Consider the following 56673-nt stretch of genomic DNA (forward strand, 5'->3'; position numbering starts at 1 on the left):
CGCGGCCCTCCCACAAGATGGCGGCGACACCGGGGCGGGGGGTCAGCGGGAAGGTGCTGCGGTCGAGCCCGGCGGGCACGGGCGGCAGCTGCTCCCGGGGGGCGGCCGCCGCCCGGTCGGCGGAGAAGGTGAACTCGGCGACCAGCTGGTCGCCGACGGTGTAGGTCGGCTCGCCGGTGACGCCGCGCGGCAGCTCGTCGACCTGCGGCACCATCAGGCCGGTGGCCTCCTCGGCGGCCGCGGCGTCGGCGACCTCACGCACGTCCGGCTCGGCGACCGGCCGCAGCGTGCCGTACCCGGAGAGGTCGGGCAGCGCGACCAGGTCGGCCTCGGTGACCGCGACCGGGGCGATCTCCTCGGTGCGGAACACCTGCACCCAGTCGCCCGCGGCCGCGACCCCCGCACCCCCGACGACCAGCACGACGCCGAACGCGGCGACCACGGGGCTGCGCAGCCGGTTCCGCCAGCTGCGGGCCGGTGCGGTGGTGCGGGCCGCGGTGGAGGGGCTCGGCCGGGTCGCCGCCTGCAGCCGCAGCCAGGCGCGGTCGACGTCCGGGGCGGCGTCGGTGGTCGCCAGGGCCGTCGCGGCGGCGGTGGCGTCGGCGCGGACGGTGTCCAGCCGCTGCAGGCAGGCCGGGCAGCCGGCGACGTGGGCGCGGTCGGCGTCGGGAACGCCGGCGGGCTCGTCGAGCAGCCGGCGCAGCGTGCCGTCGGCCGGGTGGGGGTCAGGTCGCAGACGCATCGTGGGTCAACTCCTTGCGCAGGGCGGACTCGGCGCGTCGGACGGTGGTGCCGACGCTGCCGGGGGAGAGGTCGAGGGCCGCCGCGACCTCGGCGTAGCTGAGGCCGCTGTGGCGCAGCACCAGGGCGAGCGCCTGGTTGCGGGGCAGCCGGGCGAGGGCGGCGCGCACCCGGCGGGAGTCGTCGCGGGCGACGACGGTGTCGGCGACGTCGGGGACCAGGCCGTCCCGGTCGGCGACGGCCGCCTCCCGGGCCGACCGGCGGCGGCCCGACCGGATCAGGTTCAGCGCGGTGTGCGCGGCGGCGACCGAGAGCCACCCCGGCGCCTCCGCGGCGGGCACGGCGGACCGGCTGAACGCCAGGAACACCTCCTGGGCGACGTCCTCGGCCTCGTCGCGCGAGCCGAGGACGCGGGCGGCCACGGCGACCACCCGCGGGTAGCCGTCGCGGAACACCTGCTCGAGGTCGGGGTGCACCGCCTGGCGCGTGCCCCTCACGGCCGTGTTGACCCGTGCGGCCGTGCGCACCGCGCTGAACGGTGCGACCCGGCCCTGCCCGACGACGTCCACACCTCTACAGCACCGCCGACGCCGCGGATGTGACAGCCGACCCCGTCCCACGCGCCCCTGCCTGCTCGGGGCGAGCCTCCGGACGGGGCCTGCACGACGTCAGCCCCGGCCGGCGAGCCGTCCGGCGCCGTCGGTCCAGCGGCCGCGCAGCCGCACCAGCGGGTCGCCGTCGCCGAGCACCGGCACCCCCTCCACCGCCAGCAGGACGACGACGTGGCTGCCGGCCTCGACCACCGAGTGCACCCGGCAGTCCAGCGCCGCCAGGGCGCCGTCGAGCACGATCGCGTCGCTGACCGGCGCCCGGTGCCAGGGCACCGACTCCAGCAGGTGCCGGGCGCTGGGCCGCCCGGCGGAGGCGAACCGGCTGGCCAGGATCGCCTGCGGCGCCGCCAGGACGTTGACGACCGCCGAGCCCACCGACTGGAGCACCTCGGCCGGGTAGCCGTCGGTGGCCAGGCCGATCGCGACCAGCGGCGGGTCGGCCGAGACGCTCATCAACGAGGTGACCGTCGTCCCGACGTCGTCGATGTCGTCGCGCACCGTCAGCAGGACCACCCCGGCGGCGTACTGGCGGAGGGCGGCGGCGAACTCCTGCGCATCGACCGGCATGGCGGCCAGTCGACCACAACCGCCAGGATGGCCGGGTGACCGATGCAGAGCAGTCCTTCGACGTCGTCGTCCTCGGCGCCGGGTCGACCGGGGAGAACGTCGCCGACATCGTCGTCCGCGGCGGCCTGAGCGCCGTGCTCGTCGAGTCCGAACTCGTCGGCGGCGAGTGCTCCTACTGGGCGTGCATGCCCAGCAAGACCCTGCTGCGCGGCAGCGAGGTGCTCGGCCAGGCCCGCGCGGTGCCCGGCGCCGCGGCCGCGGTCACCGGCGAGCAGGACGTCACGGCCACCCTCGCCCGCCGCGACGACTTCACCAGCCACTGGGACGACGCCTCCCAGGCGGAGTGGGTCGACGGCGCGGGCATCGCGCTGGTCCGCGGCCACGCCCGGCTGGCGGGGGAGAAGCGCGTCGTGGTCACCACCGACGACGGGGACGAGCTGGTGCTCACCGCGCGGCACGCGGTGGCGGTCTGCACCGGGTCCCGCGCCGCCGTCCCGCCGGTCGACGGGCTGGCCGACGTCCGGCCGTGGACCCCGCGCGAGGGGACCAGCGCGAAGGAGGCGCCCGGCCGGCTGCTCGTGGTCGGCGGCGGCTACGTGGGCTGCGAGCTGGCCACCGCCTGGCAGCAGCTGGGCTCCCAGGTCACGCTGCTCCAGCACGGCGAGCGGCTGCTGCCGCACCTGGAGCCGGCGGCCGGGGAGGCGGTCGCGGACTCCCTGCGCGAACTCGGCGTCGACGTCCGGCTGGACACCGAGGTGCGCACCGCCCGTCGCGACGGCGACGAGGTGGTGCTCGCCTGCTCGACCGGGGAGTTCCGCGGCGACGAGGTGCTGGTCGCCACCGGCCGCGCCGCGAACACCGACGACATCGGCGTGGACACCGTGGGGCTGACGCCGGGGGAGTACCTGGACGTCGACGACTCCCTGCACGTCGCCGGCCTGCCCTGGCTGTACGGCGTGGGCGACGTCAACGGGCGCGCGCAGCTGACCCACATGGGCAAGTACCAGGCCCGGCAGGCCGGCGCCGCGATCGTCGCCCGGGCGCGCGGCGAGCAGGTGGACCCGGCCGACTGGTCGCCGTTCGTGGCCACCGCCGACCGCCGGGCCACGCCCAGCGTCGTCTTCACCTCCCCGCAGGTGGCCGCGGTCGGGCTGACCGCCGCGCAGGCGGCCGACGCCGGGCTCCCGCACCGGGTGGTCGAGTACCCGATCGGCAGCGTGGCCGGCGCGGCCGTCTTCGCCGACGGCTACTCCGGGACGGCGATCGCGGTCGTGGACACCGAGCGGGAGGTGCTGCTGGGCATGACGTTCGTCGGCGAGGGCGTGGCCGAGCTGCTGCACTCGGCGACGATCGCGGTGGTCGGGGAGGTGCCGATCAGCCGGCTGTGGCACGCCGTCCCGTCGTACCCGACGATCAGCGAGATCTGGCTGCGCCTGCTCGAGACGCTGCGAGGCTGAGGGCGTGCACGACGGCAGCCGCATCGGGCTGGTCCTGCATCCGCACCGCGACTGCTCGGCTGCCGCGGCGCAGGTGGCGGCCTGGACGAGCAGCCACGGCGTCGAGCTGGTCGCCGCGGCCGAGGACGTCAGCCGGCTGGGGCTGACCGGGGTGACCCCGGTGGAGCCGGCCGAGCTCGCGGACTCCTGCGACGGCATCATGGCCCTCGGCGGTGACGGCACCCTGCTCGGCGCGATGCGGCTGGTCGTCGGCCGGCCGGTGCCGGTGCTCGGGGTCAACTTCGGGCGGCTGGGGTTCCTCACCGAGGTGGAGGGCCGTGAGCTCGAGGCCGCCCTGACCGCGATGGCCGAGGGGCGCTCGACCATCGAGTCGCGCAGCTGCCTGGTGGTCCGCGGACCCGGCTGGGAGACCGTCGCCTTCAACGACGTCGTCCTCGCCCGGGTGCCGGGGGAGGGGATGGTCGACGCGACGCTCTCGGTGGCCGGCCGCCGGTACGGCCACTACCGGAGCGACGCCGTGATCATCGCCACCCCGATGGGCTCGACCGCCTACAACTTCGCCGCGGGTGGTCCGGTGATGTCCCCGGGCGCCCAGGGGGTGCTGGTCACCCCGTCGGCTCCACTGAACGGCATCGACCGCACCGTCGTCCTCGGCCCTCACGAGCCGCTCGTGCTGAGCCTGCCGGCAACGGCCGGCCGCCCGGCGGTGGAGGTCGACGGGCTGGTCCGCGGCCGGCTCGCACCCGCCGACGAGCTGCACGTCTCCTCCCGCGCCGACGCCGGGCTGCTGGTGCGGCTGGACGACTGGGCCGCAGCCGACCGCAGCCGGGTCAAGCTCTCCCTGCTGGACCTGCCGCTGCTGCCCGAGGAGCTGGTCGAGCTGGTGCCCGAGGAGCTGCGCCGCCGCCAGCCGGGTGGGGTGTCCGTACCGGGCCGGGGGCCTCAGGCCAGCGCGTAGGGCTCATCGCTGGGGGCGGGCAGCTCGCCGTCGACGGTGGCGGTCACCGTCATCGCGCCGAGGGTGGCCTGCCCGCCGAACAGCGACAGGAAGGCGGTGTCGGCGGCGTCGCGACCGGAGCAGATCCGCACCAGCGCCGAGGTCGGCGCCAGCCGGGTCGCGTCGACGGTCTGCCACACGCCGTCGACGTCGGCCTCGACCACGGCGTGGAAGTCCATCGGGGACAGTCCCGGGGCGTAGACGGCGACCAGCCGGGCCGGCACCTCCAGGGCCCGCAGCAGCGTCATGGTCAGGTGCGCGTAGTCCCGGCACACACCCCGGCCCAGCAGCAGGGTGTCGACCGCGGTGTCGACCGGCCGGCTGGAGCCGGCGGTGTACACCAGCCGGTCGTGCACCCAGGCGGCCACGGTGGCGACCAGCTCGGCGCGGGGCGCCGACCGGCCGAACTCGGTGCCGGCGTAGCCCTCCAGCTGGTCCGAGGGGCAGTAGCGGCTGGGGCGGACGAACTCCGCCCAGTCGGCCGCGGTCACCTCCCGCGGCCGGCCGCCCCCGGTCACGTGCCCGGTGTAGGCGATCGTCGTCTCGCCGGCCGGCAGCTGCAGCCGGTGCACGCGCGCGCCGGGGACGGCGACCTCCTCGACGGCCACCGGCCGCCCGTCGCAGACCACGGTGAGCAGCTCACCGGCCGGTGCGGCCAGCGCGACCTGGAGCAGCGCCGGAGCCGGGGAGGGGGAGGAGACGGTGAGCCGGCAGGCCACGTCGGTGCGCATGCACGCATCCTGACCGGCTCGTGTGTCAGCCGTGTGGCGTGCCGCCCCGCACCCCACTGCCCGGGGAGTCGTGATTGCCCGGGGGAGTCGTGATCGCCCGGGGGAGTCGTGATCGCCCGGGGAGTCGTGCTCTGCCCGCCGCGGGTGGGCAGAGCACGACTGCCCGGGGAAGGGATCGCCGGGGGCCGGGCGGGCGGGCCCGCCGGGTGTGGTGCAGTGGTCGCGTGCAACCGGGCAGCGATCGACGGACGTGGCAGCGCTACATCGCGCTGGGGGACTCCTTCACCGAGGGGCTCAGCGACCCGGACCCCACCGCGCCCGATGCCTTCCGCGGCTGGGCCGACCGGCTCGCCGGCCACCTGGCCGCCGCCTCTCCCAGCGGGGAGGTCGAGTACGCGAACCTCGCCATCCGCGGCCGGCTGCTCGCGCAGGTGCTCGACGAGCAGGTGCCGATGGCGCTCGCGGCCGCACCCGACCTGGTGAGCCTGGTCGCCGGCGGCAACGACCTGCTGCGCCCCGGCGTCGACCCCGACCGGCTGGCCGCCGACCTGGAGACCGCCGTGGTCGCGTTCCGGGAGGCCGGCGCCGACGTGCTGCTGGCCACCGGCGTCGACCCCCGGCAGACCCCGATCATCCGGCGCACCCGCGGCCGGGTGGCCGTCTTCAACTCCCACCTGTGGTCGATCGCCGCCCGGCACGGCGCCGTCGTGCTCGACCAGTGGGGCGCGGCCTGGCTGCAGGACGCGCGGATGTGGGACCCCGGTGACCGGATCCACCTGACCGCCGAGGGGCACCGCCGCACCGCGCTGGCCGCCGCGGCCGCCCTCGGCGTGCCGGTGGCCGACGAGGGCTGGCGCACCCCGCTGGAGCCCGCGCCGCCGAAGTCGGTCCGCGAGGTCGCCGCGCAGGAGCTGGCCTGGGTGCGCGGGTTTGTGCTGCCCTGGATCGGCCGTCGGCTCACCGGCCGGTCCTCCGGCGACGGCCGCGTCGCCAAGCGCCCGGTCGCCGCCCCGCTGGGCGGCGCCGCGCAGCTCGGGTAGGCCGTGCCGTGCGGTGCCGGGCGGCACCGCACGGGACGGTCAGCGGTCGCCGGGCTCGGGCAGCGGGCCGGTGGTCGGACCGGGGAACGGCTCGGACCGCGGGCCGCGCTCGGCGAACCGCCCGTACTCGGTGGAGTCGCGGGGCTCGGGCAGCCGCAGCGCATCCGGCCGGCCGCTGGCGGCCAGCAGCGCGCTCAGCTCCGCCAGCGCGCTGGACGGGGCGAAGGAGTGCGGGTCGAACGACTGCTCCGCGTCGGCCATCGGCTCCGCGTCCGCCGGCTTCGCGGCCATCGGCTCCGCGTCCGCCGGTTCCGCGCCGGCCACCGGCACCGAGTCGGCCATCGGCTCCGCCGGCTCGGGGTCCCAGCGGCCGAAGAGCGGGATGGGCTGGGCGATCGGCCCGGACGTCGGCTCCCCGGTGGCGTGCAGGGCCCGGACCGCCGGCGGCTCGGGGGCCTCGGGCAGGTCCTCCGGTTCGGCGAAGTCGCGGGGGTCGGTGGCGAACACCGCGAAGGAGTCCAGCTGCGGGACGGCGGGGTAGGCGTCGGCGTCCGGCGCGGTCAGCTCGGCGTCGGCGCCGTCCTCGAGCCCGTCGCCCACCGCGGCGCCGGCCCCGTCGTCCTCGGCCCCCTCGTCGTCGGCGACGGCGGCGTCGACCTCACCGGTCGCGGGGTCGAGCGGGCCGTGCCCGTCGTCGCCCCCGTCGTCCTCGCCGTCGCCGTCCTCACCGTCGGCCGGGACCACCGACGGGTCGTCCCGGCCGACCAGGTCCGGCGGCACGGCCAGGTCGTCGAGCTCACGGGCCGGCAGTGGCGCCGGCCGCCCGAAGGCGTAGCCCTGCGCCATCGCGCAGCCGTGCTCGCGCAGCCAGCGGGCCTGCTCGCCGTCCTCGATGCCCTCCGCGATGACCTGCAGGCCCATGCCCTGCCCCAGCTGCAGCAGCCCCTGCACCAGCGCGGCGGTGGCCGGCTGGGTGACGACGTCGGCGACGAAGGAACGGTCGATCTTCACGGTGTGGATCGGCAGCCGGTGCAGCGCGGTGATCGCCGAGTAACCGGTGCCGAAGTCGTCCAGGGCCAGGGTCACGCCGCTCTCGGTGACCTGGTCGACCGCGTGCAGCGTGGCGTCGGCGGCGAAGAGCGCCGTGGACTCGGTGATCTCCAGCTCCAGCCGCTCGGCGGCCAGCCCGGAGGTGGCCAGCGCGTCGGCGACCAGCTCGCTGAAGCCGGGCTCGGCCAGGTGCCGGGCGGAGATGTTGACGTGCACCCGCAGGCCCGGGTCCCAGCCGGCGGCGTCCCAGCAGGCCTGGTGCAGCACCCAGGCACCCAGGCGGGAGGTGAGGCGGTTGTCCTCGGCCGCGGCCAGGAAGGCCCCGGGCGGGAGCAGCCCCCGGGTCGGGTGCTGCCAGCGGATCAGCGCCTCGTAGCCGAGCAGGTGCTCGTCGGACAGGGCCACGATCGGTTGGTAGAACAGCCGCAGCTCGCCGGCCTCCAGCGCGTGCCGCAGGTCGGTCTCCAGCTGCAGCTGGTCCACGTAGCCCTCCCCGAGGGCCTCGTCGTGCACCTCGACCAGGCCGCGTCCGCCGTTGGCCTTGGCCCGGGCGAGCGCGCTGTGCGCCTGGCGCAGCAGCGCCTCGGGGGCCAGGTCGTTGCCCAGGGTGACCCCCACGCTGGCCGACAGGGTGATCTCCCGGTCGCCCACGTGGAAGGGCTCGTCGAGCACCGAGAGCAGCCGGTCGGCGAGGGTCCGCAGCCCGTCGACGTCCTCGACCTCCTCGGCCAGCACGAGGAACTCGTCGGCGCCGAAGCGGACGGCGGTGTCCTCGACCCGGGTGCTCCAGCGCAGCCGGTCGGCCACCTGGCAGAGCAGCTGGTCCCCGCCCTCGTGGCCGAGGGAGTCGTTGACCGCGGTGAACCGGTCCAGGTCCAGGTGCAGCAGCCCCACGGAGGTGCCGCGCCGGCGGGAGAACGCCAGCGCCCGGCCCAGCCGGTCGGTGAGCGCGCGCCGGTTCGGCAGCCCGGTCAGCGGGTCGGTGAAGGCGCGGCGGACCAGGTCCTCCTCGGCCCGGCGGCGGTCGGTGACGTCGACCATCGACAGCAGCACGAACTGGAGCTCGCCGGTGGCGTGGTGCACCAGCTCCTGGGTCTGGTGCACCCAGACGCTCTCACCGTCGGCGCGCCGGAGCCGGCGCTCGCCGACGACGGCCAGCTGGGGGTCGAGCAGCGGGGTGCCCGGCACGTGCTCGGTGGCGCGGTCCTCCAGCGGGACGTCGTCCGGGTGGGCCAGCAGGTCGAGGTGCCGGCCGATCAGCTCACCCGACGTGCGGCCGGTGAGCTCGCACAGGGCGGGGTTGACCAGCAGCATCCGCCCGCTGGGGTCGACCACCGCCTTGCCGATGGGGGCGGCGAGGAACAGGGCACGGAACAGCTGTCCCCGGTCGGCCAGCAGGACGTCGGCCGCGCGCAGCCGCTGCCCCGTGCCGGGCCCGGAGGCGCTCGACGACTCGGGTGCGGAGGAGGTCACGGGGAACAGCCTCGCTCATCGAACGGCCCGATCCGGGGAACCTCGACCGCGTGGCCGTGTTCGTGCCGTCACTCCGGGTGACGGTTCGGGTCAGCGGAGGACGGTGTGCCGGGCGGGGGTGGTGGTGCTGCCACCGCCGCCCGTCCGGCTCCGCGCACGTGCTCGGGTTCGGTGGGCGGGGGTCGGCGGCGTGGGGTGGGCGTCGGTGAACAGGCCGGTCTGGCCGGTCAGGGCGAGCAGCCGCGTCACGCAGCGGGCGGCGGCTCCCAGCCGCAGCTCCCGGCCGGCCGCCGCGGCCTCCCGGGCGGCCGCGGTCAGGGCACGCAGGCCACCGGCGTCGCAGAACGTCACATCGGAGGCGTCGATCGTCCACCCGAGCCGGTCGGTGGCCAGCAGGGCGGTGAAGGCGTCCCTGAGGTGGTGCGCCGCCCCTCGGTCCAGATCGCCCCGGAGGTGGACGCACCCGGTGGCCCAGTCGAGGCTGACGACCAGCGTCGGGTCGTCGGGGAGCGGATCGGTGTACGTGGGCTTTCCCCTCGTTCACCCGCCGGAACGTCCGCTCCGGCGGTCGCGCGCCGGTCGTGCGCCGGTCGTGCGCGTGGTCAGGGCCGGAGCTTCGACCCGACATCGACCGTAACAGCGCCCGGTGCGCCGCAACAGCCACCTGGTCAGGCGCCGACGGTCACGCCGGGGGAGAAGGCGACGTAGCCGGCGAAGTCCCGCCCCACCCGCTCGACCGCTGAGGGCTTGATGTCGGGGTAGCTCCAGGCGCCGTCCTTGCGCACCCCGGCGGGCGTGACCACGTCCCAGTACTGCGCGGCGCCCTTCCACGGGCAGGTGTAGGCCGTCGCGCTCTCGGCGAGGGTGCCGGGCACGACCGCCGCCGGCGGGAAGTACCAGTTGCCCTCGATGCGGACCAGCTCCTCCTCGGGGGCCTCGGCGAGCACGGTTCCGTCGATGGTGGCGCGCATGGCTGTCTCCTCGGGTCCGGACGGGTCCTCCGACCTGCTCAACCCCAGCGGGGGCCCGGATCGTCCCGGCGGGAACAGCCGCCGCCGTCCCGGCGCTGACCGCCAGGAGACCGACGAGAGGTGGACGTGTGGACAAGCGGATCGGCTTCCTGAACTTCGGGCACTGGCAGCCCATCCCCGGCTCGCGGGTGCGCACCGGGGCCGATGCCCTGCTGCAGACCGTCGAGCTGGCCGAGGCCGCCGAGGAGCTCGGCGTCGACGGTGCGTACGTGCGGGTGCACCACTTCGCCCGGCAGCTGGCCTCGCCGTTCCCGCTGCTGTCGGCGATCGCGGCGCGGACCCGGCGGATCGAGATCGGCACCGGGGTCATCGACATGCGCTACGAGAACCCGCTGTACATGGCCGAGGAGGCCGCCGCGGCCGACCTGCTCTCAGCCGGCCGGCTGCAGCTGGGGGTGAGCCGGGGGTCACCGGAGACGGCGCTGCGCGGCTCGGAGGCCTTCGGCTACGTGCCGGCCGAGGGCAGCAGCGACGCGGAGCTCGCCCGGGAGAAGACGGCGCTCTTCCTGGCGGCGATCGACGGCGCGGCCGTGGTCGACGCCGACCCCCGGATGGTCGGGGGGAACGCCCGGCTGGCGGTCCAGCCGCAGTCCCCGGGGCTGCGGCAGCGGATCTGGTGGGGATCGGGCACCCGGCAGACGGCGGTGTGGACCGCGCAGCAGGGGATGAACCTGATGAGCTCCACCCTGCTCAGCGAGGACACCGGGGTCCCCTTCGACGAGCTGCAGGCCGAGCAGATCGCACTGTTCCGTGCGGCCTGGGCCGACGCCGGCTGGGCGCACGAGCCGCGGGTGTCGGTGAGCCGCTCGGTCATGCCCATCACCACCGACGAGGACCGGCAGTACTTCGGCGGCGACCGCACCAGCACCGACCAGGTCGGCGTCCTGGAGGGCGTGCGCGCCCGGTTCGGTAAGAGCTACGCCGGCGAGCCGGACCAGCTGGCCGAGGAGCTGGCCAAGGACGCCGCCGTCCGGGACGCCGACACGCTGCTGCTGACCATCCCGAACATGCTCGGCGTCGAGTACAACGCCCGGCTCCTGGAGACGATCACCCGGCACGTCGTCCCGGCGATCGGCTGGGTTCCACCCACGCAGCGCTGACCGGGGTCAGCGGGCCGGCAGCTCCGTGGTGACCCGGACGGTGACGCCCCGCTCGTCGGTCCAGATGTCCACGTGGTCGCAGAGCTGGCGGGCCAGCCACAGCCCCATGCCACCGCGGGAGAGGTCGTCGCCGTGCGCCGGCCCGTAGCCGGCGAACGGGTCGGTGGGGCCGCCGCCGCGGTCGACGACGGTGCACACGACCGTGCCCCCGTCGGCCCAGACGCGGACGTCGACCGGCGGACGGCCGTGCACCAGCGCGTTGGTGACCAGCTCGTCGATGGCGAGCAGCAGGTCGTCGGTGGCGTCGGGGGAGCGGTCCAGCGCGTTCAGCAGCGGGACCAGGCCGTGGCGGACGGCGCCCGGGCGGGTCACCCCGTCGGCGGCCAGCAGCGGCGGGGCCTGCTGCAGCGGCTCGGCGGGGACCGGCAGCTGCGGCAGCAGCTGCTCGGGCTCGGTGAAGCCGGGGTTGGGTCGGCGGCCCCGGTCGTCGATGACGTGGCGGTGCGTGCAGTGCGCCCAGCGCACCAGCTGCCCGGGCAGCTGCCCGGTGTCCTGCAGGCAGAGGAACCACACCGGCCAGCCGGCCAGGGCGTGCTCCACCACCGCCTCGTACCGCTGCCACTCCAGCTGGTCGCGCGAGCCGAGCCCGCCGGGGAGCTCGCTGATCACCCGCAGGTGCCGGCCCGGCGCCGGGGTCGTCTCGGCCACCAGCTGCCGGAAGGCGGTCAGCGTCGCCGGGGTGCGCCGGCCGAAGACGGACTCCTGATCGACGAGGGCCAGGCCGGGCAGGTCCCCGAGTGCTGCCCGCACCGCGTCGGCGACCGCGTCGCTGGTGACCACGACGACCGGGTCGCCGGCAGCGAGCCCCGCACGCGCGAACGGGACGGCGAGCTGGGCCAGACCGGTTGCGGAGGCCGCGAAGGCCACGTCGTGGACCAGACCGCCCGACGGGCGGGCCGCGAGGTCAGCCGCGGACACGGTCACGCATCAGTCCCTTGTTCGTCGCCGGCTCTCTGCTGAACCGGCTCCGCTGCAGGAAGGCTACGACAGGGGCGGGGGACCCGCAGCCGGCCCGGCCGGGGTCTCGTCGGGCACGTGGGGGAGCTGGCCGGTCTCGGCGAGCTCCTGGGCCAGGTCGAACAGCTTGGTGTTGGACTGCTGGGACAGCCCTCGGAGCAGGGCAAACGCGTCGTCGGCGGTCATCTTGTGGCGCTCCATCAGGATGCCCTGGGCCTGGCCGATGACCGTGCGGCGCTGCACCGCCTCCTCCAGGTTGCCGGCCCGCCGCGCCGAGGCCAGCACGACGGAGGTCAGCGCGGCGAACGACTCGGCGTCCTCCGCCGGCAGCGTGGTCAGCGCGGCGGCGTCTGTGCCATAGAGGTTGAGCGAGCCCAGCGGCCGGGCCTGGCTGCCCAGCCGGACGCTCAGCACGGCGGCGTAGCCGGCCTCGGCCACGGCGCGGGGTGCCCACTCCGGCCATGGTGTCCCGCCCTCGGTCAGCGCGGCGCGGACCATCGGGCTGCCGGCGGAGGCGTCCAGGCACGGCCCCTGCGCCAGCTCGTACTGCCAGTCGTCGGCCTGCGCGGCGCGGTCGCTGGTCGCGGCCAGCGTGCGCGGGTCGCGACCAGGGGTGACGGAGGTCAGGCTGGCGTCGGCGCACCCCGGGAGCTGCGCCGCGGCAGCGCGCACGAGCACGTCGAGCGCGTCAGGGCCCCAGGTGCCGCGGCCGAGGGCGTCGATGACCTGGTGCGCCAGGGACGTGAGCAGGGTGTCGCCCAGAGGGGACACGGGCGGCTGTGCGCCGGGCACGACGGTCTCCGAGGGGTCCTGGCCGGCGCAGGGGCTGTGGGATCAACCCGCGACGGCGCTCCTCGTGACGACGGCAGGCGCGAGCCCGCAGACCGCCAGGAGGCCCCGCCACTCTACCGACCTGCGACCGAGCCGCCCGACGGTGGTCGGCCCGGTGCGCCGTCCGGATACCGTCCAGGGGTGCCGGCCCGCGAGCTCGTCGTCCTCGGCACGGCCAGTCAGGTGCCCACGCGCACCCGGAACCACAACGGTCACCTGCTGCGCTGGGACGGCACCGGGTTCCTCTTCGACCCGGGGGAGGGCACGCAGCGTCAGCTGCTGCTCGCCGGCGTCGCCAGCAGCGCCGTGCACCGGATCTGCCTGAGCCACTTCCACGGCGACCACTGCCTCGGCCTGCCCGGCGTCGTGCAGCGGCTGTCGCTGGACCGGGTCGCGCACCCCGTGCACGCCCACTACCCGGCGTCGGGGCAGCTGTTCTTCGACCGGTTGCGGCATGCCTCGGTCTTCTCCGAGGTCGCCGAGCTGGTGGCGGCGCCGGTCGACGGGGACGGCGTGCTGGCGACCGGGCCGTTCGGCGTGCTGGAGGCCCGGCGGCTCGAGCACCCGGTCGAGTCCTACGGGTACCGGCTGGTCGAGCCGGACGGACGGCGGATGCTCCCGGACCTCCTCGCCGGGGCCGGGGTCGCCGGTCCCGACGTCGGCCGGCTCCAGCGGGCGGGCGTGCTGGACGTCGGCGGTCGCCCGGTGCGCCTGGCCGAGGTGAGCGAGCCGCGGCCGGGGCAGCGCTTCGCCTTCGTGATGGACACCCGGCTCTGCGACGGCGTGTACGCACTGGCCGACGGGGCCGACCTGCTGGTGATCGAGTCGACCTTCCTGCACGAGGACGCCGCGCTGGCCGAGCAGTACGGGCACCTGACCGCCCGGCAGGCGGGCGCGGTGGCCGCCGAGTGCGGGGTGCGCACGCTGGTGCTCAGCCACTTCTCCCAGCGCTACCGGGACCCCGCGCGGTTCGCCGCCGAGGCGCGGGAGGAGTTCGGCGGGGACGTGGTGGTCGCCGCCGATCTGGACGTCGTCCCGGTGCCGCCGCGCCGGGTGGGCTGAGCGCGCCCGGCAGGGATCGAACCTGCGACCAAGTGCTTAGAAGGCACCTGCTCTATCCGCTGAGCTACGGGCGCTCGGGTCCGATCATGACATCGCGGGTGCGGGGCGAGGTGGGAACGTTGCCGCGATGCAACGTGGCCCGGCAGTAGCCCACGGCGGTTCCGTCCGCCGGTGGCCTTCCACAGCGGGGGTGCGCGTCCACATCCGGGCCAGGGGCCTGTCCTGCGTGCGGCGTCCCCGCGACGGTGGGGGCACGCCGGCGGACCGCCGGCCGCGCCGCTCCGGCGCCCCGCCTCGCCCGAGGAGCACCGTGAAGGAAACCGAGCTCACCGTCATCGGCAACGTCGTCAACTCCCCCCAGCGCAGCCGGCTGCCCAGTGGCGCCAGCGTCACGAACTTCCGGCTGGCGTCCACCTCCCGCCGGTTCGACCGGGAGAGTCAGACGTGGGCCGACCACCGCACCCTCTTCCTCGACGTCGAGTGCTGGGGCGACCTGGGCGGCAACGTGTCGCACACCCTCAGCAAGGGCGATCCGGTGATCGTGGTCGGCGAGCTGTACACCCACCGCTGGGAGTCCGAGCAGGGCCCGCGCAGCCGCTCGCAGCTGCGCGCCGAGGCTGTCGGGCCCGACCTCTCCCGCGGCGTGGCCGAGTACCGGCGGACCCCCCGCCCGGCCGCGCCGGCCGGGACGGTCGAGGACCCGCCGGCCGATCCGTACGCCGACCGGCCCACCGACTACGCGCCGGAGGACTACGACGGGGGGTCGGTGACGTTGGAGGATGAGACCGCCGACGAGCTAGGCGACGGACGCCCGCTGGTCCCGTCGCTGACGTGAGCCTCCCGAACTGGGAGGATCGGCGCTGAGAACGCAGGTGGTGGGGCGGGCGACGGAGACCCCGGTGCCCGCCCTGCTCCCGATCGCGACCTGACGGAAGGCTCGACAGCCCAGTGGCCCAGTACATCTACTCCATGGTCCGTGCGCGCAAGGCGCACGGCGACAAGGTCATCCTCGACGACGTCACGTTGGCGTTCCTGCCCGGCGCGAAGATCGGGGTCGTCGGCCCCAACGGCGCCGGCAAGTCCACGGTCCTGAAGATCATGGCCGGCATGGAGACCGCCTCCAACGGCGAGACGGTGCTCGCCCCCGGGGCGACCGTCGGCATCCTCCAGCAGGAGCCCCCGCTCAACGAGGAGCTCGACGTGCGCGGCAACGTCGAGGAGGCGGTGAAGGACCTCCGCCGGGCGCTGACCCGCTTCGAGGAGGTCAGTGCGGCGATGGGCGAGCCCGACGCCGACTTCGACGCGCTGATGGCCGAGCAGGGCGAGCTCATGGAGGTCATCGAGAACGCCGACGGCTGGGAGCTCGACAACCGCATCGAGCAGGCCATGGACGCGCTGCGCTGCCCGCCCGGCGACGCCGACGTGAAGGTGCTCTCCGGTGGTGAGCGCCGCCGTGTGGCGCTGTGCAAGCTGCTGCTCGAGGCGCCCGACCTGCTGCTGCTCGACGAGCCGACCAACCACCTGGACGCCGAGAGCGTCGCGTGGCTGGAGCAGCACCTGGAGAAGTACGCCGGCACCGTCGTGGCCGTCACCCACGACCGGTACTTCCTGGACAACGTGGCCCAGTGGATCCTCGAGCTCGACCGCGGCCGGGCCTACCCCTACGAGGGCAACTACTCCACCTACCTCGAGACCAAGGCCAGCCGCCTGAAGGTCGAGGGGGCCAAGGACGCCAAGCGGGCCAAGCGCCTCAAGGACGAGCTGGAGTGGGTGCGCTCGGGCGCCAAGGCCCGGCAGGCGAAGAGCAAGGCCCGCCTGGCCCGGTACGAGGAGATGGCCGCGGAGGCGGACAAGTTCCGCAAGCTGGACTTCGAGGAGATCCAGATCCCGCCGGGCCCGCGGCTGGGCAGCGTCGTCGTCGAGACCGACAAGCTGGTCAAGGGCTTCGGCGATCGGGTGCTCATCGACGGGCTGTCGTTCACCCTGCCGCGCAACGGCATCGTCGGGGTCGTCGGCCCCAACGGCGTCGGCAAGACCACGCTCTTCAAGATGCTCGTCGGCGAGGAGAAGCCCGACGACGGCGAGATCAAGGTCGGCGAGACGGTCAAGCTCAGCTACGTCGAGCAGACGCGCAGCCGCATCGACCCGAACAAGTCGCTGTGGGAGGTCGTCTCCGACGGCCTGGACCACATCCAGGTGGGCAACGTCGAGATGCCCTCCCGGGCCTACGTCTCCGCGTTCGGGTTCAAGGGCCCGGACCAGCAGAAGAAGGCCGGGGTGCTCTCCGGCGGTGAGCGCAACCGGCTGAACCTGGCGCTCACCCTCAAGCAGGGTGGCAACCTGCTGCTGCTCGACGAGCCGACCAACGACCTGGACACCGAGACGCTCACCAGCCTGGAGGGCGCGCTGCTGGAGTTCCCCGGCTGCGCCGTGGTGGTCAGCCACGACCGGTGGTTCCTCGACCGCGTGGCGACGCACATCCTGGCCTACGAGGGCGACTCGAAGTGGTTCTGGTTCGAGGGCAACTTCGCCGACTACGAGAAGAACAAGGTCGAGCGGCTCGGCCCCGACGCGGCACGTCCGCACCGGGCCACCTACCGCAAGCTCACCCGCGACTGAGAAAGGACCCCGTCCTCCTCACCCCTCGCAAGCTCGGGGCGAGCCTCGGGACGGGGCCGAACAGCGGGACCGTTCCAGCCCCTCGCCAAGGGCCGGCCCAGCACGTGACGACGGCCGGTCGGAGCTCCTCGCTCCGGCCGGCCGTCGCCGTCTCCGCGGACACGATGCGACCGGACCGGGCCGCTCTGCCCTAGGGTCCCCAGCACCGTGTCGCGCGCCGGCGACCGTGACCTCCTGCGGAGCCGTCGTGGACCTGATGCCGTTGGCACGCGCTGAACGACAGGACCTGCTCGCGCTGCTGGTCACCCTGACCGCGCCCCAGTGGCGCGCCCCGTCCCTCTGCGAGGGCTGGTCCGTCCACGACGTCGTCGCGCACGTGCTGAGCTACGAGGAACTCTCCGCGCGTCAGCTGGCCGTCCGGTTCGCCCGGGGCCGCCTCGCCTTCGACCGGGTGAACGCCCTCGGCCTGCGCGAGTACTCCTCCCTACCCTCCGCCGAGCTGATCGAGTTGCTGCGCGGCCACCTCACACCGACCGGACTGACCGCGGGCATGCACGGGGCGATCGCCCTCACCGACGGGCTGATCCACCACCAGGACATCCGGCGGCCGCTCGGCCTGCCCCGGACCGTCCCGCCCGAGCGGCTGCTGCCGGCGCTGCGCACGGCCCTGCTGGCTCCCACGCTGCTCGGGGCGCTGCGCGTCCGCAGGGTGCGGCTGGTGGCCACCGACGTCGACTGGGCATTCGGACGTGGGCCCGAGGTCCGCGGCCCGGCGGAGGCACTGCTGATGACCGTGGCAGGACGTCAGGCAGCCCTCGGGGAGCTGTCCGGCCCCGGCTGCGACCGGCTCGCCCCGCGGCGCTGATCCGGATCCCCGGACGGGGCGCTCAGCCGCTCGTGCCGAAGCGGGCGACGAACCGGGCCTGACCGCGGGTCTCCACGGCCTGCCGGCGGTAGTGGGCGCGCACGTACGCCACCGCCCGCGCCGGGGGGAGCCCGTCCAGCACGGCCAGGCAGGCCAGCGCCGTGCCGGTGCGCTCGGTGCCGCCGGCGCAGCCGACCTCCACCCGTTCGGTCACGGCCCGCTCCCACACCTCGCACAGCGCGTTCCGCAGGTCGGCCGGCTCGGCGGGCAGCCGGAAGTCCCGCCAGCGAACCCAGCGGGTCTCCCACGGCACCGGGCACGGCGGGCGGCCGAGCAGGTAGACGCCGAACTGCGGCGACGGGCCGTGGGGGAGCGCCTGCCGCAGCCCACGCCCGCGGATCCGGCGTCCCGAGGGCAGCACCAGCACCCCGGGACCGGCGCCGGTCCACGGTTCCATGACGGCACCGTAGGCGGGGGAGGCGTCCCACGGAACCGGGGCCGTGCCCGGCGTCCGCAGGTCATGAGGCAGGGTGACCGGCGTGAGGCACACCGTCGCCGTCCCGATGCGCTGGTCGGACATGGACGCCTACCAGCACATCAACAACGTGGCCTTCCTCGGCTACTTCGAGATGGCCCGGGTCGACCTGTTCTTCGACCAGCCGACGCACGACGAGGAGACCGGGCTGCGCCGCGGGATCGTCGTCGCCAGTCACGAGATCGCCTACAAGCGGCCGGTGGTCTACGACGCCGAGCCGCTGCAGGTGCAGGTCTGGGTCTCCGGGGTGCGCGCGGCCTCGTTCACCTGCCACTACGAGCTGTTCGACCACGGCGAGCTCGCCGTCACCGGCAGCACGGTGCTGGTGCCGTTCGACTTCGCGCTCAACCGGCCGCGCCGGCTCACGCCCGAGGAGAAGACCTTCCTCGCCGCCCACCACGACGACTGACGCCGCAGCCCCCCCTCTTTCCGCGCGGGAAGCACAGCCGTCCGGTTTGCTCTGGGCGCGGAGAGCGGGGTCGGGTCAGTCGGGCAGGACGACGATGCGGGGTACCGGGCGGTCGGCGCCGGTCGGTGCTCCGCGGCGGGCGGCCTCGGCGTCGTCCACCAGCCGGACGACGGCCCCCTCGGCGACCTCACCGGCGCTGAACACCGCCGCGTTGATCCCGCCCCGCGGCGCCAGCGCCTTCACCAACCGCATCCCGGTCAGCCGCTCCAGGTGCGCGCACGGCGGGCAGCGCTTGGTGCCGAACAGCAACACGTCGCCGACCAGGAAGTACCGCCCCACCAGCGCGGGCAGGTCGATGCCCCGGGTCACCACGTTGCGTCGCGTCCGGCCGGGGGAGAGGTCGACGCCGGCCTCCGCCGCCACCACGGCGACGTCGTCGGCGTCGATCAGCGTCACCTGCTTCTCCTGCTGCGGGTACCGCGCCCAGGTGCCCCCGCCCAGGGCGTAGCGGTCGCCGGCCAGCCCGCGCCCGGGCAGCGCCGCCACCGAGGCGTGACGGACCATCGGCGCGGCCGCCGTCGGCGCCGTCCACACCTCCGGCAGCCGGCCGGTCGGCCCGGACGCAGACCGCCCCGGGCCGGCGCCTGCTGGAGGCGCCGACCCGGGGCGGTCGGGGAGCGGCTCGGTCAGTGGTTGCGGCCCGCGGCCAGCCAGGCGCCGCGGAACACCAGGGCGGCGACGCCGGCCTTGACGACGCCGCCGAGGATGAACGGGTAGAAGCCGGCCTCCAGCGCCTGGGAGGCGGTCAGTCCGGCGGTGACCGCCAGCCACGGCACGCCGACGGCGAACACCACGAGCTGCCCGGCGGCGAACAGCGGCAGTGCCTGCCAGATCTTCCGGTCCGCGCCGCGGCGGGCAGCCAGGCCGATCAGGAAGGCGGCCGGGAGGAAGCCGACGACGTAGCCGCCGGTCGCGCCGAAGACGACGTCGAAGCCGCCGCTGGCCTCGGAGTAGAAGGGCAGCCCGACCAGCGCGCACAGCATGTACAGCGCCTGCACCGAGACGCCGCGGACCGGGCCGAGCGCACCGGCGGTGAGCACGACGGCCAGCGTCTGGCCGGTGATCGGCACCGGGGACCCGGGGACCGGCACCGACACCTGCGCGAGCGCCGCGGTCAGCAGCACCCCCAGGGCGACGAGGACGACGTCGCGCGCGCGACTGGCCGGCACGAGGTCGGCGAGGACGAGGCGGCGGGACGGCAACGCGGGCATCGAGGCGGTGGCCACGGGACCTCCTGGAGCGCAGGGAGGGGCGCGATCGCCCCGGATCGGGGAGTGAGTCTGCCCTACCGCCGAGCCGGCGTCGCCGCCCGGTCAGCCAGCGGTCGGCCCCCCCGGTCACGCCTGGAGCCAGACCGCCCCGTCGTTCGGGACGACGCCGTCCGTCACCGGCTCGCTGGCCAGCAGCACCTGCCCCTCCGGGAGCGGCACGGGCCCCCCGGAGAGGTTGAGCAGACAGACGAGCCCACCGGGCCGGCGGAACGCCAGGCAGCCGTCGGGGGCGGGCAGCCACGCCAGCCCGTCGCCGGTGAACGCGGGGGACCCCCGCCGCAGCCGGAGCGCCGCCCGGTACAGCGACAGCATCGAGTCCGGGTCCCGCTCCTGGGCTTGCACGGTCAGGGGCTCCCAGCCCTCCGGCATCGGCAGCCAGGTGTCCGGCGTCGAGGAGAACCCGTAGGGGGGCCGGTCGCCCGACCAGGGCACCGGCACCCGGCAGCCGTCGCGGCCCCGCTCGGTGTGCCCGGAGCGCTCCCAGATCGGGTCCTGCAGCACCTCGTCGGGCAGGTCGACGTCGGGCATGCCGAGCTCGTCGCCGTTGTAGACGTAGGCGACCCCGGGCAGCGCCAGCTGCAGCAGCGCCGCCGCCCGCGCCCGGCGGGTGCCGACCTCGCCGCCGCCGTAGCGGGTGACGTGCCGCGGCCGGTCGTGGTTGGAGAGCACCCAGCAGGCCGGCGCGGGGGTGTCGGCCACCGTCGCCAGCGAGTGCACGACCGCGCTGCGCAGCTCCGCGACGTCCCACTCGGCGGTGAGCAGCCGGAAGTTGAACGCCAGGTGCAGCTCGTCGGGGCGCAGGTACCGGGCCAGCCGCTCGTCGTCGAAGACCCACACCTCGCCGACGGCCATCCGGTCGGGGTACTGGTCGAGCACGGCCCGCACCCGCTGGTGCAGCTCGTGCACGTGCTGCTGGTCGAACCGCAGGTCACCCGGGCCGTCGTCGGCGAACAGGCCGGTGTCCTCGGCCGGCACCATGTCCGGCAGGCCCGCGGGCTTGGCCATGCCGTGCGCCACGTCGATCCGGAAGCCGTCGACCCCGCGGTCCAGCCAGAACCGCAGCGTCTCCTCCAGGTCGGCCACCACCTCGGGGTTGCCGTAGTCCAGGTCCGGCTGCTCCGGGGCGAACAGGTGCAGGTACCACTGTCCGTCGGGCACCCGGGTCCAGGCCGGGCCGCCGAAGACCGAGGGCCAGTTGTTCGGCGGCTCCGCGCCGCCGGGCCCCCGGCCGTCGCGGAAGAAGTACCGGGCCCGGGCGGGCGAGCCGGGCGGGGCGGCCAGCGCCTCGGTGAACCACTCGTGGTCGTGCGAGCTGTGGTTGGGCACCAGGTCGATGGTCACCCGGATGCCGCGGGCATGGGCGTCGGCCAGGAGGGCGTCGAAGTCGGCGAGGTCGCCGAACACCGGCTCCACGTCCCGCGGGTCGGCGACGTCGTAGCCGTGGTCGTGCATCGGCGAGGGGTAGAACGGCGTGATCCACAGGGCGTCGACGCCGAGCTCGGCGAGGTGGGGCAGCCGGGACCGGATGCCGGCCAGGTCACCCACGCCGTCGCCGGTCTCGTCGGCGAAGCTGCGCACGTAGACCTGGTAGAAGACCGCCTCCCGCCACCAGTCGGCGTCGGTGCGGGGGGACGTCGGCTCCGCGGTCACCGGGCTCCTCAAGTGCTTGTGCAGGTGCGGCCCCGCTGCAGGGGCCCACCGCGAGCGTGCGAGTGGTGGGGGGCAGCGGGGTCCTTACTGGTTCTGCATGCTGTGTGCCGCCATGACCAGGTAACCCCACAACGTCGCGTCCTGCTCGTCGGTGAGCTCCAGGGAGTCGACGGCGTCGCGCATGTGCCGCAGCCATGCGTCGCGGGCGGCCTCGTCGACGGCGAAGGGCGCGTGCCGCATGCGCAGCCGCGGGTGCCCGCGGTTCTCCGAGTAGGTGGTCGGCCCGCCCCAGTACTGCTCGAGGAACATCCGCAGCCGGGTCTCCGCGCCCTCCCAGTCGTCGGCGGGGTACATCGGCCGCAGCACCGGGTCCTCGCGCACCCCGGCGTAGAACCGGGCGACGAGCGCCCGGAAGGTGGGCTCGCCGCCGACCTCGTCGTAGAAGGTGCGTGCCGAGGGCAGCGATCGGCTGGTCTCGCTCATGCCGTCGATCGTCCCTCAGCGGGGTCGTCGCGGGGCACGCGGCCGGTGTCACCCCCGCCACGTCCGGGGCGGGTGCGGTGCAGCGCCACGAGCGGGCCGGCCAGGGTCAGCAGGCCGACCGCCCCCAGCAGCGCGACCACGGTGCCCGGCGCGAGCACCTCGGCGCCCAGCCCGGCCAGCACCACGCCGAGCCCCTGCACGCCGGACAGGCCGGCCACCGCGACGCCGAACGCCCGCCCGCGGTAGGCGCTCGGCACGGCCTGCACGAACGCCACGTTCAGCGGGATGCTGCTGGCCCCGCCGATCCCGGCGACGAACAGCAGCACCAGGACGACGACGTACGCGGCCGACCCCGTGCCCAGCCACAGCGGGGCGAGGCCGGCCAGCAGCACCCCGGCCAGCGAGAGCACCAGCAGCGGCACCAGGAGCCGGTCCCGCACGTGCGGCGGGCAGAAGCGGCCCACCAGCAGTCCACCGAGGGCGGTGCCGGCCGGGTTGGCGGCCAGCAGCAGGCCCGCGGCCGCGGCGGTGCCCTGCAGTTGCAGCGCCCACGGGGTGGCGATCCCCTCCGGGGCGTTGATGAACAGCGCCCCCACCCACAGCACCGTGACGATCGCCAGCAGCCGCGGGGAGCTGGCGATGAACCGCAGGCCGCCGGCGGTGTCCCGCCAGATCGACCCGACCTCCTCCTCGGCCGCCGGCGCGGGCCGGCGCCGCAGGCCGCGGGTCAGCCAGAGCGCGGAGACGGCGAAGGTGCCCGCGTTGATCAGGAGGGCCGCCGAGGGGGACAGCGCGGTGATCAGCGCACCGCCCAGCAGGAAGCCGATCAGCTGACTGGCCTGCGATGCGACGCCGGTCAGCGAGGTGCCCACCGCGTAGCGGTCGCCCTCCAGGACGTCCGCCATCAGCGCCGAGCGGGCCGCCTCGAACGGCGGGGCGCACAACGCCACGACCAGCAGCAGGGCCAACAGCACCGGCAACGGCGTCCCCGGGACGGCCATCGCGGCGACCAGCACGGCGCGGGCGACGTCGCTGGCGATGAGCACCCGGTGCCGCGGGAACCGGTCGGCGAGCGAGGCCAGCACCGGCCCGACCAGCACCCAGGGCAGGTAGCTGATGGCGAAGGTGATCGCCGACAGCAGCGCGGAGTCGGTGCGCTGGTAGACCAGCACGGTCAGCGCGACCCGGGCGAGTTCGTCGCCGATCGTGGACAGCGTGTAGGAGCCGAACAGCGGCCGGAACTCGGCGACCGCGAAGACCTGCCGGAAGGTGGCCGGACGATCGGCGGGGGTGTCCCGCTCGGGACGCGGGCGGCTCAGCGGGTGCCCGCGCCCGGGCCGGCGCTCATCCCCAGCAGGGGGAGCGGGGTGCGGATGCCCTCGGTCGCGAAACGCTCCTTGAGCCGTTGCCGCAGCTCGCGGGCGACCTGCCACTGGACGGCGTTGGTGGTGCGCACCTGCACCCGCAGGACGACGCCCTCGGTGGTGATGGACTCGACGCCGAGGGACTCCGGCTCGCCGAGGAACACCTCGGCCCACTCCTCGTCGGCGGCCATCGCGTCGGCGACCTCCTGCATGACGGCACGGCAGCGCTCGAGGTCGGTGTCGTGCGCGACCGGCATGTCGATGACCACCTGGGCGAAGCCCTGGCTGCGGTTGCCGACCCGCAGCACCTCGCCGTTGCGGACGTACCAGACCACGCCGTTGATGTCGCGCAGCCGGGTGATCCGCAGGCCGACGGCCTCGACGGTGCCGCTGGCCTCGCCCAGGTCGACGACGTCCCCGACGCCGTACTGGTCCTCGAGGATGATCCCGATCCCGGCGATGAAGTCCTTCACCAGGTTCTGCGCGCCGAAGCCGAGCGCGACGCCGATCACCCCGGCGCTGGCCAGGATCGGCGCCAGGTTGACCCCCAGTTCACCGAGCACCAGGACGACGGCGATGCCGAGCACCGCGAAGGACGCGCAGCTGCGCAGCACCGACCCGATCGCCTCGGCCCGCTGGGTCCGCCGGGCGGCGATCAGCTCCACGCCGTCGGGGTCGGCCTGCCGCGCGCGGTTGCGCCACGGCCGCAGGATCGTCGGGACGGAGCCGGTGGCGGTGCGGTCGGTCAGCCGGTGGATCGCCCGGTTGAGCAGCAGTCGGACCACGGCGGCCACCAGCACGATCAGCAGGATCCGGGCCGGCCGGCCGACGATCGTGTCGGCGTTGGCGGCCAGCCAGTCCAGCCCGGTCCACTCCCACAGGCGCGCGCAGAGCGATCCCGCGTCCTCCGCGCAGGCGGGAGCCGGTGCCCCTGCGTCGGCCGCCGTGACCGTGGGTGTGCCGTTCATCGCGGACAGTCTCGCAGGTTGGTTGTGGCCCGTCGATCACCCGGACGACGTCGTTCCGTGTGTCGTCCCCGCTGGTCAGCCGCCGGTGTGCGGCTCCTGGGCCGGGGTGAGCCCGGTGTGCGCGGCCAGGAACGCCAGCTGGTCCGCGGCCAGGCCCACGGTGCGGCTCACCGCACGGGCGCCGTGCCCCACCGACAGCTCCCGCCGCAGCACGATCGGCGCTTCGGCGGTGGTGGCGTGCTGCAGCGCGGCGGCGAGCTTGCGCGCGTGCAGCGGGTCGACCCGGGTGTCGGACTCGAAGGTCGTGAAGAGCACCGCGGGGTAGGCGGTGCCCTCGACCACCCGGTGGTAGGGCGAGTAGCCCAGCAGCCAGCCCAGCTCCTCGGGGTCCGCGGCGGTGCCGTACTCATCGTTCCAGGTGCGGCCGAGCCCGAAGAGCTCGTACCGCACCATGTCCAGCAGCGGCGCGCTGCACACGACGGCGGCGACCAGGTCCGGGTGCTGGGTCGTCATCGCACCGACCAGCAGCCCGCCGTTGGAGCCGCCCATCACGGCCAGCTGCGCCGGCGTCGTCCACCCGGTGGCGATCAGGTGCTGCGCGGCGGCGGCGAAGTCGTCGAACACGTTCTGCTTGCGCTCGCGCATCCCCGCGCGGTGCCACTCCTCGCCGTGCTCGGAGCCGCCGCGCAGGTTCGCCACCACCCACACGCCACCGGCCGCGACCCAGGAGAGCGCCTGCGCGCTGTAGGCGGGGGTGAGCGAGACGTTGAAGCCGCCGTAGCCGTAGAGGACCGTCGGTCGCGGGGAGTCCGGCGTCCCCGTCGCCGAGAGCACGAACAGGTGCACGGGGGTGCCGTCGGCCGACGTCGCGTGGGTCTCCACCACGCGCAGGTCGGGCACCGAGCCGGCGACCGGCGCCTGCTCGTGCGTCGTCAGGGCGGCCGGGTCGGCGGCGTCCCAGCGCAGCACCGAGGGCGGGGTGGCGAAGTCGGTGAAGCCGACCCACGCCGTCGTCCCGCCCTCCGGGTGAGCGCTCACGCCGGAGACGCTGCCCGGGCGCAGGTCGGTCACCTCGGCCAGCCGGCCCGACCCGTCGCCGGCCCACAGCGAGAGCCGGTCGGTGGCGTCCACGGCGTGCACCGCCAGCACCTGCAGGTCGCCGTCCGGACCGTCGACGAGCGCGACGTCGGAGAGCACGCCGTCGTCGGCCTGGCCGATGACCTCGGTCCACGCCTCCGGGGCCCAGGTCGCCGGGTCCGCCGGGTCGGCGACGGCGAGCCGGCCGCGCGGGGTGTCCTGGTCCGAGTGCAGCCACAGCCGGCCGTCGCGGGCCACCCAGGCGGTCAACTGCGCGTCGATCCCCACCTGCAGCGGGCGCAGGCGGCCGTCCCCGGCGAGGTCGGCCAGCCACACGTCGTCCCGTGGTGCGGTGCCCACCGAGGCGGAGACGACCAGCCAGCGGCCGTCGGCGCTGGTGCGCGCGCCGAAGTAGGTCGAGGGGTCGCTGCCCTCCCCGTGCACCAGGACGTCGGTGTCCGGGTCGGTGCCCACGCGGTGGCGCCACACCCGCCGGTGGAACTGCTCCTCGCCCGCGGGCACCAGTTCGGGGGCCAGTCGGCGGACGTAGTAGAGCTCCTCGCCGCCGGGCAGCCAGCCGACGGGGGAGTAGCGGCAGCGGTCGATCGGGCCCTCGAGCACCTCCCCGGTGGCGACGTCCAGGACGAAGAGCTGCGACTCCTCGTCGCCACCGACGGAGACCTGGTAGGCGAGCCGGTCGCCCTCCCAGGACGGCGACCAGGCGTCCAGCGTGGTCGTGCCGGCCGGGTCCAGCGCCGTCGGGTCGACCAGCACCCGCACGCTGCCGTCGGGCTCGGTGACCCGCAGGACCGCGTGCTCCTGACCGGGATCGCGCCGGGTGGAGAACGCCCGGCCGCGGCGCCAGACCGGGATGCCCACCGCGCCGGCGTGCACCAGCTGGGCCAGCCGATCGGCGAAGGCCGGGCGCCCGGGGAGGCTGCCGAGCAGTTGTGCGGCGAGCTCGTCCTGGGCCGCGGCCCAGGTGGCGGTGCGGTCGTCGGCGGGGTCCTCCAGCCACCGGTAGGGGTCGGCGACCCGGTGACCGTGCAGGTCCTCGACCAGGTCCAGGCGGGGGGCATCGGGGTAGCGCACGCGGCGACGGTAACCGCCCGGACGGCGGCGCCCGAGGGGTCGCTGCTCGTTATCACACGCCGACAGGGCACTATGAGGCGACCCAGGGCCTCTCGAAGCCGTCGGGAGCCCGGGGCCCTCGGAGGTGTCCCGTGTCGATCACCGCACTCGGGTCGTCGTCCGCGCCCGCACCGAAGGGCCCGGCCACCGACCCCCTCCCCGGTCCGCGCGCGCCCGTCCCGGCGCAGGTCACGACCACCGCCACCCTGCTGTTGAACGCCACCTACGAGCCGTTGTGCGTGGTCTCCAGCCGCCGCGCGATCGTGCTCGTGCTGACGGCCAAGGCAGAGCCCGTGGACGTCACCGAGGACCTCGTCCACGCCGAGCGGCTGGCCGTCGCCGTCCCGGTCGTCGTCCGGCTGACCCGCTACGTGCGGGTGCCCTACCCGGTGCAGGTGCCGCTGTCGCGCCGCGCGGTGTTCACCCGGGACGGCTCGATCTGCGTCTACTGCGGCGGGTCGGCCACCAGCATCGACCACGTGGTGCCGCGCAGCCGGGGCGGCACCCACACCTGGGACAACGTGGTCGCCGCGTGCCGCCGGTGCAACCACACCAAGGCCGACCGGTCGCTGGCCGAGCTGGGCTGGACGCTGCCCTACCCGCCGGGGGCGCCCAGCGGCGCGGCCTGGCGGCTGCTCGGACACCGCACGGTCGACCCGCGCTGGCGCACCTGGCTGGGCATGGCGGAGTCCGTCAGCGCGTGACAGCCGATGGGCCCTCTTGGCGAGATCAGGTGCCGATCGGGTCAGGGTAGTCGAGGGGTGCCAATTCGATGGGCGTCCGGCGACGATGGCACATCAGAAACTGACGAGTTCCTTTCGAATTTTCGCCACTGTGGTCACAGACGCCTCAGTTGGCGGGTCAGGTGCGTGCCCGGGCTGGCCCGCACCCGTACGTTCCGCCGGACAGCGTCGCCTGGGCGCTGCCGTCGCGGAAGGTGCTCCCATGTCCACCCTCACGTCCCGCAGGTCGCTCCAGCGCCTCGGTCTCCTCGGCGCCGCGTCCGCGTCCCTCGTCGTCGGGATCGCTCCCGCCGCGAGTGCGGCGACGGACGTCCGCATCCCGCTCGCCCCGCCGGAGGTCGCGATCGGTGGCTTCCCGATCGAGAACTACGCGGGCGTCATGGACCCGATGGACGACACCGCCGCGGTGACCCCGGTGGTCGCCGAGTTCGGTGACGACCTCACCGTCACCCTGCCCGCCGAACTGGACCCCGCCACCGCCCTCGTCGAGCTGTACTTCGACAACGACGGCGACGGGACGTTCGACGGAACGGGCGACCGGACCTACACCACGGACCCGGCCGGCGTCGACCAGCTGGTCGTCACCGGTCAGAGCACCCAGACGCTGACGATCACCCTGCCCACCGACGTCACCGACGGCCCCGATGCCGAGCTGCTGATCAGCGACCTGAGCACCGGGCTGAGCGGGAACTTCATCGTTGACCCGCTCAATTACTCGCTGACCCTGACCACCACGGCCACCGCCCAGGTCGACCTCGAGCCGGCGCTGCTGGCGATCTCGCAGGTGCCCTGTGCCATCACCTCGGCCACCGTCTGCCCGTTCCCGACCCCGGTGACCTCGGGTTCGACGGTCACCCTCGAGCTGCCCACCCCCTCGCTGCTGCGTGACCTCGGGCTCACCGACCTGACCGGCACCGAGGTCGGCCTCCAGCCGCTGGACGCCGCCGGCCTGCCGACGGGCACCGCCGTGGCGCTCCCCACGACGATCAGCGGGTCGACCGCGACGTTCGTCGTCCCGGCCGACGCCGCCGCCGGCTCCTACGCGCTCGCGGTCCTGTCGCCCTTCGGCACCTCGGCCTCGCTCGTCGCCGTCCAGCTCGAGGTCGTCGCTCCGGACGCCGTCGCCGCGCCGGTCGCGCCGACCGAGCCGGCCGCACCGACCGCCGTCAACGCCGGGCTGCAGTCCAACACCGGGGTCGAGGTCGTCGAGACCGGCTCCACCGGCTCCACCGGCACCGCTGCGGTCGCTGCGGGCGCCGGGCTGCTGCTCCTCGCGGGTGTCGGCGGCGTCGCCGTCGCCCGCAACCGTCGCCGCTCCTCCGTCGAGGGCGGGACGTGCGGCGCCTGATCCAGCCGGGCCGGCGCGCCTCCGCGGTCGTGGCGGTCGCCGCCGTCGCGACCGCGGGGAGCGCGCTGCTCAGCGTCGGCCTGACCGGCGGTGGGCACGCCGCCGCGGCCACCGGGTCCTCGGACCCGGTGGCCGCGGCCACGCCCACGGCGGCCCCCCCGGCCGAGGAGGCCCAGCCGACGCTCCCCCCGGAGGGCGTGGTGCTGCCCACGCCCTCCTCGGACGTGCACGTGGTCATCGACGGGCTGGACCTGGACCTGCCGGTGCTGCCGCTGACCCCCCGCGGCGGGGTGATCAACCCGCCGACGCTCACCGCCGCCTACTGGATCGAGCCCTACGGCGACCCGGTCGGCTCGGCCGAGCAGGCGGACAACACGCTCTACCTCGCCGCCCACTCAACCGGCACCGGGGACTACGGGTTCGACCCGCTGATGGAGTCCGGTGGCGGGGGCAGCACCCTCGGACCGGGCGACGTCGTGGAGGTCAGCACCCCGACGGGCCAGGTGAGCTACACCGTGCAGCGCACGCAGCGGTACGCCAAGGGTGAGCTGCCGGCGGCGACCGAGGTGTGGGAGGCCTCGCCCGGGCGGCTGGTGCTCATCACCTGCTTCCAGCGCGGCGGCGGCCGGTCCTCGACCGAGAACCTCGTGGTCTTCGCCGAGTCCTGACCGGGCGGGTCCGGTCAGGTCACCCGGGCCCGCTCGGTCGGGTAGCCGGTCCAGCCCCCTGCGGTCAGCACGGTGCGCAGCCGGTCCATCGCGTCCCAGACGTCGACGAACCGGGTGTAGAGCGGCGCGGGCCCCAGCCGCAGCCGGTCCGGCGTCCGGAAGTCCGGGACGACGCCGCGGTCGATCAGCGCCTGGGTGAGCTGCCAGGCGGCCGGGTGGGCGAGGGTGACGTGCGCGCCCCGGCGGGCGGCGTCCCGCGGGCTGGCCAGGGCGACGCCGTGCCCGGCGAGCCAGGAGTCGGCCAGCGCGACCACCAGGTCGGTGAGCGCCCGGCCCTTCGCCGCGATGCGGTCCACACCGGCCTCGGCGGTGATCCGGGCGCCGACCTCCACCGCGGCCATCGCGATCACCGGAGGCGTGCCGACGGCGAAGCGGTCGATGCCGTCGGCCGGGTCGTAGGCAGGGCCCATGGCGAACTGGTCCCGCGCCCCGAACCACCCCCAGATCGGCTGGCGCAGCTGCTCCTGCAGCTCGCGCCGCACGTAGAGGAAGGCCGGGGCGCCCGGGCCGCCGTTGAGGTGCTTGTAGGTGCAGCCGACGGCGAGGTCGGCGCCGGCCGCGGTCAGCTCCGCCGGCACCGCACCGGCCCCGTGGCTGAGATCCCACACCACCAGGGCGCCCGCGTCCCGCGCCAGCCGGGTGACCTCCGCGATGTCGACCAGGGCACCGGAGCGGTACGCCACCTGGGAGAGCACCACCACCGCCACCCGCTCGTCGAGCGCCGCGGCCAGCACGTCCAGGTCCAGCCCCTCGTCGACGTGCGCCCCGACCTCCCGGACGGTCATCCCGCGCTGCCCGGCGACCCCGGCGACGACGTACCGGTCGGTGGGGAAGTCGTCGGCGCAGCAGACCAGCACGTCGCGCTCGGGGCGGGCGTCGGCGGCGGCGACCAGCAGCTTGTAGAGGTCGACGCTGGTGGTGTCCGAGATCAGCACCTCACCCGGCCGGGCACCCAGCACCCCGGTGGCCAGCAGGTCGCCGATCCGGCGGGCCTGCCCGATCCAGTCGGCCCACGAGCCGACCAGGCCGGCGCCCCACTGCTGCTCGACCACGCGGGCGACGGCGGCCGGGGTCTCCCGCGGCAACCGGCCCAGGGAGTTGCCGTCCAGGTACAGCAGCCGGTCGGGGCCCTCGTTGCCGGCGCCGTCGTCGGTGCCGGTGAAACGGGCGCGGAAGCCGGCCAGGGGATCGGCGGCGTCGGCCGCGGCAGCTGCGGCGCGGGAGAGGTCCACGGCCCGATCCTGCCCCGGGTTGGCTAGCGTCCGGCCGTGACCTCCGCGCGCGGGACGCAGCTGCACGACCTCACGGCCCTGGAGCAGGCCGCCGCCGTCCGGGCCCGGGAGGTGAGCCCCACCGAGCTGGTCGACGCCGCGCTGGCCCGGGTCGAGGCGCTCGACCCCCGGCTCGGCGCCTTCATCACGGTCACCCCCGAGCGGGCCCGGGCGGTCGCGGCCGCCGCCGACCGGGCCGTGCTGGCCGGCGCCGAGCTGCCCCCGCTGTTCGGCGTCCCCACCGCGATCAAGGACCTGGCCAACACCGCCGGTGTGCGCACCACCTTCGGGTCTGCGCTGCTGGCCGACTTCGTGCCCGACGTCGACGACGCCGTGGTCACCGCCCTGTCCGCCGCGGGCACGATCAGCCTCGGCAAGACCAGCACGCCGGAGTTCGGCTTCCCCTGCTACACCGACAACGACCTGGTCGGGCCGGCCCGCTGCCCCTGGGACCCGGAGCTGCTGGCCGGCGGTTCCAGCGGCGGCGCCGCGGTGGCGGTCGCGGCCGGGATGGTGCCGTTCGCGCACGGCTCGGACGGCGGTGGTTCGATCCGCATCCCGGCCGGCATCAACGGGCTGGTGGGGATCAAACCCAGCCGCGGCCGGGTGAGCAACGCCCCGCTGGGGAGCGAGGTGACCGGGCTGGGCGTGCAGGGTCCGTTGGCCCGCACGGTCCGCGACGCCGCCGCGGTGCTCGACGCGATCGCCGGCCCGGTGCCCGGCGATCCGTACTGGGCGCCGCCGCTGCCGCCGGGGGAGACCTTCCTCGGTGCGGCCGAGCGCCCGCCGGGGCGGCTGCGGATCGGCCGGTACCTGGACTCGGGCATGCCCGGTGCCGATCTGGACCCGCAGGTGCGCGCCGCGTTCGAGGACGCCTCCGCGCTGCTGGCCGGGTTGGGCCACGAGGTCGAGGACCTGCCCGCCCCACCGCTGACCGCGGGGGTGTTCCCGGCGTTCGAGGTGGTGTGGGCGCTGTCGGCCACCACCCTGCCGGTGGCCGAGGCCCAGGTGCACCGGCTGCGCCCGCTGACCCGCTTCCTCCGCGAGCGCGGCCTGGCCCTGTCGGCCCGCGACGCGATGGAGGCGATGTTCACCCTCCGCGTCTTCGCCCGCCGCTTCGTCCAGGCGACCAGCGGCTTCGACGTCCTGCTGGCCCCGGTCTGCACCCTGCCGCCCCGGCCGGTGGGCTGGTTCGACGGCCCCGCCGACGGGCTGGACCCCGGCGAGGCGGACTTCGAGCGGCAGAAGCGCTACGCCGCGTTCCCCGCCGTCTACAACGTGACGGGGCAGCCGGCGCTGAGCGTGCCGCTGTGGTGGACCCCCGAGGGGCTGCCCATCGGCACGATGCTGGTCGGCCGCCCAGCGGAGGAGACGACGCTGCTGTCGCTGGCCGCGCAGCTGGAGGAGGCCCGGCCCTGGGCGCACCGGCACCCGGCCACCTGGTGACCGCGCGGCTGCCGGGCCGCTGACCCGGGCTCCCGGTAGATTGGCGCCATGCCCTGGTACGAGACCGTGTTGATCTATGCGGCCATCCCGCTGGTGGTGTACCTGCTGTTCTGGGCGGTGACCATCCTCCCCGGCCGCGGCAAGGACCGGACGCGGTACAAGCCCGGCCAGCCCTGGGACCACGAGCCCGTCTGGTATGAGCCGCACCCCGATGTCCCCGGCGTCCACGGTGGGCACGGCGACGACGACCCGGCCGACCACAGCAGCGCCGACGACCACGGCCGGCGCGGGCTGGGGGCGACCGCCGCGGCGCTGGCCATCGGTCAGCACCCGCACGAGGCGCCCGTGCCGCAGCGCACGGCTGCCGGCGGCGCCCGGGGCACCTGGTGACCCGGGCCGTGCCGCTGCCCCACCCCACCCGCCGTCCCCTGCCGACCGGAGGCACCCGCTGATGTCGACGCAGCACCTCGACGCCGGCCCCAGCGCCAGCCAGGACACGATCAACACCGCCGTGGCCGAGCCGGGCCCCGGCCCGTTCAGCTACTCCGACCTGGCCCGGCTGGACGAGGCGCTGACCATGTCCTCCCGGGAGACCGGGCTGCGGTTCACGCTGTACGTCGGTGACCTGGGCAGCGACACCCGCAGCACCGCCGAGAGCCTGCACGCCCGCGCGGGCGGGGACACCTCGATCGGGGTGCTGGTCGCGCTCTCGCCCGGGCAGCGGGTGGTGGAGATCGTGACCGGGTCGGCGGCGGCCCGCCGGCTGCCGGACCGCGCCTGCGCGCTGGCCGTGCTGGCGATGACCAACCGACTGGGCTCCGGTGACCTGACGGGCGCGATCGTCAACGGCCTGCGGCAGATGTCCGACGCCGCCGGCCACCCGCACCGCCGCCGCAGCGACGACGTCCCGCGGGGCATCGCCACCGCCCACTGAGAGAGGCGGAGGACCCCGTCCCCCTCGGCCTTCGCACGCTCAGGCCGAGCCTCTGGACGGGGCCTGAACGCCAGCGGCCCAGAACTCCTCGAGTTCTGGGCCGCTGGCGTTCAGTGCTCCGCTCAGCCGGCGGACGGCGTCCCGGCGGCGGCGTCCCGGGCGCGGGCCCGGAGCGCGCGGGCCACGCCGTCACGGCCCTCGCTGACCAGCCGGCGCAGCGCGGCCGGGTGGCCGGGGTCGGCCAGCCACTGGTCGGCGGCGGCCACCGTCTGCTCCTCGATCACCTTCGGGAAGAGGTACTCGACCGCGTTCTTGGCGATCTCGCCGGGCCGGCGGTCCCAGACGCCCCGGATGTCGGCGAAGTACCGCTCGACGTAGGGGCGGGTGAGCTCCTGCTGGGCCGGGTGCCAGAAGCCGGCGACCATCGCCTCGTGCACCGCGTTCGGGATCGACTCGTCGGTGAACGCCCGCTCCCAGGTCTCGGCCTTGGCCTCCGCGGTGGGCCGGAGCGCCCGGGCGGTGGCGGCGCGGCGGACACCGGTGGCGGTCGCGTCACGCGCGGCCTCCGCGTCGATCTCCGCATCACCGGCGGCACCCATCGCGACCAGCCCGTGCAGGAACGCCCACCGGGCGTCGGCGTCGACCGCCAGACCCTCGACCACCCGCGAACCGTCGAGCAGCCCGCGCAGCGCGGCGGCGTGCTCCTCGGTGCGGGCGGCGGCAGCGAGCGTGCGCGACCACTGCAGCTGCGCGTCGCTGCCGGGTGCGGCACTGCCGAGCGACGCCAGGGCCTTGTCGCCCAGCTGCGCCCAGCCGGTCGGCGCCCAGGCCGGGTCGGCGTAGGAGGCGAGCGCGGTCTGCACGCGTGCCAGCAGCGACTGCACGACGCTGATCTCGCTCTCCGCGTCGACCCCGGCCAGCACCAGCTGCACCCAGTCGCGGGCCGCCAGCTCACCGTCCCGGGTCATGTCCCACGCCGCCGACCAGCACAGCGCCCGCGGCAGCGAGTCCGGGATGGCGCCGATCTGCTCGCGCAGGGTGGCGAGCGAGCCCTCGTCCAGGCGGAGCTTGGCGTACGTGAGGTCGTCGTCGTTGACCAGCACCAGGTCCGCGGCCGGGTGGCCGACCAGTTCGGGCACCTCGGTGCGGGCGCCGTCGACGTCCAGCTCGACCCGGTGCGCGCGGGTGAGCCCGTCGGGGCCGCTGGTGTACAGCCCGACCGCCAGCCGGTGCCGGCGCAGCACGGGGTGCTCGGGCACCGCGGTCTGCTCGATGGCGAACGCGGAGTACCGGCCCGAGTCGTCGAGGGTGAACACCGGGCGCAGGGTGTTGACCTGGCTGGTCTGCAGCCACTGCGCCGACCAGTCGGACAGGTCGCGCCCCGATGCCTCGGAGAGCTCGCTGAGCAGGTCGTCGAGGGTGGTGTTGCCGTACTCGTGCTTGCGGAAGTACCGGCGCACCCCGGCCAGGAAGTCGTCCTGCCCGACGTAGGCCACCAGCTGCTTGAGCACCGAGGCGCCCTTGGCGTAGGTGATGCCGTCGAAGTTCACCTCGACCGCGGCGACGTCGACCATGTCCGCGGCGATCGGGTGGGTGGAGGGCAGCTGGTCCTGCGCGTAGGCCCAGGACTTCTCGGTGTTGGCGAACGTCGTCCACGCGGTCGTGTACTCGGTGGCCTCGGCCTGGCAGAGCGTGGAGATGTAGGTGGCGAAGGACTCGTTGAGCCACAGGTCGTCCCACCAGCGCATGGTGACCAGGTCGCCGAACCACATGTGCGCCAGCTCGTGCAGGATCGTCTCGGCCCGCCGCTCGTAGCGGGCGCGGCTGGTCTTGGACCGGAAGACGTAGTCCTCCAGGAAGGTCACGCAGCCGGCGTTCTCCATCGCCCCGGCGTTGAACTCCGGCACGAACAGCTGGTCGTACTTGTCGAACGGGTACGGGTAGTCGAACACCCGGTGGTAGAAGTCGAAGCCGGCCTTGGTGACGGCGAAGATCGCGTCGGCGTCCAGGTGCTGGGCCAGCGAGGCCCGGCAGTAGACGCCCAGCGGGATGCCGTCGTGCAGGTCGGTGACCCGGGCGTAGGGGCCGGCCACCAGGGCCACCAGGTAGGTGGAGATCCGCTTGGTCGGGGTGAAGTGCACCAGCTGGGAGCCGCCCTCGCCCGCCTCGATCGTGCGGTCGCCGGTGTTGCTGACGACCTGCCAGTCGAACGGCGCCGTGACGTGCACGGTGAAGGTCGCCTTCAGGTCGGGCTGGTCGAAGCAGGTGAACATCCGCTTCGCCTCGGCCGGCTCGAAGTGCGAGTACAGGTAGACCTGCCCGTCCTCCGGGTCGACGAAGCGGTGCAGGCCCTCCCCGGAGCGGGAGTAGCGGCAGTCGGCGTCGACGACCAGTTCGTTGGTCTCGGCGAGGCCGGGCAGCGGGAGGCCGCCCTCGGGCGTGTAGGTGCTCACGTCGAGCTCGACGCCGTTGAGGGTGGCCGAGCGGACCCGGTCGGCGACCAGGTCGACGAAGGTGTCGGCGCCGGGTGTCCGGGCGGAGAACCGGATGGTGGTGACCGAGCGGAAGGTCTCCTCGCCCGGGCGGCCGGCGCCGTCGGTCACGTCGAGGGCCAGGTCGTAGCTGGAGACCGACAGCAGCGCGGCGCGGGCCGCGGCGTCGTCACGAGTCAGGTTGGGAACTGCCACGCCACGGAGCCTCCCACGGGGCACCGACGGTTCGCGTCGGGGTGCCCGTGGGAACAAGGCGACCGCGGCCGGACTTGCTGGCGCGCGGAGGGCCCCGCCACGTGGCGGGGCCGACAGACGACCGGAGGGACCCCCACCGATGACCGAGGCAGTGCAGAGCGCCCCCGTGAAGGCTCGCGTCGACTTCTGGTTCGACCCGCTGTGCCCCTGGGCGTGGCTGACCAGCCGCTGGGTGCTGGAGGCGGCCAAGGTCCGCGACATCGACCTGCACTGGCACGTCATGTCCCTGTCGGTGCTCAACCGCGGCCGGGACCTGCCCGAGGAGTACCGGGACATGATGGCCAAGGCGATCGGCCCGGTGCGGGTGCTGGTCGCCGCCGCGCAGCAGCACGGCGAGGGGGTGCTGGCCGACCTCTACACGGCGATGGGCAGCCTGCGGCACCACGACGGCCTGGAGATCGAGGACGTGATCGCCCCCGCCCTGGAGCGGGTGGGTCTGCCGGCCGAGCTGGCCGAGGCGGCCGGGTCCTCCGAGTACGACGAGGCCCTGGAGCAGAGCCACCACGCCGGCATGGACCCGGTCGGGGAGGACGTCGGCACCCCGGTCATGCACATCGACGGGGTCGCCTTCTTCGGACCGGTGATCAGCAAGGTGCCCACCGGTGAGGACGCCGGCAAGGCCTTCGACGGCGCCGTCCTGCTGGCCAACCTGCCCGACTTCTGGGAGCTCAAGCGCACCCGCACCACGGGCCCGGACATGTCCTCGGTGCCCGCTGACGCCCTGGAGCTGCGCGGCACCCGCTGAGGAAGGACCCCGTCCTCCTCACCCCTCGCACGCTCGGGGCGAGCCTCTGGACGGGGCCGGGACGACGGGGTGCGGCATCCTGGGCCGATGGCGCACCCCGTCCGTCAGCGGATCTTCATCACCGGTGCCAGTGCGGGCCTCGGCCAGGGCATGGCCCGGGAGTTCGCCGCCCGCGGCCGGGACCTGGTGCTGGTCGCCCGCCGGCTCGACCGGCTCACCGAGCTGCGTGACGAGCTGGCCGCGCAGCACCCGGGCATCCGGGTGGTGGTCGGGGAGCTGGACGTCGACGACCACGAGGCGGTGGCCGCCGTTGTCCCCGCCCTGGCCGCGGAGCTGGGCGGGATCGACCGGTTCGTCGCCAACGCAGGCCTGGGCAAGGGCGTCCCGGTCGGCGCCGGCGGCGCCCGGCCCAACCGGCAGGTGCTGGTCACCAACGTGCTCGGCACGCACGCCTGCTGCGAGGCGGCCGTCGCGCTGTTCCGCGCCCAGGGCGCCGGGCACCTGGTGGTGATCTCCTCGGTCGCCGGGGTGCGGGGGATGGGTGGCAGCCGGACGGCCTACGCCACCTCCAAGGCCGCCGACGCCGTGCTCGCCGAGGGCATCCGGGCGGACCTGCTGGGCGACCGGCGCACCCGCGGCATCCGGGTCAGCACCATCCACCCGGGGTTCATCGAGACCGACATCAACGTCGGCCGCCGCGGCCCCTTCACCGTCGACCTCGCCACCGGCGTCACCGCCCTGACCGCGGCGATCGAGCGGGAGCCGGTGCGCGCCTACGTGCCCGAGTGGCCGTGGCGCCCGATCGCCGGCCTGCTGCGCGTGCTGCCGCTGCCGCTGGCCCGCCGGCTCGCCTAGAGCCGGGAGCGGGCGGCGTCCCGGGTGGCCTGGTCGAAGGGCGCGTCACCCGCCGGGTCGGTGAGCCAGCGGGCCAGCCGGGCCAGCTCGTCGCGCTGGCCGACCACGAAGCCGGCGTCGACGACCGCACCGTGCCCGGGTACCACCGGGCCGCGGACCAGCCCGAGCAGCGCGTCCAGGGTGGCCGCCCACTCCAGCGGGAAGGCGTCCTCCATCGCCGGCGGCCCACCCTCCTCGACCAGGTCACCGGCGAACAGCACGTCGGCCACGGCGACGACGAGGTCGCCGTCGGTGTGCCCCCGGCCCAGGTGCCGCAGTGTCACCGGCCGGCCGCCGACGTCGAGCACGGCAACGTCGTCCACCAGGTTGTCCGGTACGTCGATCGGCGCGATCGCCACCAGTTCGGCCGCCGGATCGCCGTCCTCCCGGAGCCCGGCGACGACGGAGGCGCGCTGGGCCTCGCCGGTGGACGCCAGCCCCTCGGCGCAGCGCCGGTGCCCCCACACGGCCGCGGGGCGGAACGCGGCGTTGCCGAAGCAGTGGTCGTAGTGGTCGTGGGTGTTGACGACCGTCCACGGGTGCGGGGTCACCGCCCGCACCGCCTCGGCGAGGGCGCGGCCCTCGCCCAGGTGGCAGCGGGTGTCGATCACCAGGCAGGCGCCGTCCCCGACCACCAGCCCGCAGTTGAGGTCCAGGTCGGCGTGCCGCCGGACGAACACGCCGTCGCCGACCTCGCGCCACCCCACCGTCCCGGCCGCCGCCATCGCCGTCCCTCAGCGGGCCGTGTGCGGGACGGCGGCGTCGCGGGAGTGTCCGGTCAGGCGGACGGCCACCAGCGCCACGTCGTCGTCCGGGCGGCCGGCGACCAGCCGGTCGACGACGGCGTCGCACAGCTCCGGCAGCGGCAGCGCGGCGAACTCCGTCAACGCCGCCCGCAGCCGGGCCACGCCGGCGTCGAGGTCGGTGCGCCGGTCCTCGACCAGCCCGTCGGTGAAGAAGAAGACCGTCGCGCCGCCTTCCAGCGTGAGCACCGACTCCCGGCGGGGGGCGTGGGCGTCGACGCCGAGCAGCAGGTCGGCCCGCCAGTCGCCGAGCACGACGACCGAGCCGTCGGGGTGGATCGCCAGCGGGGGCAGGTGCCCGGCGTTCGACCACCGGAGCCGGACGACGCCCCGGTCCCGCTCCCCGTCGTCCTGCTCGAACCGGGCGACCGCGGCGGTCGCCAGGGCGCGCAACCGGAGCACCGCCATCGCCCGGTCCAGGCCGGCGAGCACCTCGGCGGGGCCGCCGTCGCTGTGGGTGGCGATGCCGCGGAGCAGGCTGCGCAGCTGGCCCATCGCGGCGGCGGCCTGCACGTCGTGGCCGACCACGTCACCGATGACCAGCATCGTCGTCCCGCCGGGCTGGACGAACGCGTCGTACCAGTCGCCGCCGACCTGGGCCGCCTCCACGGCGGGGAGGTAGCGGACCGCGATCTCGGCGTGCTCCGGTTCCGGCGGGTCGGTGAGCAGGCTGCGCTGCAGCCCCTCGGCCAGCTGGGCCTGCTCGGTGAAGAGCTGGGCGTTCTCCACCGCGGTGCCGGCCCGGGCGGCGACGTCGGCGGCGGCGCTCAGCTCGCGCAGTGACCAGCCCGGCCGGCCGGCGTCCCGGTAGAGGCTGAGCAGGCCGATCACCCGGCCACCGGACATCAGTGGCACCGAGGCCACCCAGCCCGGGGCGAGCTCGGTGACCAGCCGGCGGGCGGTGGGCGCGGTGACCAGCCGGGCCACCAGCTCCGCGATCGACTCGGCGCGGCCGTCCCCGACGGTGATGACCTCCCCGGTGGCCAGCGCCTGGTGGGCCGGCGCGTCCGGCGCGATGGCCGCGACCCGGTGCCGGGCGTAGCGCGCGGCGACCCGCTCCAGCCGCGGGTCGCGGTGCGCGACCGCGAGGTCCTGCAGCTGCCCGCCGGGGGTCCGCGAGCTGACGATGCACCAGTCGGCCAGCCGGGGGACCAGCAGCCGGGCCAGCCGGTGGACGGCCTCGTCGACGTCTAGGGTCGCGCTGAGCGCGGCGGAGGTCTCGGTGAGCAGGTCCAGCAGCGCCTGCGCCTCGTCGGAGGTGGCGGCCGGCTGCTCACCGCCGAGCCGCTTGCTCTCGGTCACGTCGGCGAACGCCACGTCGAGCCCGTCGGGCACCGGGCTCACGTCCAGGCGGTACCACATGTCCTGCGGCGGGTAGTACTGCTCGAACAGCACCCGCTCGCCCGTGGACATGGCGTGCCGGTAGGCGCGCTCCAGCTCGGTGCCGAGGGTGGCCGGGAACACCGCCCACGGCGTGCGTCCCAGCAGCTGGCTCCGCGGCACCTCGACCAGCTTCTCCGCCGCGGCGTTCGCGTAGACGAAGCGGAGGTCGCGGTCGAAGCAGACCACGGCGGTGTCCGTGGTGTCCGCCCAGCGCTGGGCCCGGGTCACGTCCTCCTGCTCCACTGCCACGCCCACCCCCGTTCCGTCGCCACCGCTGCGCCGGTCCCGATCATGGCCGATGCCGGCCCGCACCGGGGGGAGGGCGTCCCCGTCACCAGCAGATCCGCATCGGACGACCGCGTGCGTCCCGCGACCCGTCGCCCACGCACTCGGCGGTGCCGGCGGCGATCCGCCGGGCCGACCAGGCGGCGGCGCAGGCGTCCAGCGCGTCGACCACCGGGACGCCGGCCGGCGCGTCGGCCAGCGCCTCCTCGACGTCCATCACCGCACGCAGGGCGCGCAGGCGCTGCACCGTGCCGCGTGCGGTGCCCTTGCGGTCGACGACCCCGCCGAGGCCGCACCGGAACGCCAGTTCGGGGTGCACCTCGACCACCCGGTCGGTCGGTGGGTCACCGAGGACGTCGTCGAGCTCCCTGATCGCCGCGGCCAGCATGAAGGTCTGGGCCGACGGCGCCCGGCCGTTCGCCGCCGCGCGGCTCAGCTCGCGGGCATCCGCGTAGTCGCGGGCGGCCAGGACGGCGCGCACCGGAGCCGGGAACACCGAGCTGCCGGCGTGCCCCAACAGCTCGCGCGCCCGCACGTCGCACGCCCGGGTGCCGTCGTCGGAGAGGCCGATCGGCATGTCGATCGCCGCCACTTCGACGCTCGGCACGGCGAGCACCGCGGCCGCGTCGTCCAGCACCAGCAGCCGTACCGTGCGCCCCTCGAGCAGCGCGCCGACCCACTTCCCGCGCCATCCGTCGACCCCGAGCACCGCCACCCGGCCAGCCTGTCAGCAGTACTGCGAAGATCGATGCATGCGCGTCTTCCTGGGCACCGACCACGCCGGTCTCGAACTGAAGTCCCACCTGATGCAGGTGCTGGCCGACGAGGGCTTCGAGCCCGTCGACTGCGGGGCCTTCGACTACGACCCGCAGGACGACTACCCGCCGTTCTGCTTCGAGGTGGGGGAGCGGGTCGTCACCGAGCCCGGCGCCCTCGGTGTGGTGATCGGGGGCTCGGGCAACGGCGAGCAGATCGCGGCGAACAAGGTGCCCGGGGTCCGGGCGGCGCTGGTGTGGAACGACAGCACCGCGAAGCTCGCCCGCCAGCACAACGACGCCAACGTGGTCTCCGTCGGTGGTCGGCAGCACACCGTCGAGGAGGCCACCGCGCTGGTGCTGACCTTCCTGCGCGAGCCGTTCAGCGGCGAGGAGCGGCACGCCCGCCGGATCGCGCTGCTGGCCGACTACGAGCGGGACCGGCACCGCCCGGCCGGCGGGCTGCCCACCCACACCCCGTGACCCGGCGCCGGTGACCGGGGAGGAGCTGCGGGCCGCGGGCGCTGCGGTCCAGGCACTGTTCGCCCGGGTGCCCGACGGCGCGGCGCCGGTGCCGACCCTGGGCACCGACGTGGTCGGGGTCGCCGCGCACATGACGGCCCCGTCCAGAGGCTCGGCCCGAGCCTGCGAGGGCTGAGGGGGACGGGGTCCTTTGACTGGTGCGCCGGCCGGACGCCGGGCTGCCCGACGTGCTCGTCCAGCTGCGGGCCGCCACCGAGGTGCTGGCCCGGGTGGTGGACGCCGCTGGCCCGGACGAGCGGGGCTGGCACGACTGGGGCCTGGCCGACGCCTCCGGCTTTGCCGGGATGGGCTGCGCCGAGCTGCTGCTGCACGCCGGCGACGTCGCCCTGGACCAGGAGCTGGACTGGGCGCCGCCGCCGGCGCTGGCCGCCGCCACCCGGGCCGGGCTGTTCCCGTGGGCACCCGAGGACGCCGACCCCTGGGCGGCGTTGCTGTGGGCCACCGGCCGGGGTGAGCTGCCCGGCCGGTCGCCGGTCACCTCCTGGCGCTGGCACTGCGCCCCTCTCGACGAGTGGGACGGCACCCGACCAAGGTGAAGTGATGGAACGGCCACCTCTCAGGGGCCCGCGCCGAGCCTGCGAGGCGTGGGGGGAGAGGTGGTCCTGCTAGAAGTGGTCGGGGCACCAGGGCGCGGTCGGCCAGCCGAACGCCGTCGAGGCGGCGACGACCGCCCCGGGGCTGACCTCGGTCACCCGGCCGGCGCCCTGCAGCGTGGCCAGCGAGACCCCGCCGAGGTAGGCCGCGGAGAGCGCCTCGATGTCGATCACCAGGTCCGGGTCGCGGTCGGTGCGGTCGCAGAATGCTCCGGCCGGGTGGCCCCACAGGTGCCAGCGCCCGTCGTTCCAGTCGCAGAACGGATCGCGCACCTCCAGCACCAGGTCGATCCGCGCCGGGTAGCGGCGGGCCGACAGCGCCGCGCCGACGTCGACCAGCCGTACCCACAGCGCGTCGACCGGGCGGGCGTGCCAGGCGCGCGGGTCGACCAGCAGGTGGCGCAGTGGGTCGTCGGCGGAGGCGTCGGGCGCCTCCACGGTGCGCACCAGGTCGAGCGAGAGCAGGTACCGCCACAGCGCGGCGTAGGCGCTCGGGGTGCTGGCCCGGACCTCGACGACGGTGAGCGTGCCCTCCGGCTCCCCGGCCGCGCTCCAGGCCGCCCGCACCCGGTACAGCGCGTAGCCGGTGACGGCACCGTCACCCTCGACGTGCAGCACGTGCTGGCGCGGCGGGCCGCCCTTGGTGTCCTCGGGGCGCTCGACCAGCCGGCGGTCCCACCAGCGGTCGTCGCGGGCCATGCTGCCGGGCACCCACCGGCGCAGCGCGTCGTGCAGCGGGACGGCGGCGGCGCGGAACTCCGCCTCGTCGACCAGGCGGATCGTGCCGGTGCCGCAGTCGACGTCCGGCCGCAGCCGGAGGCGCTCGGAGGCGCCGGACCACCCGCCCCGCCAGGTGGCCGGCGCGTAGCCGAACCGGCCGTAGATCGGCGCCTCGGCGGCCCACAGCGCGGCGACCGGCTCGCGGCCGGCGGCGTGCACCTCGTCGAGCTGCCGACGCATGATCGCGTTCAGCACGCCGCGGCGGCGGTGCGTGGGGGAGACGGTGATCCAGGTGATGCCCGCCGTCGGCACCGCCGCACCGCCGGGAACGGTCATCTCGAGGCTGTAGATGCCCGAGGTGGCGGCGACCCGGTCGCCGTCGAACAGCGCCAGCGACCGGTCCAGCTCGGCGACGGGCGAGGGCTCGTCCAGGTACGGCCCGCTGTGCTCCTCGGCGAACGTGGTGCGCATGGACCGGGCGAAACCCGGCCACTCGTCGGCGGTGATGGGGCGGAGCTGGTCGGCCAGATCGGTCACGGGAGCTGTCTACCGGGCGCCGGTGACGATCCGCCAACCAGTTCCGCCGCCCGGTTCCGCCGCCCGGTTCCGCCGGCCGGTCAGTGCCGGGGTGCCGGCAGCCAGTGCAGCCAGCGGGGCACCCACCAGGTCCGCTCGCCGAGCACGCCGATCGCGGCCGGCAGCAGCACCCCGCGCACCAGCGTCGCGTCGACCAGGACGGCGACGGCGAGCCCGATGCCCAGCTGCTTGAACTCCAGCATCGACAGCGAGGCGAAGATCGCGAACACCGCCACCATCACCACCGCCGCGCTGGTGACCACCCCGGCCGAGCGGGACAGCCCGGAGGCCACCGCCAGCCGCAGCGGCACCCCGGCCGCCGCCTTCTCCCTGATCCGGGAGACGACGAAGACGTGGTAGTCCATCGACAACCCGAACAGCACCACGAACAGGAACAGCGGGATCCAGGAGACGATCGTCCCGGTGGAGGTGAAGCCGAGCAGCCCCTCGGCCCAGCCGGACTGGAAGACCAGCACCAGCACGCCGTAGGCCGCGGCCACCGACAGCAGGGTGAGCACCGCGGCCACCAGCGCCACGGCCAGCGACCGGAACGCCACCGTGAGGACGACGACGGTCAGCGCGAGCACGAAGCCGATCACCAGCGGGAGCCGCTGCGCCATCGTGCTGCCGAAGTCGACGCTGCCGGCGGTGTCGCCGGTGACCGCCGTCGTCACGCCCGGCAGCGCGCCCACGGTGGCCGGCAGCAGCTCCTCCCGCAGCTCGGTCAGGGCCGCGGACGCGGCGTCGCTGCCCGGCTCCTCGGAGCGGACGACGGCGAAGCGGGCCACCGTCCCGGCCGGGTTGACCTCCACCTGCGCGTCCTGCTGGCCGGGCAGCCGGCCGGCCAGTTCGGCAGCCGCGGCGCGGACGGCGGGGACGTCCAGCCGGCCGCCGTCGGGCCGCCAGACCACCACCGTGTCGGTGCTGCCCTCCTGCGGGTAGGCGGCGGCGATGTCGTCCCAGGCGCGCACGACGGCGCTGTCGCGGGACAGCGAGTCGATGCCCGGCATCGAGGTGTGCATGCCCAGGGCCGGGACGGCCATCGCGAGCAGGACGGCGACCCCGGCGGCCAGGGACAGCGCCGGGCGGGCCAGCACCCGGCGGACGACGGCCGACCAGACCCGGCTGTCGTCGGTGCGCCCGACCACCCGGCCCAGCAGCGGCACCCGGGGGCGCTCGATGCCGCGGCCCAGCAGCGCGAGCACCGCCGGCAGCACGGTGAGCGAACCCAGCACGGAGACGGTGACCACCAGGATCGTGCCGGTGGCGAAGGAGCTGAACACCGGGCTGCCGGCCAGGTACATGCCGGCCATCGCCACCGCCACGGCGATGCCGGAGGTGAGCACCGCCCGGCCGGAGGTGGCCGCCGCGAGCTCCACGGCGGCCGCCGTCCCCGCCCCGTGCCGGCGTTCCTCCCGGGCGCGGCGGACGTAGAACAGCGCGTAGTCCACCCCGACGGCCATCCCGATCAGCAGCACCACACTGGCGGTGCTGGGGTCGACCGGGGTCAGCTGGGAGACCAGCGACACCAGGCCCAGCGCGCCGCCGACCGCGGTGAGCCCGAGCAGCAGCGGCACCCCCGCCGCGAACAGCGCGCCGAAGGCCACCAGCAGCACCAGCAGGGTGACCGGCAGGCTCAGCAGCTCGGCCCGACGGAAGTCGGAGTCCAGCTGCTCACCGACGACGGCGTCCAGCGAGCTGCCGCCGGCCTCGGCCACGCGCAGCTCCGGGTGGTCGGCGGCGATCTGCTCGACCTCGGCGAGCACCGGGCGCACCGCCTCGACCGCGGCGTCGTCGGCCGCGGCGCCGGTGGCGTCCCCGACGTCGAGGGTCACCGGCAGCAGCACCGCCGTCCCGTCGGTCGAGGGGACCGGCCGCCCGACGGCCGTGACCTCGTCCAGCCCGGCCAGCCGGGTGGCGACATCGTCGACGGCTGCCTGCTCCGCTGCGCCCAGCGGGCCGCCGTCGCGGGTCCGCACCAGCACCTGCTCGACGGCCGGGTCGGGGAAGCCGGCCCGGTGCAGGACGACGTCGGCACGGCCGGACTCGCCGCTGCCGCTCTCGGCGCCCTCCAGCGTGCGCGTGCCGACGGCGCTGCCGGCGACGAGGGCGACCACCAAGCCCAGCAACCACAGCGACACCACCGTCCAGCGGTGCGCGGCGCTCCAGGCGGCGATCGAGACGACCCTGCTGCGGCGCGGTGGGCGCGCGGGGGCGTCGGGCAGCGGGGTGAGCACGGGAGCGGTCACGGTGGGCCTCTCGGGAAGGGGCGGCGCCCCGGCGGCGACGCTGGATCGAGGCTGTCGTCCCGCGGTCCACCGGTCAGTGCCGCTGGCAGGCCAGCCGGGTTCGGGCCAGCCCGACCTCCGGCGGGGGGTCAGCAGGCTGGCCGCACGGCCGGGCGGGACGGGAACCTGCCCCGGGCCGGGGATCTCGCCGCCGGTCGCCGCCGAAGGGAGGACCATGTCCAGGACCGGACCGAGCCGGGTGCTCGTCGTCTCCAGCGCGCTGCTGGTCGTGCTCGTCGCCAGTGGCCTGGTCGCTGCCTCCGTGGCCCGGAGCAGCGCGGCGGGGCGGGAGAGCCACCCCGGCGTGACGTCGGTCGAGGTGGACCAGGACTGCGCCGGGGACGTCACGGTGCTGCCGGCCGATGCCGGTGGCGATGCCGTCGAGGTCGCCCGGGCCGACCGGTGGACGTTCGGCCGCCCGCGGCACACGGCCGAGGTCGTCGACGGCCGGCTGACCGTCTCCACCGACTGCCCCGACCTCCAGCTGTTCTGGACCTCCGCCTCCGACCTGACCCTCCGGGTGCCCGCGGGCGTCGAGGTGCGGGTGTCCGCCGGGGCGGGCGCGGTGCGGGCCCGGGGGACCACCGGCGATCTCGACCTGAGCACCAGCGCTGGCGAGGTCGCCGTCTCGGACGTGACCGGACGGCTGCACCTGAGCGCCGGCGCGGGCCGGATCTCGGCCACCGGGGTCACCGCCGAGGAGGTGACGGCCGAGAGCTCCGCCGGGCAGGTCACCGTCTCCGCCGTCGCCCCCGTCGAGCGGCTGAGCGCCACCTCCAGCGCGGGCGCGGTGACCGTCGAGCTGCCCGACGACGGGACCCGCTACGACGTCCGCGCGGACACCTCCGCCGGCGCCATCACGGTCGACGTGCCGCAGGACCCGGACTCACCGCGGGTGGTGGAGGCCCGCAGCAGCGCCGGTTCGGTCACCGTCCGCACCGCCGGCTGAGGCGCTGCGGTCCCGGACGGCTCAGCTGCGCAGGTAGGCCAGCGTCGCCATCACCCGGCGGTGCTGGTCCTCGTCCTGCGCCAGACCGAGCTTGGCGAAGATGTGCTGGGTGTGCTTCTCCACCGCGCCCTGGGTGACGACCAGCCGGCGGGCGATCGCGCCGTTGGAGTGCCCCTCGGCGATCAGCCCCAGCACCTCCCGCTCCCGCGGGGACAGCGACTGCACCGGGTCGTCCCGCCGGCGGCGGGCGAACAGCTGGGAGACGACCTGCGGGTCCAGGACGGTGCCGCCGGAGACGACGTCGTCCAGCGCGGTGAGGAACTGCTCGACCTGGGCGACCCGGTCCTTGAGCAGGTAGCCCACCCCGCCGGCGCCGTCGGCCAGCAGCTCGTCGGCGTAGGCGACCTCGACGTACTGGCTGAGCACCAGCACCGCCGTCGACGGGACGACCCGGCGCGCCTCGACCGCGGCGCGCAGCCCCTCGTCGGTGTGCGTCGGGGGCATCCGGACGTCGACGACGGCGACGTCGGGCCGGTGCTCGACGACGGCGCGGACCAGGCCGGGCCCGTCGGCGACGGCGGCGACGACCTCGGCGCCGGCCTCCTCGAGCAGCCGGACCAGGCCTTCGCGGAGCAGCACCGAGTCCTCGGCGAGGACGACGCGGCGGGGGGTGGTCACGGACACGGGAGGTCTCCGATCAGCCTGGTGGGTCCGCCGCGGGGGCTGTCGACCACGAGCCCGCCGTCCACGGCGCGCAGCCGGTCGGCGAGCCCGGCCAGCCCGTGACCGGGGGCGAGCACGGCCCCGCCGCGGCCGTCGTCCTCGACGACGACCCGCAGCCGGCCGGACTCGCAGACCACGGTCACCCGGACGACGGTGGCCCCGCTGTGCTTGGCGGCGTTGGCCAGCGCCTCGCTGACGAGGAAGTAGGCGGAGTTCTCGACCGCCGGGGCGAGCCGCTGCCCGGGCGCGAGGTCGACGGCGAGCTCGACCGGCACCGGGGAGCGGGCGGCGACGGCGGCGAGCGCTGCGGCCAGCCCGCGGTCGGCGAGCACCGGTGGGGCGATGCCGCGGGACAGCGCGCGGAGCTCCTCGAGCGTCTCCCGGGTCTGCTCGGCGGCCTCCCGCAGGGTGGTCCGGGCACCTGCGGGGTCCCGGTCGAGCATCCGCTCTGCCCGGTGCAGGTCCATGCTCAGCCGGACCAGCCGCTGCTGCGGCCCGTCGTGGATGTCCCGTTCCAGCCGGCGGAGCGCCACCGCCTCGGCGGCGACCGCGGCGTCCCTGCCCTCGCTCAGCCGGCCGATCTCCGCCTGGGCCTCACCCCGCCAGGTCAGTAGGCCACGGCCGAGCTGCGCCTGGGCGAGGGCGCACCCGCGGACGACGGCCGGCAGGGTGAGCGCGAAGAGCACGCCGACCGCGGTGTAGAGCAGCACCCGGTTCGTGCCGGTGTCGGCCATCCCGAGGATCTCGGGCAGCGTGTGGTTCTCCGGCTCGTCCGCCCCGCCGTAGGGGATCGACCAGTCCCAGGCCACCGAGGTCAGCCCGGCCAGCGTGATCGCCCACCAGACCACCGCGACGACGAACGCGGGGATCGCGACGGTCATGTGCACCAGCGCGTGCAGCACGTCCAGCCAGGACTGCGGGTCCGTCAGCGGCGTGACCAGCCGGCGGGGGAGCGACGCGCGCGGATCAGCGGTGCGGTAGCCCGGTGTCGGCACCGCCCGCCCCAGCACCCCGGGCAGCCGGCTGCGCTCCAGGGCGGCGAAACCGCGGGCGGTGTACACGGTGCCGACCAGCAGCGGCACCCCCACCCAGATCACCAGCAGGCCGACGCCGACCGTGAGCCCGGTGACCACCAGCACGAACGCGAGCAGCGACAGCGGGAAGGCCAGCAGCACGTAACCGGTGTCGACGCCCAGCTGCCGCCACCAGCTGCCGCGGAGGAGCCCGTCGGGCCGTCCGGCCGGGAGGACGGCGGTGTCGGTGGTCATGCCGACCAGCCTGTTCGTCCGGCGGGCCCGCGCCGAGCCCGCTGGCTGGCCGCCGTGCCTTCGGGTTGTCCCGACCTGTCCGCGTCCATCTCGGCGGCGATGATCCCGGCCGCCGGATCCGCAGTCCAGCACCGTTCCCCTGTGGGGCCCGCGCGGAGCGCTCTAGGCTCGGGGCGCTGTCGACCGCATTCGTGCCCGCCCGCAGCCGGGGACCCCGGTTCCCCGGTGCCGCGGCCACAGGAAGAAGGCCATGCGCCCCGCCGCCGCTGTCCCGTCCGCCGCTCTCGTCCTGGCCCTGCTGGCCGGGTGCACCGGGGGAGACACCTCCGACGACCCCAGCGCCGAGGGCTCGGACGACGTCGCGGCGGCAGTGACGGCAGCGCCCGACGCGCCGCGCACCCTGGTCACCGACGCCGACCCGGTCGCCTCCGCCGTCTCGACCAGCCGGGCGCTGTTCCGCAGTTCGCCGGTCGTCGTCCTCGCCGAGGCGGACGACGCGGCCGCGCAGCTGCTCGGCGCCTCGGCCGCGGTCGGCCTGGGCGTGCCACTCCTGCTCGACGACGGGGCGGGTGCCGACGACGTCCTGTCCCCGGAGCTGGACCGGCTCGGCGCCGAGATGGTGCTCGCGGTCGGCGAGGCCTCGGTGGAGGGCGTCGACGTGCGCGCCGTGCCCACCGACCCGGACGCCGTCGGCACGGTGACGGGGCTGGACCTGGCCACCGCCGAGCCGGTCGCCGCCGACGGCCGGGTCGCCGCCGTTGCCGCGCTGGACCCGGAGTCGGTCGCCGCGCTCGAGCCCGCTCCGGAGTCGCCGGCGCCCGAGGAGCCGGCAGCCGAGGAGCCGGCGACGGACGAGCAGGCGGACGGGTCTGCCGCCCCCTCGTCGTCGGCGGCGTCGTCGTCGGCGGCCTCGTCGTCGGCGGCTGAGGAGACCGAGCTGCCCGACCCGCTGCCGGAGTTCGACCGCGGCGAGCCACTGGCGGACACCCTGGTGGTCACCAGCGGGAGCCCGGACTCCCTCGCCGGGGTCGCCACGGCGCGGGCGGCCGGTGCCGAGGTCCAGGTGATCGGGGGCACCGACCCGCGCGCGTCGGCCGAGCTGGTCGACCGGCTGGCCGCCGAGCCGACCGTCGTCGTGCTGGGCGCCGACCTGGGCGGGGAGCCGGGGCTGGAGTGGAAGCTGGACACCGCGGCCAGCGGCACCCAGCTGCCGGGGGGCGGGCAGGTGCTGTTCCCCGGCCGGCTGATGGTCGCGCTGTACGGCATCCCGGGCAGCGGGGCGCTGGGGCTCCTGGGCGAGCAGGACCTGCCCGGGGCGATCCAGCGCGCCAAGGACCTGGCCGCGGAGTACGAGCCGCTGGTCGACACCACCGTCGTCCCGACCTTCGAGATCATCGCGACCGTCGCCTCGGCGAGCGCCGGGGCGGACGGCGACTACTCCGCCGAGCAGGACATCGAGACGCTGCGCCCCTGGGTGGAGGGCGCGGGCGAGGCCGGGCTCTACGTGGTGCTGGACCTGCAGCCCGGCCGCACGGACTTCCTCACCCAGGCGCAGATGTACCAGCCGCTGCTGGAGCTGCCCCACGTCGGCCTGGCGCTGGACCCGGAGTGGCGGCTGGGGCCCAACGGGGTGCACCTGGTCCAGATCGGGCAGGTCGGCATCGACGAGGTCAACCGGGTGGTCACCTGGCTGGCCGACCTCACCCGGGAGAAGGCGCTGCCGCAGAAGCTGCTGGTGCTGCACCAGTTCCAGGTGCGGATGATCCCCGACCGGGACCGGCTGGACCTCTCCCGCGACGAGCTGGCGATCATGGTGCACGTCGACGGCCAGGGGTCGCAGCCGGCGAAGCAGGACACCTGGCGGGTGCTGCACCGGCAGGCCGACCAGCCGGAGCTCGCGTGGGGCTGGAAGAACTTCATCGACGAGGACGTCCCCATGCTCACGCCGCGGGAGACGATCGAGCAGGTGGACCCGACGCCGGAGCTCATCACCTACCAGTAGCCGGCCCCTTGGTTCTGTCGGTGCTTCCCGGCAGGATCCACCGCGAGCGTCCGGCGAGGGCAGGAGCGGTGCGATGACCGGTGTGGTGGCCGAGCAGACCGGCACGGCGCAGGCGGCTGAACTGGAGCCGCGGCTGGCCGAGCACCGGCGGGAGCTGACCGGGTACTGCTACCGGATGCTGGGCTCGTCCTTCGACGCCGAGGACGCGGTGCAGGAGACGATGGTGCGCGCCTGGCGCTCCCTGGACGGCCTGCAGGGGGCCGGGGCGCTGCGCTCCTGGCTCTACCGGATCGCCACCAACGTGTGCCTGGACGCCCTCGAGGGGCGCAAGCGGCGGGCGCTGCCGGTCGACCTGTCCGGGGGTGAGCCGAGCCCGCCGGTGGTGGAGTCGCTGGCCGGGGTGCTGCCCGACGGCGCGTGGATCCAGCCGGCCCTGGACCGCCAGGTGCTGCCGACCGGTGCTGACCCCGCCGAGCTCGCCGTCCAGCGCGAGTCGGTGAAGCTGGCGTTCATCGCCGCGCTGCAGCACCTGCCGCCGCGGCAGCGGGCGGTGCTGATCCTGCGCGACGTGCTGCGGTGGAAGGCCGACGAGGTCGCCGGGCTGCTGGAGACGTCGGTCGCGGCCGCCAACAGCGCGCTGCAGCGGGCACGGGCCACGCTGGCCGCCCACCGGTCCGCCGAGCAGCCACCGGCCCCGGCCGTGGCCGCGGAGCACACCGAGCTGCTGGCCCGCTACCTCGACGCGTTCGCGCGCTACGACGTCGAGGCCCTGGTGGCGCTGCTGCACGAGGATGCGGTGATGGACATGCCCCCGTACGCGATGTGGCTGCGCGGCTCCGCCGACATCGCCACCTGGTACCTCGGCCCCGGCCACGGGTGTCGCGGCTCGTACGTGCTGCCGCTGGAGATGAACGGCAACCCGGGGTTCGCCCAGTGGCGGCCCAGCGGGCCGGGTGGGTCGTTCGAGCCGTGGGCGGTGCACGCCCTGGAGTTCCGCGACGGCCGGGTCGCCCGGACGACGGCGTTCCTGGGCCCGCGGCTGTTCGAGCTGTTCGGTCTGCCGCGCACGCCCACCCCGGCGGGCTGAGTGGTCCGCCCGGCCGGCTGTCCCGCGACGACGCCGTCCCTCGCGTTCCTCAGTTCCCGCACAGCTGCTGCTCACCGCAGTGCGAGCACGCGGCGGAACGATCGACGGCATGTCGATGGCCGGCCGCCGCGTCTCCGTTCCCGGTCCCGACCGGGACGATGCGGGCCGGGCGGGTCGGACGCCCGCGCCGCGACGGTCCCGCCCCGGCGGCGGCCGGCCGGCACCCGAGCGGGAGTCGGAGCGTGGCGCGGGGGTGGCCAGTGAGCACCACATGCGCGAGTGGCCCCGGGTCTGGCGAGCCGACCGGGGCTACCACGTCCGGCTGTGCCCCCACGCCCTCGGCCACCCCGATCCCGACGACGTCCTCGACCTGCAGGCGGTCGGGGGTGTCTCCGGGCGGCACCACTGCGACGGCTGCTGCATCGCACCGCTGCGGGATGCACGGTGACGGCCGCACGGCTCCGGGGGTGTCAGGACGCGGACGCTGCACCCGCCTCCGGGCGTAGAGACGGCTCCGCGCCCCTTCCGGATGACGGGACGGCAGGTCTCAGCCCGGTCACCGGTCGACCGGCCGGACTCGCCCGGCGCAGCCACCGCGGGCCACCCGTGCCGGCGTACACGGCCTCGTCGGCCGGAACGGGGATGGTCACCATGCCGATCGCACCCGTCGACGGCGCACCCGGGACGGCCTCGGAGGCGGCGCCGGACGGGGCAGTTGGGGGTCGTGTCACCTGACCGGCGCTGCGGGCGCTCGTCTTCGTCGCCAGGAGCCGGACCAGTGCGCTGGCGACCCTGGTGACGGGCCTGTCCACGGCAGCTGCCCGTCCGGCTGTGGAGATGGAGAGGCCTGTCGAGCGGGACTGGCACGGTCCGCGTGGCGCCTGACCGTGCTGATCCCGCTCGACGATCGTCGACCCGGGCGGCTCACTCGACCTGGTGGCCGACCAGTCGCGCGATGCGGTCCCCGACCGGCGGATGGGTCATGAACAGCACCGACAGCGACCGCCGGTCACCGCGCAGCGGGTTCACGAGGTACTTCGAGGCCTGGGAGGGCTCAACCGGCATCGGCAGGTACCGGGCCGCACGGTCGATCCTGGCCAGGGCGCTTGCCAGCGCCTGCCCGTCGCCCAGCAGTGCCGCACCGGTGCGGTCGGCCTGGTACTCCCGGCTACGCGACAGCGCGAGCTGCAGCAGCGCAGCCGCGATCGGCGCCACCAGAACGGTCACCAGAGTGGCCAGCGGCCCGGGATCCTCCTCATCGTCGGAGGATCCGAAGAACGGCAGCCAGCCGATCACGTTCGCCAGAAAACTGATCCCGGTCGCCAAGGCCGCCGCCACTGACGTCAGCAGGATGTCGCGGTTCCCGACATGCGCCAGTTCGTGCGCCAGCACCGCCCTGAGCTCCCGCGGGCTCAACAGATCCAGCAGACCTCGCGTCACCGCCACCGCCGCATGCCGCGGATCGCGACCGGTCGCGAACGCGTTGGGTTGACGGTCCGGCGTCACGTACAGCCTGGGCATCGGCAGCCCTGCCTCCGCGGCGAGCTCCTGCACGACGCGGTGGTAGACCGGCAGCTCGTGGTCACTGACGGGAACCGCACCAGCGGCCATGAGCGCCAGCCGATCGGAGAACCAGTAGGAACCGCCGACCGCGGCCAAGCCGACGACCAGCCCGATCGTCGCGCCGACCGTGCCGAACAGCGAGCCGAGCAGGACGAACAGCCCACCGAGGGCAGCCAGCAGAACGGCCGTCTTGACACCGTTCCAGCCGATCCGCGCGGTCGAGAAGTAGGAACGGCGGGGAGACGGTGGCGCGGAAGTGACATGGTCGTCCAGATCCGTCCGGCGCGGCCAGGTCATTCGCGACCCGACCCCCGCGTGGGGTCGGAAGTCGCGCAGTGTCGAGGTCATCCATCCCTCCTCTCGCGGTAGGAGCACGGGCACCGCCGCAGTCACGACGGTGCACTCGCTGCATCCCTGATGACGCCGGAGGCGAATGTGTTGTTCCGGGTGGTGTGCCTGCGGAATCCGGGTGGCCGCCGCTCAGAAATGGTCACGGTCGGGTGATCCGTTTCCTGCGGCCGTTCTCGGTATCGGCGAACGAGAACGGTGGTCGCGGACGTGAACGACGGGGGCACTGGCCGTGACGGTGCCCACTGCCCGGTGCGCCGTCGCTGTTCCAGGGGTCCTGGCAGCCGGGTCGGGCTGTGCTCGTACGTGGAGCGGGTGACCGGGATCGAACCGGCATGGCCAGCTTGGAAGGCTGGGGCTCTGCCATTGAGCTACACCCGCAGTGCACCTGACGGTGCCCGCACAGGGTACCGGGTGGCCGGGGTGCCTACACTCAGGCCGCCACGGGGTGTGGCGCAGCTTGGTAGCGCACCCGCTTTGGGAGCGGGGGGCCGTGGGTTCAAATCCCGCCACCCCGACACGGATCCCACGTCCTTAGACTCGTGGGGGAGTTGCGGCGCCGTCCGAGGCGTCGCACCCCACGAGTCTGTCCCCATCACGAGGAGCGCTGCGCTGTGAAGAGCACCATCGAGAACCTGGGCCCGACCCGGGTCCGGCTCGCGATCGAGGTGCCGTGGAGCGACCTCGACCACGCCTTCGGCGAGGTCTACAAGGAGTTGCGCAACCAGGTCCGCATCCCGGGGTTCCGCCCCGGCAAGGTGCCCAACCGCGTGATCGACCAGCGGGTCGGCCGCCCCGTCGTGCTCGAGCAGGTCGTCCAGCACGCCGTCCCGGAGGTCTACTCCGAGGCGATCCGGGAGAACCAGGTCCGCGTCATCACCCAGCCCGAGGTCGAGGTGACCCGCCTCGAGGACGGCGAGCTGCTGGCGTTCACCGCCGAGGTCGACGTCGCCCCCAGCCTGGAGCTGCCCGCCCTGGACTCCCTCTCGGTCACCGTCGACGACGTCGAGGTCACCGACGAGGAGATCGAGCAGCAGATCTCCGTCATGCGCGAGCGGTTCGCCACCCTCACCGGTGTCGAGCGGGCCGCCGAGGACGGCGACTACGTCTCCATCGACCTGGACGCGAAGCTCGACGGCGAGGTGCTCGAGGACGGCAGCACCACCGGCATGTCGTACGAGGTCGGCTCCGGCAACCTGATGAACGGCCTGGACGAGGCCGTCCGCGGGCTGTCCGCCGACGAGAGCGCCACCTTCACCACCCCGTTGCTCAACGGCCCCGACGCCGGCCGGGAGGCCGAGGTCACCGTCACGGTGCGCTCGGTCAAGGCCAAGGAGCTCCCGGAGCTCGACGACGAGTTCGCCTCGATCGCCAGCGAGTTCGACACCCTGGCCGAGCTGCAGGACGACGTCCGCACCCGGCTGAAGCGCACCAAGGTGCTGCAGCAGGGCGCCCAGGCCCGCGACAAGCTGGTCGAGCACCTGATCGAGGCCACCGAGATCCCGGTGCCGGAGAAGCTGGTCGAGCAGGAGCTGGCCTTCCGGGCACAGTCGATGGAGCGCGAGCTGCTCCAGGCCGGAATGGACTGGGACGCCTACTTCTCCGCCGCCGGCATCGAGGGCGGCCGGGAGGCCTACGACGCCGAGATGCGCGAGAACGTCGAGAAGGCGGTAAAGACCCAGTTCCTCCTCGACTCGATCGCCGACGCCCGCGAGGTCACCGTCGACAACGAGGACCTGTCGGCGCAGATCATGGCCCAGGCGCAGCGCAACCGGATGAGCCCGGAGCAGTACGCCCAGCAGCTGCAGCAGGGCAACAACATCGCCGACTTCGTCGCCGACGTCCGCCGCACCAAGGCGCTGGCCCAGCTGCTCGAGCAGACCACCATCACCGACGCGTCGGGCAACGTGGTCGACCTCGAGGCGCTCCGCCCCAAGACGGTCACCGCCGACGGGGACGACGACGCCGCTGAGGCCGACGTCGACACCACCGAGGCCGACACCACTGAGGCCGACACCACCGACGACGAGGCTGCCGCCAAGGCCTGACCTCGCCCCGTCGCCCAGCGCCGCCCGCACCCGCCCCGGGTGCGGGCGGCGCTGTCGTTCCCGGGGGCTGCCGATCGGCGGGGCTCGTGCTGCGCCCACGGCGAACACCGGCCCGGACCGGGAGGAAGGCGTCGGGGGTGCGCGTTAGGGTCGACGTGACACCGAGGCGGTCACCGCGGGACCACCGGCCGACACCTGTCGGCGGGGGCCGCGACCGCACCGAGACCACCGACCCACCCGTTCCACGAGACCGACTGCACCGCAGTCCTACGGAGGTCACCGCACCCGTGAGCACCACTGACCCGAACCTGGCGAGCGCGCCGCTGCTGCGTGCGGCCGCCGGGGGGATGAACCTCAACGACTCGGTCTACGAGCGCCTGCTGCGCGAGCGGATCATCTTCCTGGGCACCCAGGTCGACGACGTGATCGCCAACCAGCTCGCCGCGCAGATGCTGCTGCTGTCCGCCGAGGACCCCAACCGCGACATCCACCTGTACATCAACTCGCCCGGCGGCTCGGTGACCGCGGGCATGGCGATCTTCGACACGATGCAGTTCATCGACTGCGACGTCGCCACCTACGCCATGGGTCTGGCCGCCTCGATGGGCCAGTTCCTGCTCACCGCGGGCACCAAGGGCAAGCGGTACTCGCTGCCGCACACGCGGATCCTGATGCACCAGCCCTCGGCCGGCGTCGGCGGCACCGCGTCGGACATCGCCATCCAGGCAGAGCTGTTCCGCAACACGAAGAAGCAGCTCAACGAGCTGCAGGCGCAGTTCACCGGGCAGACGGTGGAGCAGATCGAGAAGGACTCCGACCGCGACCGCTGGTTCACCGCGCAGGAGGCCCTCGAGTACGGCTTCGTCGACCACGTGGTGACCCGGGCCTCCAGCACCACGCAGACCGACAACCCGGTCACCGAGAACTGAACGGTCGGAGGACTGACATGAGCGACTTCCAGATGCCTTCGAGCCGGTACATCCTGCCCTCCTTCGTGGAGCGCACGAGCTACGGCATGAAGGAGAGCAACCCGTACAACAAGCTCTTCGAGGAGCGCATCATCTTCCTCGGGGTGCAGGTCGACGACGCGTCGGCGAACGACGTCATGGCCCAGCTGATCACGCTGGAGTCCAACGACCCCGACCGCGACATCACCATGTACATCAACTCGCCCGGTGGCTCGTTCACCGCGCTCACGGCGATCTACGACACGATGATGTTCGTCCGGCCCGACATCCAGACCGTGTGCATGGGCCAGGCCGCCTCGGCTGCCGCCGTCCTGCTGGCGGCCGGGACGCCGGGCAAGCGCCTGGCGCTGCCCTACTCCCGGGTCCTGATCCACCAGCCCTCCGGCGAGGCCGGGGGTCAGGTCACCGACCTGGAGATCCACGCCGCCGAGATCGAGCGGGTGCGCACCCAGATGGAGCAGATCCTGGCCCGGCACACCGGCCAGACCCAGGAGCAGGTCCGCAAGGACATCGACCGGGACAAGATCCTCACGGCCGAGCAGGCCAAGGAGTACGGGATCGTGGACCAGGTCATCGCCAGCCGGAAGCTCAACGCGCTGCCGGCTTGATCGATCCCGATGGGTACGGGCCGGGGCCGCGCGTGTCGCGTCTCCGGCCCGTACCGTTCACCCATCCCGTGAGGTCACCGGCCCGACCGCCGGCGGCGTCGCGGGGGAGCCGGGGCGGGTGTGGCGAAGCGGACGACCCGGGTGCGTTCCTGCCCCGGAACGTCACA

Annotated in this window: 53 protein-coding genes, 3 tRNA genes and 1 pseudogene; 28 read left to right on the top strand and 29 right to left on the bottom strand. The window is 74.9% G+C overall.

Annotation, left to right across the window (positions count from 1 at the left end):
- The 3 genes and pseudogenes from ACI783_RS11600 to ACI783_RS11610 all read right to left on the bottom strand — a co-directional run.
- Positions 1-742 (bottom strand): annotated as a pseudogene (locus ACI783_RS11600) (hypothetical protein); the annotation flags it as partial.
- Positions 726-1238 (bottom strand): sigma-70 family RNA polymerase sigma factor, encoded by a 513-nt coding sequence (locus tag ACI783_RS11605; RefSeq protein WP_457140575.1) that lies wholly within the window; start codon positions 1236-1238, stop codon positions 726-728. The gene ACI783_RS11605 and the pseudogene ACI783_RS11600, both read right to left, overlap by 17 nt.
- Positions 1239-1409: 171 nt before the next feature.
- Positions 1410-1919: a flavin reductase family protein gene (locus ACI783_RS11610; RefSeq protein ID WP_457140576.1), complete on the bottom strand. Its 510-nt coding sequence runs from the start codon at positions 1917-1919 to the stop codon at positions 1410-1412.
- Between the two features lie 35 nt (positions 1920-1954).
- Between ACI783_RS11610 and ACI783_RS11615 the strand changes: the two genes are divergently transcribed.
- Both ACI783_RS11615 and ACI783_RS11620 read left to right on the top strand, forming a co-directional pair.
- The gene (locus tag ACI783_RS11615) at positions 1955-3376 is read left to right on the top strand and encodes a dihydrolipoyl dehydrogenase family protein (RefSeq protein WP_457140577.1); all 1422 of its coding nucleotides are present in this window, start codon (positions 1955-1957) and stop codon (positions 3374-3376) included.
- 4 nt (positions 3377-3380) lie between these two features.
- Positions 3381-4334 carry an NAD(+)/NADH kinase gene (locus ACI783_RS11620; protein ID WP_457140578.1) on the top strand — a complete coding sequence of 318 codons (954 nt, stop codon included), beginning with the start codon at positions 3381-3383 and terminating at the stop codon, positions 4332-4334.
- Here ACI783_RS11620 and ACI783_RS11625 read toward each other — a convergent pair.
- Positions 4319-5104 (bottom strand): transglutaminase-like domain-containing protein, encoded by a 786-nt coding sequence (locus ACI783_RS11625; protein WP_457140579.1) that lies wholly within the window; start codon positions 5102-5104, stop codon positions 4319-4321. The genes ACI783_RS11620 and ACI783_RS11625 overlap by 16 nt on opposite strands.
- 224 nt (positions 5105-5328) lie before the next feature.
- On the opposite strand from ACI783_RS11625, the gene ACI783_RS11630 reads away from it, so the two are divergent.
- On the top strand, positions 5329-6144 hold the full coding sequence (locus ACI783_RS11630) for an SGNH/GDSL hydrolase family protein (protein WP_457140580.1): 816 nt from the start codon (positions 5329-5331) through the stop codon (positions 6142-6144).
- Between the two features lie 39 nt (positions 6145-6183).
- Here ACI783_RS11630 and ACI783_RS11635 read toward each other — a convergent pair whose 3' ends face one another.
- The 3 genes from ACI783_RS11635 to ACI783_RS11645 all read right to left on the bottom strand — a co-directional run bounded on the left by ACI783_RS11635 (position 6184) and on the right by ACI783_RS11645 (position 9638).
- Complete coding sequence (locus ACI783_RS11635) at positions 6184-8667, bottom strand: EAL domain-containing protein (protein WP_457140581.1); 2484 nt, start codon at positions 8665-8667, stop codon at positions 6184-6186.
- Between the two features lie 90 nt (positions 8668-8757).
- A complete protein-coding gene (locus tag ACI783_RS11640) occupies positions 8758-9159 on the bottom strand; it encodes an STAS domain-containing protein (RefSeq protein WP_457140631.1) in 402 nt (133 codons plus the stop codon).
- Positions 9160-9335: 176 nt separating this feature from the next.
- Complete coding sequence (locus ACI783_RS11645) at positions 9336-9638, bottom strand: DUF427 domain-containing protein (protein WP_457140582.1); 303 nt, start codon at positions 9636-9638, stop codon at positions 9336-9338.
- A 128-nt stretch (positions 9639-9766) separates the two neighbouring features.
- Here ACI783_RS11645 and ACI783_RS11650 point away from each other — a divergent pair, with 128 nt between their 5' ends.
- Entirely contained in the window at positions 9767-10798 is a 1032-nt protein-coding gene (locus ACI783_RS11650; protein WP_457140583.1) for an LLM class flavin-dependent oxidoreductase, read from the top strand.
- Positions 10799-10804: 6 nt separating this feature from the next.
- Here the strand turns inward: ACI783_RS11650 and ACI783_RS11655 are convergent, their stop codons facing one another.
- Both ACI783_RS11655 and ACI783_RS11660 read right to left on the bottom strand, forming a co-directional pair.
- Complete coding sequence (locus tag ACI783_RS11655) at positions 10805-11782, bottom strand: anti-sigma factor RsbA family regulatory protein (protein WP_457140584.1); 978 nt, start codon at positions 11780-11782, stop codon at positions 10805-10807.
- Between the two features lie 57 nt (positions 11783-11839).
- A complete protein-coding gene (locus ACI783_RS11660) occupies positions 11840-12586 on the bottom strand; it encodes an ANTAR domain-containing protein (protein ID WP_457140585.1) in 747 nt (248 codons plus the stop codon).
- Between the two features lie 201 nt (positions 12587-12787).
- Between ACI783_RS11660 and ACI783_RS11665 the strand changes: the two genes are divergently transcribed.
- Positions 12788-13708 (top strand): ribonuclease Z, encoded by a 921-nt coding sequence (locus ACI783_RS11665; protein WP_457140586.1) that lies wholly within the window; start codon positions 12788-12790, stop codon positions 13706-13708.
- Between the two features lies 1 nt (position 13709).
- Here ACI783_RS11665 and ACI783_RS11670 read toward each other — a convergent pair.
- A tRNA-Arg gene (locus ACI783_RS11670) sits at positions 13710-13782 on the bottom strand.
- A 236-nt stretch (positions 13783-14018) separates the two neighbouring features.
- On the opposite strand from ACI783_RS11670, the gene ACI783_RS11675 reads away from it, so the two are divergent.
- The 3 genes from ACI783_RS11675 to ACI783_RS11685 all read left to right on the top strand — a co-directional run bounded on the left by ACI783_RS11675 (position 14019) and on the right by ACI783_RS11685 (position 17192).
- The gene (locus ACI783_RS11675; protein ID WP_457140587.1) at positions 14019-14543 is read left to right on the top strand and encodes a single-stranded DNA-binding protein; all 525 of its coding nucleotides are present in this window, start codon (positions 14019-14021) and stop codon (positions 14541-14543) included.
- A 113-nt stretch (positions 14544-14656) separates the two neighbouring features.
- Entirely contained in the window at positions 14657-16327 is a 1671-nt protein-coding gene (gene ettA / locus ACI783_RS11680) for an energy-dependent translational throttle protein EttA (protein ID WP_457079085.1), read from the top strand.
- A 256-nt stretch (positions 16328-16583) separates the two neighbouring features.
- A complete protein-coding gene (locus tag ACI783_RS11685; protein WP_457140632.1) occupies positions 16584-17192 on the top strand; it encodes a maleylpyruvate isomerase family mycothiol-dependent enzyme in 609 nt (202 codons plus the stop codon).
- A gap of 22 nt (positions 17193-17214) precedes the next feature.
- Here ACI783_RS11685 and ACI783_RS11690 read toward each other — a convergent pair whose 3' ends face one another.
- Complete coding sequence (locus ACI783_RS11690) at positions 17215-17649, bottom strand: protein-tyrosine phosphatase family protein (protein ID WP_457140588.1); 435 nt, start codon at positions 17647-17649, stop codon at positions 17215-17217.
- An 82-nt stretch (positions 17650-17731) separates the two neighbouring features.
- Between ACI783_RS11690 and ACI783_RS11695 the strand changes: the two genes are divergently transcribed.
- Complete coding sequence (locus ACI783_RS11695; RefSeq protein ID WP_457140589.1) at positions 17732-18136, top strand: acyl-CoA thioesterase; 405 nt, start codon at positions 17732-17734, stop codon at positions 18134-18136.
- 75 nt (positions 18137-18211) lie between these two features.
- Here ACI783_RS11695 and ACI783_RS11700 read toward each other — a convergent pair whose 3' ends face one another.
- The 7 genes from ACI783_RS11700 to ACI783_RS11730 form a co-directional block, all read right to left on the bottom strand.
- Positions 18212-18730 carry an MOSC domain-containing protein gene (locus ACI783_RS11700; RefSeq protein ID WP_457140590.1) on the bottom strand — a complete coding sequence of 173 codons (519 nt, stop codon included), beginning with the start codon at positions 18728-18730 and terminating at the stop codon, positions 18212-18214.
- A 92-nt stretch (positions 18731-18822) separates the two neighbouring features.
- Entirely contained in the window at positions 18823-19422 is a 600-nt protein-coding gene (locus tag ACI783_RS11705) for a biotin transporter BioY (RefSeq protein WP_457140591.1), read from the bottom strand.
- Positions 19423-19533: 111 nt separating this feature from the next.
- Positions 19534-21117 (bottom strand): glycoside hydrolase family 13 protein, encoded by a 1584-nt coding sequence (locus ACI783_RS11710; RefSeq protein ID WP_457140592.1) that lies wholly within the window; start codon positions 21115-21117, stop codon positions 19534-19536.
- Positions 21118-21201: 84 nt separating this feature from the next.
- Complete coding sequence (locus ACI783_RS11715) at positions 21202-21600, bottom strand: globin (RefSeq protein WP_457140593.1); 399 nt, start codon at positions 21598-21600, stop codon at positions 21202-21204.
- On the bottom strand, positions 21597-22919 hold the full coding sequence (locus ACI783_RS11720) for an MFS transporter (protein WP_457140633.1): 1323 nt from the start codon (positions 22917-22919) through the stop codon (positions 21597-21599). The genes ACI783_RS11715 and ACI783_RS11720 overlap by 4 nt, the downstream gene beginning before the upstream one ends.
- A complete protein-coding gene (locus ACI783_RS11725) occupies positions 22916-23932 on the bottom strand; it encodes a mechanosensitive ion channel family protein (protein ID WP_457140594.1) in 1017 nt (338 codons plus the stop codon). Before ACI783_RS11725 ends, ACI783_RS11720 begins: the two co-directional genes overlap by 4 nt.
- 75 nt (positions 23933-24007) lie before the next feature.
- Positions 24008-26101, bottom strand: a complete 2094-nt coding sequence (locus tag ACI783_RS11730; RefSeq protein WP_457140595.1) for a prolyl oligopeptidase family serine peptidase — start codon at positions 26099-26101, stop codon at positions 24008-24010.
- Between the two features lie 131 nt (positions 26102-26232).
- Between ACI783_RS11730 and ACI783_RS11735 the strand changes: the two genes are divergently transcribed.
- The 3 genes from ACI783_RS11735 (at position 26233) to ACI783_RS11745 (ending at position 28899) form a co-directional block, all read left to right on the top strand.
- Positions 26233-26844 carry an HNH endonuclease gene (locus tag ACI783_RS11735; protein WP_457079107.1) on the top strand — a complete coding sequence of 204 codons (612 nt, stop codon included), beginning with the start codon at positions 26233-26235 and terminating at the stop codon, positions 26842-26844.
- A gap of 241 nt (positions 26845-27085) precedes the next feature.
- Complete coding sequence (locus ACI783_RS11740; RefSeq protein ID WP_457140596.1) at positions 27086-28231, top strand: hypothetical protein; 1146 nt, start codon at positions 27086-27088, stop codon at positions 28229-28231.
- Entirely contained in the window at positions 28219-28899 is a 681-nt protein-coding gene (locus tag ACI783_RS11745; protein WP_457140597.1) for a class F sortase, read from the top strand. The genes ACI783_RS11740 and ACI783_RS11745 overlap by 13 nt, the downstream gene beginning before the upstream one ends.
- Positions 28900-28913: 14 nt before the next feature.
- Here the strand turns inward: ACI783_RS11745 and kynU are convergent, their stop codons facing one another.
- Positions 28914-30191 carry a kynureninase gene (gene kynU, locus ACI783_RS11750; RefSeq protein ID WP_457140598.1) on the bottom strand — a complete coding sequence of 426 codons (1278 nt, stop codon included), beginning with the start codon at positions 30189-30191 and terminating at the stop codon, positions 28914-28916.
- 36 nt (positions 30192-30227) lie between these two features.
- Here kynU and ACI783_RS11755 point away from each other — a divergent pair, with 36 nt between their 5' ends.
- The 3 genes from ACI783_RS11755 (at position 30228) to ACI783_RS11765 (ending at position 32610) form a co-directional block, all read left to right on the top strand.
- The gene (locus ACI783_RS11755; protein ID WP_457140599.1) at positions 30228-31676 is read left to right on the top strand and encodes an amidase; all 1449 of its coding nucleotides are present in this window, start codon (positions 30228-30230) and stop codon (positions 31674-31676) included.
- Positions 31677-31724: 48 nt separating this feature from the next.
- Complete coding sequence (gene ctaJ, locus ACI783_RS11760) at positions 31725-32066, top strand: aa3-type cytochrome oxidase subunit CtaJ (RefSeq protein ID WP_457140600.1); 342 nt, start codon at positions 31725-31727, stop codon at positions 32064-32066.
- Positions 32067-32127: 61 nt separating this feature from the next.
- Positions 32128-32610, top strand: a complete 483-nt coding sequence (locus ACI783_RS11765; protein WP_457140601.1) for a DUF5130 family protein — start codon at positions 32128-32130, stop codon at positions 32608-32610.
- Between the two features lie 122 nt (positions 32611-32732).
- Here the strand turns inward: ACI783_RS11765 and pepN are convergent, their stop codons facing one another.
- Positions 32733-35297: an aminopeptidase N gene (gene pepN / locus ACI783_RS11770; RefSeq protein ID WP_457140602.1), complete on the bottom strand. Its 2565-nt coding sequence runs from the start codon at positions 35295-35297 to the stop codon at positions 32733-32735.
- 139 nt (positions 35298-35436) lie between these two features.
- Here pepN and ACI783_RS11775 point away from each other — a divergent pair, with 139 nt between their 5' ends.
- On the top strand, positions 35437-36102 hold the full coding sequence (locus tag ACI783_RS11775) for a mycothiol-dependent nitroreductase Rv2466c family protein (RefSeq protein WP_457140603.1): 666 nt from the start codon (positions 35437-35439) through the stop codon (positions 36100-36102).
- 87 nt (positions 36103-36189) lie between these two features.
- Positions 36190-36957: an SDR family oxidoreductase gene (locus ACI783_RS11780; protein WP_457140604.1), complete on the top strand. Its 768-nt coding sequence runs from the start codon at positions 36190-36192 to the stop codon at positions 36955-36957.
- Here ACI783_RS11780 and ACI783_RS11785 read toward each other — a convergent pair.
- The 3 genes from ACI783_RS11785 to ACI783_RS11795 form a co-directional block, all read right to left on the bottom strand.
- The gene (locus ACI783_RS11785; RefSeq protein ID WP_457140605.1) at positions 36954-37721 is read right to left on the bottom strand and encodes an MBL fold metallo-hydrolase; all 768 of its coding nucleotides are present in this window, start codon (positions 37719-37721) and stop codon (positions 36954-36956) included. The genes ACI783_RS11780 and ACI783_RS11785 overlap by 4 nt on opposite strands.
- A gap of 9 nt (positions 37722-37730) precedes the next feature.
- Positions 37731-39431 carry a SpoIIE family protein phosphatase gene (locus ACI783_RS11790; RefSeq protein ID WP_457140606.1) on the bottom strand — a complete coding sequence of 567 codons (1701 nt, stop codon included), beginning with the start codon at positions 39429-39431 and terminating at the stop codon, positions 37731-37733.
- 82 nt (positions 39432-39513) lie between these two features.
- Positions 39514-40182 carry a DUF429 domain-containing protein gene (locus ACI783_RS11795; RefSeq protein ID WP_457140607.1) on the bottom strand — a complete coding sequence of 223 codons (669 nt, stop codon included), beginning with the start codon at positions 40180-40182 and terminating at the stop codon, positions 39514-39516.
- 37 nt (positions 40183-40219) lie between these two features.
- On the opposite strand from ACI783_RS11795, the gene ACI783_RS11800 reads away from it, so the two are divergent.
- From ACI783_RS11800 to ACI783_RS11810, 3 genes are read left to right on the top strand one after another with little or no spacing between them, the layout of a single operon-like run.
- Positions 40220-40705 (top strand): ribose-5-phosphate isomerase, encoded by a 486-nt coding sequence (locus tag ACI783_RS11800; RefSeq protein WP_457079134.1) that lies wholly within the window; start codon positions 40220-40222, stop codon positions 40703-40705.
- A 10-nt stretch (positions 40706-40715) separates the two neighbouring features.
- Positions 40716-40880: a hypothetical protein gene (locus ACI783_RS11805; RefSeq protein WP_457140608.1), complete on the top strand. Its 165-nt coding sequence runs from the start codon at positions 40716-40718 to the stop codon at positions 40878-40880.
- 22 nt (positions 40881-40902) lie between these two features.
- On the top strand, positions 40903-41301 hold the full coding sequence (locus ACI783_RS11810) for a hypothetical protein (RefSeq protein ID WP_457140609.1): 399 nt from the start codon (positions 40903-40905) through the stop codon (positions 41299-41301).
- 69 nt (positions 41302-41370) lie between these two features.
- Here ACI783_RS11810 and ACI783_RS11815 read toward each other — a convergent pair whose 3' ends face one another.
- On the bottom strand, positions 41371-42615 hold the full coding sequence (locus tag ACI783_RS11815; protein ID WP_457140610.1) for a GNAT family N-acetyltransferase: 1245 nt from the start codon (positions 42613-42615) through the stop codon (positions 41371-41373).
- A gap of 80 nt (positions 42616-42695) precedes the next feature.
- On the bottom strand, positions 42696-44903 hold the full coding sequence (locus tag ACI783_RS11820) for an MMPL family transporter (RefSeq protein ID WP_457140611.1): 2208 nt from the start codon (positions 44901-44903) through the stop codon (positions 42696-42698).
- Positions 44904-45117: 214 nt separating this feature from the next.
- Here ACI783_RS11820 and ACI783_RS11825 point away from each other — a divergent pair, with 214 nt between their 5' ends.
- Positions 45118-45891 (top strand): DUF4097 family beta strand repeat-containing protein, encoded by a 774-nt coding sequence (locus ACI783_RS11825; RefSeq protein ID WP_457140612.1) that lies wholly within the window; start codon positions 45118-45120, stop codon positions 45889-45891.
- Positions 45892-45912: 21 nt separating this feature from the next.
- Here the strand turns inward: ACI783_RS11825 and ACI783_RS11830 are convergent, their stop codons facing one another.
- Both ACI783_RS11830 and ACI783_RS11835 read right to left on the bottom strand, forming a co-directional pair.
- The gene (locus ACI783_RS11830; protein ID WP_457140613.1) at positions 45913-46575 is read right to left on the bottom strand and encodes a response regulator; all 663 of its coding nucleotides are present in this window, start codon (positions 46573-46575) and stop codon (positions 45913-45915) included.
- A complete protein-coding gene (locus tag ACI783_RS11835; protein WP_457140614.1) occupies positions 46566-47882 on the bottom strand; it encodes a sensor histidine kinase in 1317 nt (438 codons plus the stop codon). Before ACI783_RS11835 ends, ACI783_RS11830 begins: the two co-directional genes overlap by 10 nt.
- Positions 47883-48132: 250 nt before the next feature.
- Between ACI783_RS11835 and ACI783_RS11840 the strand changes: the two genes are divergently transcribed.
- The 3 genes from ACI783_RS11840 to ACI783_RS11850 all read left to right on the top strand — a co-directional run bounded on the left by ACI783_RS11840 (position 48133) and on the right by ACI783_RS11850 (position 51419).
- Positions 48133-49884, top strand: a complete 1752-nt coding sequence (locus tag ACI783_RS11840) for a hypothetical protein (RefSeq protein WP_457140615.1) — start codon at positions 48133-48135, stop codon at positions 49882-49884.
- Positions 49885-49957: 73 nt separating this feature from the next.
- Entirely contained in the window at positions 49958-50971 is a 1014-nt protein-coding gene (locus tag ACI783_RS11845) for a sigma-70 family RNA polymerase sigma factor (RefSeq protein WP_457140616.1), read from the top strand.
- 271 nt (positions 50972-51242) lie between these two features.
- A complete protein-coding gene (locus ACI783_RS11850; RefSeq protein ID WP_457140617.1) occupies positions 51243-51419 on the top strand; it encodes a hypothetical protein in 177 nt (58 codons plus the stop codon).
- 476 nt (positions 51420-51895) lie between these two features.
- Here the strand turns inward: ACI783_RS11850 and ACI783_RS11855 are convergent, their stop codons facing one another.
- Both ACI783_RS11855 and ACI783_RS11860 read right to left on the bottom strand, forming a co-directional pair.
- On the bottom strand, positions 51896-52882 hold the full coding sequence (locus ACI783_RS11855) for a M48 family metalloprotease (RefSeq protein WP_457140618.1): 987 nt from the start codon (positions 52880-52882) through the stop codon (positions 51896-51898).
- 307 nt (positions 52883-53189) lie between these two features.
- Positions 53190-53263, bottom strand: a tRNA-Gly gene (locus ACI783_RS11860).
- A gap of 63 nt (positions 53264-53326) precedes the next feature.
- Between ACI783_RS11860 and ACI783_RS11865 the strand changes: the two genes are divergently transcribed.
- The 4 genes from ACI783_RS11865 to ACI783_RS11880 all read left to right on the top strand — a co-directional run bounded on the left by ACI783_RS11865 (position 53327) and on the right by ACI783_RS11880 (position 56506).
- Positions 53327-53400 (top strand) — tRNA-Pro (locus ACI783_RS11865).
- Positions 53401-53496: 96 nt separating this feature from the next.
- Entirely contained in the window at positions 53497-54930 is a 1434-nt protein-coding gene (gene tig / locus ACI783_RS11870) for a trigger factor (RefSeq protein ID WP_457140619.1), read from the top strand.
- Between the two features lie 287 nt (positions 54931-55217).
- A complete protein-coding gene (locus tag ACI783_RS11875; protein ID WP_457079158.1) occupies positions 55218-55859 on the top strand; it encodes an ATP-dependent Clp protease proteolytic subunit in 642 nt (213 codons plus the stop codon).
- Between the two features lie 17 nt (positions 55860-55876).
- Positions 55877-56506 (top strand): ATP-dependent Clp protease proteolytic subunit, encoded by a 630-nt coding sequence (locus tag ACI783_RS11880; protein ID WP_457079160.1) that lies wholly within the window; start codon positions 55877-55879, stop codon positions 56504-56506.
- Positions 56507-56673: the final 167 nt, after the last annotated feature.

It is taken from the genome of Modestobacter sp. SYSU DS0511, from assembly GCF_054050755.1.

What these genes read in the sequence shown, in the direction of transcription:
- ACI783_RS11850 (WP_457140617.1), top strand. Translation starts at nt 51,243, where the DNA reads ATGCGCGAGTGGCCCCGGGTCTGGCGAGCCGACCGGGGCTACCACGTC.
- ACI783_RS11685 (WP_457140632.1), top strand. Translation starts at nt 16,584, where the DNA reads ATGCCGTTGGCACGCGCTGAACGACAGGACCTGCTCGCGCTGCTGGTC.
- ACI783_RS11825 (WP_457140612.1), top strand. Translation starts at nt 45,118, where the DNA reads ATGTCCAGGACCGGACCGAGCCGGGTGCTCGTCGTCTCCAGCGCGCTG.
- ACI783_RS11845 (WP_457140616.1), top strand. Translation starts at nt 49,958, where the DNA reads ATGACCGGTGTGGTGGCCGAGCAGACCGGCACGGCGCAGGCGGCTGAA.
- ACI783_RS11840 (WP_457140615.1), top strand. Translation starts at nt 48,133, where the DNA reads ATGCGCCCCGCCGCCGCTGTCCCGTCCGCCGCTCTCGTCCTGGCCCTG.
- ACI783_RS11855 (WP_457140618.1), bottom strand. Translation starts at nt 52,882, where the DNA reads ATGACCTCGACACTGCGCGACTTCCGACCCCACGCGGGGGTCGGGTCG.
- ACI783_RS11835 (WP_457140614.1), bottom strand. Translation starts at nt 47,882, where the DNA reads ATGACCACCGACACCGCCGTCCTCCCGGCCGGACGGCCCGACGGGCTC.
- ACI783_RS11740 (WP_457140596.1), top strand. Translation starts at nt 27,086, where the DNA reads ATGTCCACCCTCACGTCCCGCAGGTCGCTCCAGCGCCTCGGTCTCCTC.
- ACI783_RS11765 (WP_457140601.1), top strand. Translation starts at nt 32,128, where the DNA reads ATGTCGACGCAGCACCTCGACGCCGGCCCCAGCGCCAGCCAGGACACG.
- ACI783_RS11780 (WP_457140604.1), top strand. Translation starts at nt 36,190, where the DNA reads ATGGCGCACCCCGTCCGTCAGCGGATCTTCATCACCGGTGCCAGTGCG.
- ACI783_RS11645 (WP_457140582.1), bottom strand. Translation starts at nt 9,638, where the DNA reads ATGCGCGCCACCATCGACGGAACCGTGCTCGCCGAGGCCCCCGAGGAG.
- ctaJ (WP_457140600.1), top strand. Translation starts at nt 31,725, where the DNA reads ATGCCCTGGTACGAGACCGTGTTGATCTATGCGGCCATCCCGCTGGTG.
- ACI783_RS11625 (WP_457140579.1), bottom strand. Translation starts at nt 5,104, where the DNA reads ATGCGCACCGACGTGGCCTGCCGGCTCACCGTCTCCTCCCCCTCCCCG.
- ACI783_RS11715 (WP_457140593.1), bottom strand. Translation starts at nt 21,600, where the DNA reads ATGAGCGAGACCAGCCGATCGCTGCCCTCGGCACGCACCTTCTACGAC.
- ACI783_RS11880 (WP_457079160.1), top strand. Translation starts at nt 55,877, where the DNA reads ATGAGCGACTTCCAGATGCCTTCGAGCCGGTACATCCTGCCCTCCTTC.
- ACI783_RS11775 (WP_457140603.1), top strand. Translation starts at nt 35,437, where the DNA reads ATGACCGAGGCAGTGCAGAGCGCCCCCGTGAAGGCTCGCGTCGACTTC.
- ACI783_RS11725 (WP_457140594.1), bottom strand. Translation starts at nt 23,932, where the DNA reads ATGAACGGCACACCCACGGTCACGGCGGCCGACGCAGGGGCACCGGCT.
- ACI783_RS11610 (WP_457140576.1), bottom strand. Translation starts at nt 1,919, where the DNA reads ATGCCGGTCGATGCGCAGGAGTTCGCCGCCGCCCTCCGCCAGTACGCC.
- ACI783_RS11800 (WP_457079134.1), top strand. Translation starts at nt 40,220, where the DNA reads ATGCGCGTCTTCCTGGGCACCGACCACGCCGGTCTCGAACTGAAGTCC.
- ACI783_RS11785 (WP_457140605.1), bottom strand. Translation starts at nt 37,721, where the DNA reads ATGGCGGCGGCCGGGACGGTGGGGTGGCGCGAGGTCGGCGACGGCGTG.
- ACI783_RS11690 (WP_457140588.1), bottom strand. Translation starts at nt 17,649, where the DNA reads ATGGAACCGTGGACCGGCGCCGGTCCCGGGGTGCTGGTGCTGCCCTCG.